Here is a 43,829-nt window from a genome sequence, read left to right as displayed (position 1 = left end):
CAAAACCCTCGACTGGGCCACCCCCGCCGAAGCCCTCAACGCACTACTCTCAGACCCACCACAAGACGGTGTTGCAATGACCGCCTGAAACCGCCGGTGGATCCATCCTGCTTCCGCCGGATCTCCGTCTTTCGCGGCCCATCCCGGTCAGGCGCGGGCGAAGAACTCCCGCTCGTGCTCCATCGAGCGCGCGAACGCCGCGTCCATGCGCGCCCGCTCGATCGGGCCGGCCCCGAACGCCGCCGCATCGGCGATCTCGGTCGCGCGGGCGGTCGCCGCGGTGAAGGCGGGGTCTCCGTACATCGCGAGCCAGTCGTCGTACGGGTGCTCGTCGTGCCGCCGCGTGGCGAGACGGACGCCGAGATCGGTGTAGAGCCAGAAGCAGGGGAGGAGCGCCGCGACGAGCTCGGCGTACGAGCGGGCCGACGCATGGAGGTGGTTCGTGTAGGCGAGCGTCTGCGGCGCCGGGGCTGCGGCGGTCGTACCGAGGTGGGACTCGTGCAGCCGGCGCTCCTCGACGATGGAGGACTCCGCCGCACGCGCCCAGAACGCCTGCTCCTCCGACGTCGGCGCGAGCGCGCTCGCCTTCGCCAGCACGCGGGAGTACTCGCCGAGGTAGAGCGCATCCTGCGCGAGGTACCGCAGGAACGTCTCGCGCGGCAGCGTGCCGTCGCCGAGCCCGCGCACGAAGTCGAGGTCGTCGACCTCCGCGCGCTCTGGTGCGGCGGCCTCCCACACGCGTGCCGACCATGAAGGGACGGTGTTGGTCCCCACGGCCCCTCCAGGCGCCGCTGGCGCGTCGCCCGGAGCCTCCGGCCGCGTGGGCCCAGCTGCGTCCCGAAGTTCGTGGAAGTGGTCGATCGGGCCGTTGCCCTCGCCCACCCGCAGCGCGTCGGCGTGGGTGAGCGCCCCGGTCAGCCACGTCTTCGCGCGCTGAAGCGCCTCGGGCCAGGTCGCGCCGCCCGCGCGGAGCGTCGCCATCGCGGACGAGAGCGAGCAGCCGGTGCCGTGGGTGTGACGCGTCTGGACGCGAACGCCGCCGACTTCGTGCACGGCGCCGTCGGCTGCCACGATGGCATCCGGGCAGTCGGCGCCGTCGAGGTGTCCGCCCTTCAGCAGCACCGTCGTGCCGGTGTCGTGGGCGAGGGTCTGCGCGTCGGCGACGGCCTGCGCCCACGAGGTCGCGCGGGTGCGACCGGCCAGCACCGCGAGCTCCGCGAGGTTCGGCGTCACGAGATCGACGTCGCGGGCGAGCTCACGGAGCGCCTCCTCGGCCGCGGGGTCGAGCAGCCGGTCGCCGCTCGTTGCCACCATCACCGGGTCGAGCACCACGATCGGCGGCCGCACGCGTCCGAGCCACTGCCGGACGGTGCCGATGATGTCCGCCGACTGCAGCATGCCGATCTTGACCGCGTCGATCTCGACGTCGTCCGACACGGCATCCAGTTGCGCGGCGAGGAACGTCGTCGGCGGCACGTGCACGGCGCGCACGCCGCGGGTGTTCTGCGCCACGAGCGCGGTGACCACGGCCATGCCATAGCCGCCGAGCGCGCCGATCGATTTGAGGTCCGCCTGCACACCGGCGCCCCCGGTCGGGTCGGTGCCGGCGATGCTGAGCACCCGCGGGATCGCCGCCGCGCGAACCGGCGTCGGTGCGGGCGCGGCGAGCGCCGTGTCGGTCACCGCGCGACCCCCTCGAGCGAGGGCGCATCGGCCCGATCCCGCAGCGCGCGGGTCGCCGCCGCCGGGTCGTCCGCGCCGCAGATCGCCGACACGACCGCGATGCCCGCGGCCCCGGCGTCGCGGAGCGCCGCGACATCCGACTCGACGACTCCGCCGATCGCGACGCACGGCAGGTCGGTGCCCGCGGCGAACGCGGCGAAGCCCTCGACGCCGAGCGTCGGCGGGTGGTCGGGCTTCGTCGACGTCGGCCGGATGACGCCGACGCCGAGGTAGTCGATCGTGCCGCGGCGGGGGAGATGTGCCGCGGCACGGTGCTCCGCGGAGTTCGCGGTCCATCCGATCACCGCGTGCGCACCGAGCAGGCGCCGCGCGGTCTCCGGCGGCAGGTCGCTCTGGCCGAGGTGCACGCCGTCGACGCGGGCCCCGGCATCCCGCGCTGCCACGGCCACGTCGACGCGGTCGTTGATGAGGAGCAGGCAGCGGCGGTCGATGACGTCCGACAGCGCTCGCGCCTGGCGCAGCAGTTCCCGGGCGGTCACCGACTTCGCCCGGAGCTGCACGACGTCGACCCCCGCGCCCGCTGCGGCGTCGACCACGTCGACCAGCCGGTCGAACGGCAGGCGGTCGTCGGTCACGAGGTGCAGTGCGAGACGCGCGCCGAGCCCGCTCATCGGGTCGCCAGCACGTCGGCGACGCGCGCGTCGAGCTCGGCCGGCGCTGCGGCGACGGCGTCGAGCGCGTCGAGGAACGCCACGGCGAAGGTTCCCGGTCCGTCCGCGCGGGCCGCGGCCCGTTCCGACGCGGCCGCGTAGAGGACGGATGCCGCCACCGCCGCTTCGAACGGAGCGCACACGCCGACGAGCGCGGCCATCACCGCGCCGAGCGAACAGCCGCCGCCGGTGACGCGCGTGAGCAGCGCGTCCCCACCGTGGATGCGGACCACGCGCTCGCCGTCGGTCACGAGGTCGACCGGGCCCGACACGGCCACCACGCCGCCGGTGCGCAGCGCGAGCGACCGCGCGGCGCCGGCCGCAGCATCCGTCCCGTCCGTCGCGTCGACTCCGCGACCGCCGCCGCCTTCGCCGGCCACGGCGAGGATCTCGGAGGCGTTGCCGCGGACGATGGCGGGACGGTGCTCGAGCAGTTCGGCGGCGAGAGCGGTGCGCACGGGCAGAACGCCGACCGCGACCGGGTCGAGCACCCACGGGGTGCCGGCCCGCACCGCTTCGCGGGCGGCCTCGCGCTGCTCGGCGGTGGGGGTGCCCAGGTTCACCAGCACGCCGTCGGCCACGCCGGCGAAGAGTCCGGCCTCGCCCGGGATGTCGCACATGGCGGGGGCGGCGCCCACCGCCAGGAGCGCGTTCGCCGTGTAGTTCGTCACCACCGCATTGGTGATGCACTGCACCAGGGGCGAGGTCTCCCGCAGCACCGTCAGCGCGGCGGCGGGGGAGAGGGCGGACAGGTGGGCTTCGGTGCGCGCGTTCATCGCGACATCCCTTCGCTCGCATGATCGAGATCAGGTTCGACGGGTGTGTTCTCAGCCCGCCGTGCGGGCACCCCGTGTCACTGCCGAGCAATCTAGCAGGGGATCTCGACGGCCGATCGCCGTGTGTCCTCGGCGTGCGCCGTGCGCGTCCGGTCACGGTCGCCGAGCTCTCGAGTCGCGGTCGCGATGCGATGCGCTGAGCCTGCCGAAGTGTCGGCCCCACGCCGTAGGCTGGGGGAGTGACCACCGCCCTCTACCGCCGCTACCGGCCCGAGTCGTTCGGCGAGATGATCGGGCAGTCGCAGGTCACCGAGCCGCTCATGACCGCGCTGCGCGGCGACCGGGTCGGTCATGCGTATCTGTTCTCCGGCCCCCGCGGGTGCGGAAAGACCACGTCGGCGCGCATTCTCGCCCGCTGCCTCAACTGCGCTCAGGGTCCGACAGACACGCCGTGCGGCACGTGCGACAGCTGCGTCGAGCTGGGCCGTGGCGGCGGGGGTTCGCTCGATGTCGTCGAGATCGACGCGGCCAGCCACAACGGTGTCGACGACGCCCGCGACCTGCGCGAGCGCGCGGTGTTCGCGCCGGCCCGCGACCGCTTCAAGATCTTCATCCTCGACGAGGCGCACATGGTAACCCCGCAGGGCTTCAACGCCCTGCTCAAGCTCGTCGAAGAGCCGCCCGACCACGTGAAGTTCATCTTCGCGACGACCGAGCCCGAGAAGGTCATCGGCACCATCCGGTCGCGCACCCACCACTACCCGTTCCGCCTCGTGCCCCCGGCCGCGATGCTCGAGTACGTCGAGCAGCTGTGCGCCCAGGAGGGTGTGAACGTCGAGCAGGGCGTCCTGCCGCTCGTCGTACGCGCGGGCGGCGGATCGCCCCGAGACACCCTGTCGCTGCTCGACCAGCTGATCGCCGGCTCGGAAGACGCCAAGGTCACCTACGCCCGCGCGGTCGCGCTGCTGGGCTACACCCACGCCGAGCTGCTCGACGAGGTGATCGACGCCTTCGCCGCCTCCGACGCGGCGGCTGCCTTCGCCGCGGTCGACCGCGTGGTGCAGACCGGACAGGACCCGCGCCGATTCGTCGACGATCTGCTCGAGCGCCTGCGCGACCTCATCGTCGTGTCCGCGGCCGGCCAGGGCGCCGCCGCCGTGCTGCGGGGCGTCTCGGCCGAAGACCTCGCGCGCATGCAGCGCCAGGCCGACGCCTTCGGTCCGTCGCGGCTGTCGCACATCGCCGACCTCGTCATCGCGACGCTCGACGACATGACCGGCGCCACCTCGCCGCGCCTGCAGCTCGAGCTGATGGTCGCCCGCGTGCTGGCGCGCGGCGCCGGCGCCGCTCCCGTCGCCGCGCCGGCGATGGCCGCTGCACCGGCCCCCGCGACGACAGCTCCCGCGGCGCCCGCGCCCGCAGCATCTGCAGCGGCCGCGCCTGCAGCCGCTGCTGCCGCGCCCGCCGTGGCGGCGGCGCCGGCTCCAGCCGCGCAGCCTGCCGAGGCTGCGCCCGTGGCGACCCCTCCCGTCCCCGCCGGCCCGGTCACGCTCGACCGCCTCCAGCAGGCGTGGCCGCAGGTTCTCGCGCAGCTCGAGAACGTGAGCCGCTCGTCGTGGATGCTCGCTTCGGGTGCCCGCACCGTGGCGCTCGACGACGACGTGCTGACCCTGGCGTTCTCGAGCCAGAGCGACGTCGCGAAGTTCAAGCAGCTCGCCGCGGGCAAAGGCCCCAGCGAAGACCTGCGTCAGGCGATTCTGGCCGTGCTCGGCATCCGCGTGAAGTACATCGCCCGTCACGACGCTGCCGCTGGGTCCGGCGGTTCCGCTGGCACGGGTGGCCCGGCGGCGCCGGCGCCCTCGGGTCCCGGTCGCGAGGCTCCGCGTCAGGCTGCCGCACCTGAGGCAGCGGCCACCCGCACCGCCGCTGCCCCGCCGAGCGGGTCACGACCCGCTCAGGCTGCGGCACCGCGTGCGTCGGCACCTGTTGCGCCCGCATCGGCACCGGCTGCGCCGCGTGCGACGGCTCCCACCGCACCGCGGCCGACCGTGCAGGCCACGGCGCCGGCATCGGCAGCGCCCGTGACCGACTGGGCCGTCGCGCCCATCCCGTCCGACGACGACGCCCCGCCGCCCGACCCGGGTCCGGCTGCCTTCCCCGTCGAGACGCCCGCGCAGTTCGCGGTCGACGACGAGCCCGAAGACGCCGAGGCCGCGACCGCACGCGTCGCGACGCTCGCGCCGCCGCGCGAGGGCGAGGTCCTGCCGCGTGCCGAGATCGCACCCGCCCTCGAGCGCGATGATGACGACGACGAGGAGGACGACACGGATGCCGTCGCCGACCTCCCGGTGCCGCCCACGGTCGCGCCTCCTCTGACCCCGGTGGTCACGACCCGCAACGGCGGCGTGCAGCGCTACGGCGAGGCGGTCGTGCGCCAGGTGCTCGGCGCGACGTTCGTCCGCGAAGAGCCCTACGAGCCCCCGACGAGGTTCAGCTAACCCATGTACGACGGCATCGTCCAAGACCTCATCGACGAATTCGGCCGCCTCCCCGGGATCGGGCCGAAGTCGGCTCAGCGCATCGCGTTCCACATCCTGCAGACGCCGAACTTCGACGTGTCGCACCTCGCCGAGCTGCTCAGCGAGGTGCGCGAGCGGGTGCGCTTCTGCGAGGTGTGCGGCAACGTCTCCGAGCAGGAACGCTGCTCGATCTGCCGCGACCCTCGCCGCAACCAGACGCTGATCTGCGTCGTGGAGGACGCGAAGGACGTGGCGGCGATCGAGCGCACGCGCGAGTTCCGCGGGCTGTACCACGTGCTCGGCGGCGCGATCAGCCCGATCGCCGGCATCGGTCCCGACGACCTGCGCATCACGCAGCTCATGCAGCGTCTCGCCGACGGCACCGTGCAAGAGGTCATCCTCGCGACCAACCCGAACCTCGAGGGCGAGGCGACGGCGACCTACCTGAGCCGCCTGCTGCACACCCTCGAGATCTCGGTCACCCGCCTCGCCTCCGGTCTTCCGGTCGGCGGCGACCTCGAGTACGCCGACGAGGTCACGCTGGGTCGCGCCTTCGAGGGCCGCCGCTCGGTCTGACCCCAACCCCGGTCGGGGTGTGCTCCGCCATCGCCGATGATGTCGGAAGTCCGTCGTAGATTGGCGGTCGGCCGTCTCGCGCGCAACGCCCGGCGACCCGGAACCTGAGTCGATGACGACGACGTCCGTCCAGCGGCGTCTCGGCTGATTTCGCCACACCACCTTGGGAGACACCCCGCATGAACTCCTCACAGCGGTTCGACACGCGCGCATGGCTGCTGTTCGCCGCGATGGCGCTGCTGTGGGGTGTCCCTTACCTGTTCATCAGTGTCGCCGTCGAGTCCTACTCGCCCGCGGCGGTGGTCGCCGGCCGCACACTGCTCGGCGCGCTGCTCCTGCTGCCTTTCGCGCTGCACCAGAAGGCGCTGCGTCCCGCGTTCGCGAAGATCGGCTGGGTGCTGCTGTTCGGCGGGATCGAGATGGCCGGGCCCTTCCTGCTGCTCGGCCATGCCGAGCAGACGCTGCCCTCAGGACTCACGGGACTCCTGGTGGCGACGGTGCCCCTGTTCGCCGCGTTGATCGCCTTCGGCGGCGGCGACCGGTCCGTGCTCAGCCCGGCGCGCGCGATCGGGCTCTTCATCGGCTTCGCCGGCGTGTTCGTGATCGTCGCCGGTCCCGGGCTCGCCATCGAGGGCGGCGGCGGCCTCATGGCCGTGGGGGAGGTGCTCCTCGTCGCGCTCCTGTACGCGATCGCGCCCTTCGTCATCGCCACCAAGCTGCGCGATGTGCCGTCCCTCGGGTCGATCACCCTCGCCCTCTTCGCGGTGGGCATCTTCTACACGCCGATCGCGTTCCTGACGCAGCATCAGGTGCCGACCGTCGAGAGCACTGTGTCGCTGGTCGCCCTCGCCGTGCTCTGCACGGCGGTCGCGTTCATCGCCTTCTTCGCGCTGATCGCGCGCGTCGGTCCCGTCAAGGCTCCGCTGTTCACGTACGTCAATCCGGTCGTCGCGATCGTCCTCGGCACGATCATCCTCGGCGAGCCGCTGACCCCCGGCCTGCTGATCGGCTTTCCGCTGGTGCTCCTCGGCTGCTGGCTCGCCGCCACCGGCGGCGCGCTCCGCGCGCGCAAGACCGAGACGGCCGACCTGCCGCCGATCGCCTCGAGCTGAGTTCAGCGGAGCACTTCGACCAGCACGATCCAGGACACCAGCAGCGCGGCGCCGATCGCGACGATCGACCCGACGGCGAACCACACCAGGCCGCCGGGCTGGCCGGCAGCCAGGAGCGCGCCGCCGATCAGATAGGCGAGCGGGGCGAAGAAGCCCACCGCCGCCTTGAGCCAGCGCATCCGATTGGCGGGATGCTGATTCTCGAAGATCCTCCGGGTCGCCTGTACCTGGAAGACCCCGGCGCCGAGCGCGATGACGATCATCGCCACCCCGTACGGGACGGGCCCGACCTCCGGAATGAGCCCGATCGCGGAGCCGACGAGCGCGAGCACGAGGCCCGAGATGCCCGCGGCGAGACGCGCGGTGAGCGACGCCTCCTTGATGATGTCGCCGATGTTGACGCTCGCGGCGACGATCACGAGACCCGCGAGCGCCGCCGTCGCGCCGACCATGGCCACGTTGAAGTCCGACCACGTCTCGATCTGCTCCATGCTCGGATGCTACTGGCGCCGCGCCGCGGCGCACAGAATCGGACCTTCTCGCCGACACGCCGGTCGGCGCACCGCGCGCGCGGCGTGTCGGCGCGGATCTCCGATCCTGTGCCGCGCCGCCGCCGTTCGGGCGCCGCGACACATGGCTGGGCGCGCATGAGCGCGTCCGTAAGATGGACCTTTGGGTGACAGGAGACCGCGGTGAGCGGCATCCGTTCTCGCCCGTCCTCAGACAAAACGCGTGGAGTTCGATGTGGCGCTGATCGTCCAGAAGTACGGCGGATCGTCGGTGGCTGATGCCGAGAGCATCAAGCGCGTCGCGAAGCGGATCGTCGACGCGCGTCGCGCCGGCCACGACGTCGTCGTGGCCGTGAGCGCCATGGGTGACACGACCGATGAGCTGCTCGATCTCGCGAGCCAGGTCGCGCCGATCCCGGCGCCGCGCGAGCTCGACATGCTGCTGTCGAGCGGCGAGCGCATCTCGATGGCGCTGCTGGCGATGGCGATCCACTCGATGGGCTTCGAGGCCCGGTCGTTCACCGGCAGCCAGGCGGGCATGATCACGACCGCCGACCACGGCTCGGCCCGCATCGTCGACGTGACGCCGATCCGCCTGCGCGAGGCGCTCGACGAGGGCGCGATCGTCATCGTCGCCGGCTTCCAGGGCTTCAACCGCGACACCCGCGACATCACCACGCTCGGCCGGGGCGGCTCCGACACCACGGCCGTCGCCCTCGCGGCAGCGCTCGAGGCCGACGTCTGCGAGATCTACAGCGACGTCGACGGCATCTTCACCGCCGACCCGCGCGTCGTGCCGAAGGCGAAGAAGCTCAACGTGGTCTCGGCCGAGGAGATGCTCGAGCTCGCCGCCAACGGCGCCAAGGTGCTGTACATCCGCGCCGTCGAATACGCACGCCGTCACGGCGTGCTCATCCACGCCCGCTCCACGTTCAGCTCGGGCGTGGGGACCTACGTGCTCGGCCAAGGGATGAACCTTCCCGAGGGCACAGTTCCCGACATTTCAGGGGGAGAAGAGATGGAAGAGCCCATCGTCGCCGGCGTCGCCACTGACCTCGGCCAGGCCAAGATCACCGTGATCGGCGTTCCCGACGTGCCCGGCAAGGCCGCCGAGATCTTCAAGGTCGTCGCGAAGTCCGGCGCCAACGTCGACATGATCGTGCAGAACGTGTCGGCCGCGACGACCGGTCGCACCGACATCTCGTTCACGCTTCCCAAGACCGACGCCGCGACTGCGCTCAAGGCGCTCGCCGCCGACCAGTCGGAGATCGGGTTCGAGAACCTGGTGCACGACGACCAGATCGGCAAGCTCTCCGTCGTCGGCGCGGGCATGCGCACCCACTCGGGTGTCTCGGCCACGCTCTTCGAGGCGCTGAGCGTCGCGGGCATCAACATCGAGATGATCTCGACCTCCGAGATCCGCATCTCGGTTGTGGTGCGCGGCGACGATCTCGCCGAGGCCGCTCGCGTCGTCCACACCGCCTACGGCCTGGACGGCGACATCGAGGCGACCGTCTACGCCGGCAGCGGTCGCTGACCCGGTCGGTCCGCGCGCAGCCGCACGCGAACGGCAGGAATCGCACGCATACTGTCCGCTCGGACAGGTAACACCGCAGTCGGTGTCCGGCCACGGCCGGTAGAATCGCCCAAACCCCGCGCGATCGACGGTGCCCGCGCGTCCGCTCCACGCTTGTGCCCACGCTGAGGAACTCCCATGACCCGCATCTCCGATTCAGGACTCTCCGTCGCCGTCGTCGGCGCCACCGGCCAGGTCGGGACGGTCATGCGCGAGATTCTCGCCGAGCGGAACTTCCCGATCCGCGAGCTGCGCCTCTTCGCCACGGCGCGCTCGGCCGGCACCGCCGTCGAGTTCGGCGGCGAGACCGTGATCATCGAGGATGTCGCCACCGCCGACCCGTCGGGCATCGACGTCGCCCTGTTCTCAGCCGGCGCCACCGGCAGCCGCGCGCACGCGCCCCGCTTCGCCGAGGCCGGCGCGATCGTCATCGACAACTCCAGCGCGTGGCGCATGGACCCCGAGGTGCCGCTCGTCGTCAGCGAGGTCAACCCGCACGCGATCGCGAACCCGCCCAAGGGCATCATCGCCAACCCCAACTGCACCACGATGGCCGCGATGCCGGTGCTGAAGCCCCTCGACGCCGAGGCCGGCCTCGAGCGTCTCATCGTCTCGACGTACCAGGCCGTGTCGGGCTCGGGGCTCGCCGGTGCGCAGGAGCTGCTCGGCCAGGTCGAGGGCGTCCTCGCCCAGGGCAACACACTCGACCTCGTGCACGACGGCTCGGCGGTGGACTTCCCGCAGCCCGAGAAGTACGTCGCGCCGATCGCGTTCGACGTGATCCCGCTCGCCGGCAACCTCGTCGATGACGGCCTCAACGAGACCGACGAGGAGAAGAAGCTCCGCAACGAGAGCCGCAAGATCCTCGAGCTGCCCGACCTGCGCGTCGCGGGCACCTGCGTGCGCGTGCCCGTCTTCACCGGCCACTCGCTGTCGATCCACGCCGAGTTCAAGGGCGACATCACGCCCGAGCGCGCCTACGAGATCCTGGCCTCGGCGCCGGGCGTCGTCGTCGAAGAGGTCCCGACGCCGCTGCAGGCGGCCGGCAACGACCCGAGCTTCGTCGGCCGCATCCGCGCCGATCAGTCCGCGCCCGAGGGCAAGGGCCTCGTGCTCTTCATCTCGAACGACAACCTCCGCAAGGGTGCCGCGCTCAACGCCGTGCAGATCGCCGAGGTCGTCGCCGCCAACCTCGGCGTCTCCGCCTGACGCTCAGCCCGCACCGCTTCGAAGCGGACGGTCCCCACGCCCCCTCCACGCGCCGCTGGCGCGTCGCGCGGAGCCTCCGGGCGCGTGGGCCCAGCTGCGCCCCGCAGCATCCGTCCGCTTGTCGATTCGGCAAGAACCGCAGGACTTTCGGCGTGAAGACCCGGTCCCGGTCTGGGGTGCTTTCACGCGGAACTAGAATCATCTGGTGACCGCAACGCCCGCTGAGAACCACGCCGACCACAATCCCCACGTCGAGACCGTCGATGTGCTGCTGATCGGCGGCGGGATCATGAGCGCGACGCTCGGCACCCTCCTCCAGGAGCTGCAGCCCGACCTCAAGATTGCCGTGTTCGAGCGGCTGAGCGATGTCGCGCTCGAGAGCTCGAACGCGTGGAACAACGCCGGCACCGGCCACGCCGCCCTGTGCGAGCTGAACTACATGCCCGAGGGCAAGGACGGCTCGGTCGATCCCGCCAAGGCGATCTCGATCAACGAGCAGTTCCAGCAGAGCCGGCAGCTGTGGTCGTCGCTCGTCGAGGCCGGCGTGCTCGACGCTCCGTCGACGTTCATCAACTCCGCCCCGCACATGACCTTCGTGCGCGGCGAGAAGGATGTCGCTTACCTCAAGAAGCGCTACGAGGCTCTCAAGGACGAGCCGCTCTTCGCCGGCATCGAGTACAGCGAGGACTCCCGTGTCATCAACACGTGGGCACCACTGCTCATGCAGAAGCGCCGTAAGGGCGAGCCGTTCGCGGCGACGCGCGTGCCCGCCGGCACGGATGTCGACTTCGGCGCCCTGACCCGCCAGCTGGTGGACCGGCTCGCCGAGAACGGCGCCGACGTCCGCACCAACACGGAGGTGCGCAAGCTGAAGCGCCTCTCGGACGGCACCTGGAGCGTGAAGTACCGCCGCACCATCGGTCGCACGCCGGGCGAGATCCGCGCGAAGTTCGTCTTCGTCGGCGCCGGAGGCTGGGCGCTCAAGCTGTTGCAGCGCTCCGGCATCCCCGAGATCTCGGGCTACGGCGTGTTCCCGATCGGCGGGCAGTTCCTCAAGACCTCGAACCCCGCGGTCGTGGCCCAGCACAAGGCGAAGGTGTACTCGCAGGCCTCGGTCGGCGCGCCGCCGATGTCGGTGCCGCATCTCGACACGCGCGTCGTCGACGGTGAGGCCTCGCTCCTGTTCGGCCCGTTCGCGACGTTCAGCCCGAAGTTCCTGAAGACCGGCTCCTGGTTCGACATCGTGGGCCAGGTGCGTCCCGGCAACCTCGGTCCGATGCTCAAGGTCGCATGGGACAACCCCAGCCTCATCACCTACCTCGTCGGCGAGCTGCTGAAGAACCACAAGAAGAAGGTCGACAGCCTGCGCACCTTCATGCCCACCGCGAAGGACGAGGACTGGGAGATCATCCAGGCCGGCCAGCGCGCGCAGGTCATGAAGAAGGACCCTGAGAAGGGCGGCGTGCTGCAGTTCGGCACCGAGGTCGTGACCGGAGCGGACGGCACGATCGCCGGCCTCCTCGGCGCCTCCCCGGGTGCGTCGACCGCCGTCTCGATCATGCTGGGACTCTTGAAGACCTGCTTCCCCGACCGCATCGAGGAGTGGGAGCCGCGCCTGCGCGAGCTCATCCCGAGCTACGGCGACACGCTCAACGCGCGGCCCGCGGTCGCGCGCGAGTCGCTCGGCGAGACCGCCGAGGCGCTGGCGCTCACCGCCTGATCCGTCGCGCGCCCTCCTGGGCGAGCGGCCCCGCGCGCCCCTAGGGTGGGTGCATGTCGGTGTCACGACGCGGGTGGCGTCGCTGGGGGATCGCCGCCGGGACGCTAGTCGCGCTCGTCGTCGCGGGCGCGATCACGCTCGGTGTCGCGACGGCCTCGGCCACGCCCGCGGCGATCACGGCGCGGGTGAGCGAACGCCCCGCTGTCCTGAATGCGGTGGCGGCAGCATCCGTCGACGATTTCACGTTCGATTCGTTCCAGGCCGACTATTGGCTCGTCCGCGGCACGGGCGAGCGCAGTCGCCTGCTCACCACCGAGACGATCGTGGCGCGCTTCCCGGACTTCGACCAGAACAAGGGCATGGTGCGGGCGCTGCCCGTCGTCGACAGCGGCATCGACCTCGGCACCGTCGTCTACACCGTGACCGGCGCCGACGGCGCGGCGATCCCGTGGTGGACCGAGCGCGACGGCGACTGGATCTACGTGCTCACCGGAGACGACTCGTACGTGCGCGGTGCGCAGACCTACGTCATCACGTACGAGATGAGCGACGTCGTGCTGCGCTACGAGGACACGGCGGCCGACGAGTTCTACTGGGACACCGTCGGCACCGACCACGCGCAGCCGTTCGATGTCGTGACCGCTGACGTGCATGTGGCGACGGATGCTGCGGCCGGCCTGATCGAGGGGCGCGCGTTCTGCTACACCGGGCCGTACGGATCGACCGAGCAGTGCGCGATCGAGCGCGCGGCGGAGCCGGAGCCGCTGCCGGACGCCGTGCAGGCATGGGCGCAGGCCGTCGGCGCGTCGGCCACGAGCGCCGTGGCGTTCACCGCAGGGGACGAAGGGCTCGGTCCGAACGAGAACGTGACCGTGGCACTCGGCTTCGAGCAGGGGACGTTCGCGGCGCCGAGCCCGCCCCCGCCGCCGCCGTACCCGTGGTGGCTGTGGATCCTCCCCGGGCTCGCGCTGCTGTCGGGCATCGGCGGTCTGGTGTTCGTGCTCGTGGTGAAGGCGGCGGCGCGTCGGAACCCCGACCGTGCACCGGTGATCGTGCAGTACACGCCGCCCGACGACGAGTCGCTGACGCTGTCGGCCGGGGTGCTCGACGTCCCCGAGCGGGCGCTGGCGGCGAACGTGGTCGACCTCGCGGTGAAGGACGCGGTCGAGATCCGGGCGACGGGCGACCGCGAGGACGCCGACGACTTCGAAGTGGTGCTGCGGGACAGTGCCGGTCTCGACAGTGACGAGCGGCGCATCGTCGACACGCTGTTCGGCCGCAAGGCCGAACCCGGCGCTGACGTGGATCTCGGCGCGTTCGCCCGCAAGCCCCCGTCGCGCGCCGTCACCTACGTGCGGCGGATCGATGAGTTCACCGTACAGCGCGGGTATCGCAGCAAGCTGCCGGACTGGATCACGCTGCTGCGCGGCTTCCTCCAGCTGGCCGGGCTGCCGCTGGCGATGCTCCTCATCTTCTTCGCCGACGGCGCGTTCGTGGTGCTCGACCCCCTCGGACAGTGGGGGAACGTCATCTACTTCGTCGCGCTGGGCAGTGCCTTCTTCGCGTTCATCGGTCTGCCCTTCTTCTCGCTCCCGAAGTCGGTGCTCACGGTTGCGGGCGGCATGCACAAGACCTATCTCGAGGGGATCCGCGACTATCTGCAGCTCGCGGAGGAGGATCGCTTGCGCGCGGCGCAGTCGCCGCGGACCGCCGATCTCGTGTCGTCGGGGCGTCGTCCCTATGGCGATGCGCCGGGAGAGCCTGGCGCATCCGTCGTGAACCTCTACGAGCGCCTGCTGCCGTACGCGGTGCTGTTCGGCATGGAGCACGAATGGGTGAACATCATCCGCGCGGCCGGAGCCGTCGAGGTCGCCTCCCAGCTCGCGCTGTTCGACGCGGTGACCTCGCGCTCGCTGTCCGACGCGTCCTCGTCGATCGGACGGCTCGCGGCCACCCCGGTGTCGCGGCCGGGATCGTCGTCGAGCTCTTCCTCGAGCTCGAGCTGGTCGTTCTCGGGCGGATCATCCGGCGGCGGGTTCTCGGGCGGCGGAGGTGGCGGGGGAGGCTTCGGCGGCCGCTGACCCTCGCCCGGCGCCGGCTGCCGTGCTGCAGGCGCCGGGAGCGCCACCGACTACGCTCGATCCGTGGCCAAGCTCTACTTCCGATACGGGGCGATGAACTCCGGCAAGTCGACGTCGCTCCTGCAGGCCGCCTACAACTACGAGGAGCGCGGCCAGCACGTGCTCCTCGCCAAGCCCGCCATCGACACCAAGGGTGCCGACCAGATCGACAGCCGCCTCGGGGTCAAGCGCACGGTCGACTTCCTGGTGCGCCCCCAGGACGACATCCGCGCACTGTTCGCCGAGCATCGCGCGCGCGTCAAGGCCGAGGCCGCCGACACCCTCGTCCCGGAGTCCGAGGAGCACGAGGTCGACGTCGCGTGCCTGCTCATCGACGAGGCGCAGTTCCTCACCCGGGAGCAGGTCGACGATCTGCTGCGCATCGTCGTCTTCGACGGCGTGCCGGTGCTGGCGTACGGCATCCGCACCGACTTCCAGACCCAGGCGTTCCCCGGATCGGCGCGACTGCTCGAGCTCGCCCACAGTCTCGAAGAGCTGAAAACCATCTGCCGTTGCGGTCGCAAGGCGCTCTTCAACGCCCGCCTCGTCGGCGGCCGGTTCGTCTTCGACGGCGACCAGGTCGCGATCGACGAGCTCACCGCGGACCGCATCACGTACGAATCGCTGTGCGCCGAGGACTACCTGCGCGCTTCGGGCGGCCGCCTGGAGTAGCCCGGGCTCAGGCTGTCTCGGGTGCGCGTCCGCGCCGGCGGGGGAGCGGGATCAGCATCGATGTGGTCCGCTGGTACTCACGGTAGGCCGGGTACTTCGACGTCGAGATCGACTCGGTGAACACCGTCGAGCCGATGAACAGCACCGTCAGCAGAGCGGCGCCGGCGATCGTCCAGTTCAGCCAGCTGCCGCCGTCCGCGACGAGGGCGACGGCGCCGAGCGCGTAGAACGCCCACCACTGCGCCTGTTCGAAGAAGAAGTTCGGGTGGCGGCTGTAGCCGAAGAGCCCGGTGGTGACGAAGCCGGGCTCGAGCGTGCCGCCCGCTGCCTTCTTCGCCTGGTGGAACGCCCACTGCTGCTGATCCGCCACAGTCTCACCCACCAGGAACGCGGCGAACAGCACCGCGAACGCGGCATCCCATCCGGTGAAAGCCACGGGATGCTGCCACGCGACGTACGCCGGAAGCGAGATGAGGACGAGCAGCGCGCTCTGGAAGAGCACGATGAAGAAGAAGTTGAACAGCTGGAACTGCCAGCGCGTCATGCGGCCGCGCAGGATCGCCCACCGGTAGTCCTCCATACCGGTGTAGCCGCCCTTGCGCGCGAAGTTGAAGGTGAGCCGCGCGCCCCACGCAGTGACCAGCAGCGCCATCACGACGAGGCGCGTCGCGTCGACGCCCGCGAACAGGGCAGCGGCGGCGAAGATCCAGACGTAGATCACGGGGACGATCGACCACAACCGGTCGATCCACGACGTCTCGTTCGTGACGAGCGAGGTGATCCAGCAGAACGCGGCAGCGACGCCCGCGACGATGAGGACGAGGAGGAGGGGGTCCATGGGGTCAGCGTAGTGGTCCGCGCGCACACGTGGAGTCACACGGGTTGTCTGTGGTCCGACCACACGCTATCGTGGTCAGACCACACCGTGCCCTTCAATGAGGAGGGCGCCGGATCCGACATCGACGAGGAGATCCGTGGCAGGTATCCCGACTCCACCCGCGCTCGCGCCCGCACGCGCGTGGCGCGTCGTGCTCGAGAAGATCGAGACCGACCTGCTCGACGGCACCCTGAAGCCCGGTGATCGCCTCGCCCCCGAACGCGAGCTCGCCGCCACTCTCGGTGTCGGGCGCTCCAGCGTCCGCGAGGCGCTGCGCGTCCTCGAGGTGATGGGACTCATCCGCACCGGGACCGGCTCGGGGCCGACCTCCGGGGCCATCATCATCGCGACGCCGCAGGGCGGCATGTCGGCGCTGCTGCGGCTGCAGGTCGCCGCCCAGGGCTTCCCGTTCGACGACGTCGTCGCCACGCGGCTCGTGCTCGAATCGGCCGTCGTCGACGCGCTCGCCGCCGACCCGACGCGCTCGACCGCGCAGGCGCGCGAGGTGCTCGTCGCGATGGACGCCGACGACCTCACCGCCCCCGAGTTCCTCGCGCTCGACGCCCAGCTGCACCTCGCCCTCGCCGAGGCCTCCGGCAATCTCGTCATCGCGGCGATGATGGCGGGCCTGCGCACGGCGATCGAGTCGTACGTGCAGGCGGGTGCGGCGGGCATCGCGGAATGGGGTGCCGCGGCCGACCGCCTGCGCCACGAGCATCACGCGATCCTCGATGCCGTCGACGCGGGCGACGCCGCGCTCGCCCGCACCCGCGTCCATGACCACATCGTCGGCTACTACGCGGCGGCGGGTCTCGCCCGCTCGACCGCCGCACGCACGCAGATCTGACCCATCGGAGAGGTATTCATGGTCACCCGGCAGTTCCCCAACCCCAAGGAGCTCCTCGAGCTCATGCAGTTCAAGAAGCCCGAGCTCGACGGCAAGAAGCGCCGCCTCGAGTCCGCGCTCACGATCTACGACCTGCGCGACATCGCGAAGCGCCGCACCCCCAAGGCCGCCTTCGACTACACCGACGGTGCGGCCGAGGGCGAGCTCTCGCTGTCGCGGGCGCGGCAGGCGTTCGAGGACATCGAGTTCCACCCCGACGTGCTGCGCCCTGCCGAGAACGTCGACATGTCGACCGAGATCCTCGGCGGCCCGTCGGCCATGCCGTTCGGCATCGCGCCGACCGGCTTCACACGCCTCATGCAGACCGAGGGCGAGATCGCCGGCGCCGGCGCGGCCGGTGCCGCCGGCATCCCGTTCACGCTGTCGACGCTCGGCACGACGTCGATCGAGGGCGTGAAGGCCGCGAACCCGAACGGGCGCAACTGGTTCCAGCTGTACGTCATGCGTGACCGCGAGATCTCGTACGCCCTGGCCCGCCGCGCGGCCGAGGCCGGCTTCGACACGCTGCAGTTCACAGTCGACACCCCGGTCGCGGGTGCGCGCCTGCGCGACAAGCGCAACGGCTTCTCGATCCCGCCGCAGCTGACGCTCGGCACCATCGTGAACGCGATCCCGCGCCCCTGGTGGTGGTACGACTTCCTCACGACTCCCAAGCTCGAGTTCGCGTCGCTCTCGACGACGGGCGGCACGGTCGGCGAGCTGCTCAACTCGGCCATGGACCCGACCATCAGCTACGACGACCTCGCGATCATCCGCGAGATCTGGCCGGGCAAGATCGTGATCAAGGGCGTGCAGAACGTCGCCGACTCGAAGCGTCTCATCGACGCCGGCGTCGACGGCATCATCCTGTCGAACCACGGCGGCCGTCAGCTCGACCGCGCGCCGATCCCGTTCCGCCTCCTGCCCGAAGTCGTCCGCGAGGTCGGCAAGGACGCCACGGTCATGGTCGACACCGGCATCATGAACGGCGCCGACATCGTCGCGTCGATCGCGCTCGGTGCGAAGTTCACGCTCATCGGCCGCGCGTACCTGTACGGCCTGATGGCCGGCGGCCGCCAGGGCGTCGACCGCACGATCGCGATCCTGCGCAGCGAGATCGAGCGCACCATGAAGCTCCTGGGCGTCTCGTCCATCGCGGAGCTCGAGCCGCGCCACGTCACGCAGCTGCAGCGACTCGTGCCGGTCACGGTGTCGGCCCCCGCCGCAGAGGCGGCCGTCGCCGCGGCGCCGCGCCCTCGCGCTGCACGTGCCACGACGGCGTCGAGCAGTGCGAAGGCGGATGCTGCAGCATCCCGTCCGGCGAAGGCTCCGGCAGCGAAGAGCACGGGGCCGCGCGCGAAGGCCTGACGGCTCTAGACACGAAGAGGGCGGGTTCCCGGGGGAACCCGCCCTCTTCGGATATCCGGACGCGTCAGACGCGGACGGGAAGCGTGGGGATGAGCTCCTCGAGGTAGGCCACGGTCTCTTCCCACCCGTCGACCGCGTGGCAGCGCACACCCATCGCGAGCACGGGGTAGTCGTTGCCGTCGGGGTCGAGGCGGTCGCCCACGAAGAGCATGTCGTCGAGGGAGATGCCGGTCTGCTCGGCGAGCTGACGCATGCCGTAAGCCTTGTCGATGCCCTGCTCGGTGATGTCGACCGAGGTCGAGCCGCCGGAGCGCACCTCGAGATCGGGCAGCAGCGCCGCGACGGCGGCGCGCAGGCTGTTCTTCTTCTCGCCGGTGGGATCCCATGCGGTCTTCGCGGGGACGGGGGCCTTCTGGCCGAGCGCCGAGAAGGTGATCTGAGACCCGCGGTCCTCGAGGATGTCGCCCCACGTCTCGGACTCCCAGAGCCCGAGGCGGCGAGCCTCGCCCTCGACGGCAGCGAGCGCGCGGGACTTCTGGTCGTCGGTGAGCGAGCGCTTGTAGACCGTGACGACCTCGTCCTCGGTGAGGCGGTAGTACTGCGTGCCGCACGTGGGGAGCAGGTGCAGGCGCGCCAGCGTGTCGGCGGAGGCGTCGGGGAGGCGGTCGACGACCTGCGTCGTGAACTGCAGGAGCTGGCCGCCGGAGATGATCGCCACCTCGACGCGCTCCGCCAGGGCGATCAGCAGTTCGCCGATGCGCGCGTCGATCTGGCTCTTCGAAGGAGCGAGAGTGTCGTCGAGATCGAAGGCGACGAGGAGGGGCGGGATGCTGCCAGTCAAGACGTCCGTCCTTTCATACAAGAGGCTCCGCCTTCCGGCGGAGCCTCTCTGTGGTCGGGGTGACAGGATTTGAACCTGCGGCCTCTTCGTCCCGAACGAAGCGCGCTACCAAGCTGCGCCACACCCCGTTTTGCAACCCTCCGAGTCTAACCGATCGTCAGGGGTGCTGCTGACCACGGCCGCCTCGAGCTGACGATCGCGACGCCGAGACTGAGAAGAGCGATGGCGATCGCGGCGGGCGCACGGAGGGAGGCGGCCTCCGTGCCGGTGGCTGCCAGTTCCGGGAGAGGCGCGTCGGACGGGGGTGCAGGCGCTTCGGCGGTCGGAGGGGGAGTGGGTGTCGGTACCGGTGGGGGCGGGGCGATCACGGCGACCTGCGAGGGCTCGCCGAACCGTTCGGTCCAGGCGAAGTCAGCGCCGATGTGGGCGACGACGGAGGGGATCTGGTCGGCCGCACGCAGGCTCCACACGGCGGTGTAGTACCCCGCGGTGGTCATCTCCCACGAGGAGCTGACCGTGTACGGCGCGGTCGGCCCTGCCGCGGGGTCGGTCGTGAGCTCCAACGTGCCGACGATGGCCTCGTCGCCCGGGACAGCCGACCCGGCGACGGGCTCGGTGTCGGTGCGGTAGACGATGGCGCTCGCAGTCACCGGCAGGTAGGAGCCGTCGTCGGAGCGCGGCCACGAGCCCTCGGTCGCGGTGAAGGTGACCTCATCGACGTACGCACCGCCTGTGGCGTCCCGCGTTGCGACGTGCGTCGTGATGGCCGGCGCGAACGGAGGGATGCGCGGGGCGGCGTCGGCGCCGGAAACCTCGAACTGAACACGCCCCACGGGTCCGGCGGTCTCCTGGCCGCCGGGCGTTGTGAAGTGCCGCACCGCGGCGGCGAGGCCCGCGTCGAAGCGACCCGTTCCGCTCACGGTGTAGGGACGACCTTCGGCCGGCGGCGCGGTGCGGATGGCGTACGTCGACCCCGATGTTGCGTTCTCGAGCGTCGGCGAACCCGACTCTGCGAAGACCGCGTTCGTCAAGGTGATCGTGCCCGTCGCTGCCGCGGTCGCGTCGACCCGGACCGTACCGCTGCGGTGGTCGGCAGCATCCGTCGTGAACACCAGGCTTCCGCTCGCGGTGGAAGGTCCGGCCGCAGCACGTGTGGCTTCGTCGTAATACGCCACCGCACGCTCCTGCACGGCGCGGTCGTGCTGCGGGGACAGCGCGGACATCGTCCAGTGGATGGCGCCGGCGAGCGAGTCTCCCCGGTAGCCGAAGGCATGCAGTGTCTCTTCGCGGTTCGCGATGGCCTTGACCGCCCACGCCACCGCGGCGGCCTGCACGGGGTCAGCAGTCTGTCCGTACGTGGTCACGAGGAGGTTGATCCCGGCGAGCTGCTGCGGCGAGAGACCGGCGGCCGATGCGCTGATGCCCTGGTCGGCGCTTGGACCGGTCGGAGCGGGCGCTCCGGGGGTGATGCAGTACGTGTGCACGCCGCCGACCAGCATCGATCCGTGCCAGCCATAGGCGGAGATCGGAGCCCAGGTGCCGAACCCGGTGCCGCGCTCGGCGGCGTCGGCGTGAGACGGCGCGACGAGGGTGATCGCGATCACGATCACGACGATGGCGAGGAACAGGGCGGACGCTCGCCGACGGACAGGAAGCTGGATCGGAGGTACCGCGTCGTCGGTCGCAGACCTGCTCATCCGGCGTCTCCGCTGACCGGCACGAACGGCAGGTGCCGACCGAAACCACGGGTTCGTCGATCGTCGCTGTGATCGGCGCCGTCCGTCGTGTCGGAGACGAAAGGGGCAGAAACGACCGCGATGACGAGGGCGATCAGGAGCGCGAGCAGTCGCAGCCGTACGGGCAGCCCGACGCCGTGAACGATCGTCGCGGCGACGAGCGTGTTCCGGAAGGGAGGATCAGCGGGTCGTGGGGAACGCGGAGCAGCCATGCATCGAGGATCGGCGCCTCGGGCAGGTGGCGGCGGCCGCGGGCGCCGAACTGTGGACGGCCGATCCGCGCGCGCGGTTGGGGAGGAGCCTCCGGGACGGCGCTACGCGCGCGGAACCAGGGTGAGGAGCGAGGCCTCGGGCCGGCAGGCGAAGCGCACCGGAGCGTAGATCGAGTGGCCGAGCCCGGCACTCACGTTGAGCGGCACCGAGTGACCGGCGTGCTTCCACGCGCTGAGCCCTCGGGCCTGACGGAGCGGGATGTCGCAGTTGGCGACGAGCGCGCCGAAGCCGGGGACGCGGACCTGACCGCCGTGCGTGTGGCCGCCGAAGATCGCGTCCGCTCGGAGGTCGACGAAGTCGTCGAGCACCCGGCGATAGGGCGCGTGCGTCACACCGATCGAGAGGTCGGCGGGGTGCTCGGCGCGGAGCGCGGCGAGCGGCTCGGGAAGCGCCTCGAGGCGGTCCCAGTGACGATGCGCGTCGCTCACGCCGAAGGCGGCGATGCGCAGACCGCCGGCATCCACTGATCCGACCTTGTTGTTGAGGTCCAGCCAGCCGAGCTCACGGGTGAGGTAGTCGTCCAGCGCCTCGGTGTCGAGAGGCTCGGCGGTGTGCTTCACCTTCGATGGACCGGTGAAGTACCGGAACGGGTTGCGAGGAGAGGGGGCGGCGTGGTCGTTCGAGCCGTGCACGAAGACGCCCGGCACGCCGCGCAGCGGGTCGTACGCGCGGCGAAGCCCGCGAAGGCCGTCGAAGTGCCCCATGTTGTCGCCGGTGTTGACGATCAGGTCGGGCTGGAGCTCCGCGAGCGCCGCGATCCATTCCTGCTTGCGGTGCTGCCAGGGCGCCATGTGCGCGTCGGAGAGGTGCAGCACGCGGATGGGTGCGGCTCCTGCGGGGAGCACGGGGACCTCGTGGAAGCGGACCGTGAAGAGGTAGCGCTCGATACCGACACCCCAGACCACGGCGCCCGCGCCGACCGCCCCCACCGTGCCGAGCACGGTGAGGGCGGTACGCGTCGGTGAAGAGGGCACTAGCCGTTGCCGCCGCCACCGTTGCCGCCACCGTTGCCGCCACCGCGGCCGCCCCCTCCGCCGCCGCAGACCGCTGCGGCGTAGTCGACGGTGATCGACGCGTTGCGATTGACGACCGAGCCCGCGCCGGGGTTCGTCGCGCCGGCCTTGGTCTGCGCGCCGAGGCTGGCATCGGCCGTGCAGTTGCCGTCGCCCACGTTGCCGAAGCCCGCACTGCGCAGCGCCTTCTTCGCATCGTCGAGCGAGCGACCTGAGACGTCGGGCACGGAGATGCCCTCTCCGTTGCTCGGGCTGATCGTGACGGTGCTGCCGCCCGCGACCTTGCCCGCGCCGGGGTTCTGAGCGGCTACGACGCCCGCCGGCTGGTCGGAGTCGACCGGTCCCCCGACCTCGACCGTGAAGCCTGCCTCGGTCAGGATCGCCGTCGCCTCATCGACCGACTTGCCGACGACGTTGGGGAGGTCCGTCAGCTGCACCTTCGTGAGTTCGTTGTCAGGTGCGGCGAACTTGTCACCGCCGTAGATGTCGTTCGCCACGCCTTGGATGGCTCGCGTGATCGGGAAGCGGATCTGGTTCAGGCGGTTGCCGTTGTAGGAGGTCTTCGTGATGTCGCCGCCACCCTGGACGTTTCCGACCCACGTCGCCGTGGCCACCTTCGTGCTCGACTCGACCATCCACGTCGTGATCTCTTCGTGGGTACCCGTCTTGCCGATGAGCGGCGTGCCGTCGCCGGGGTTGCCGCCGGTGCCGGTGCCGCCGCTGTTCATGACGCCCTGCAGTGCGAAGGCCGCGGTCGCCGCGACGTTCGGCGCGATCACCTGGGTGCAGGTGCGAGCGGGCTTGGCCAGCTCATTGCCGTCGGAGTCGGTCACCTTGTCGATCGCCTGCGGCTGGCAGTAGATGCCGTTGTTCGCAACGGTCGCGTACGCCTCGGCCATCGCCATCGGCGAGACGGAGTTCGTCCCGATGATGGAGTTGAGGTTGGTCATCGAGACTTCGTCGCCGTTCCCCTGGGTGACGCCCATACGCGTCGCGACGTTCTTGATGTCGCAGAGGTCGAGCTTCTCCGCCATGGCGAAGAATCCGGTGTTCAGCGAGTCCTTCGTGAAGCGCATGGGCGTGCCCATGTAGCCCCCGTTGCCGCCGAAGTTCTTGATGAGGGTGTTCGCGCCGTTCACCCAGTCGCCGTCGCACGAGTTCTTCATCCTCTTGAACACGTGCAGCGTTCCGTTCAGCGTCTCGTTGACGGAGTGGCCCTTCTCGAGCCAGTCGATCAGCGTGAAGAGCTTGAACGTCGAGCCCGCGGGGAACCCCGACGAGGTGCCGAACTTCTTGTCACCGGCGAACACCAGCGACGAGTAGTTCGGGTCACTGGACAGCGACGCGTCCTCGCTGAACTTCGTGTTCTGCGCGATCGCGAGAACGCGGCCGGTCGTCGCCTCGATGCTCACCGAGGTCGCACCGAAGCGGCCCGGTGACGGCGCAGTGCGGCCGATCGGCATGTCGGCCGATGTCGGCGCGTACTGGCTCATGGCCTGCTCCGCCGCCGTCTGCACGCGGGTGTCGAGCGTGGTGTACACATTGAGTCCGCCACGCTGCAGCAGCGCCTGGCGCTCCTCGAGCGTCGCTCCGAAGGCCTCGTCGTTGAGGATGACGTCCTTCACGTACTGGCAGAAGTACGCGGCACCGCCGGCCGCCTGGCAGCCCGTGGTCGGCAGGACCACGTCGGGTGTGATCGGCCAGACTGCGGCCTCCACATACTGCTCGCGCGTGATCTTGCCGTCGTCGAGCATGCGGCTCAGCACATAGAGCTGGCGTACCTTCGTCGAGGTGTAGCCGTCGGCTGCCGCGAGCTTCTGCTCCTCGGTGATCTCGCCCGACGCCACCAGCGCATCGAGCGCGCCGAGCTTGGCGCCTTCGTCGATGACGCCGTCCGGAGCTTTGTTGAACGTCGCCCCGTCGGAGCCGAAGATGGAGCCGCCCGGCTTGTCGATGCGGTAGTTGTTGGGGTTCTGCACCATGCCGGCGAGTGTCGCGGCCTGCGCGACGGTCAGGCTCGCGGCGTTGGTGTTGAAGTAGTGACGTGCCGCGGCCTCGATGCCGTACGTGATGCCGCCGAAGTTGGCGATGTTCATGTAGCCGAGCAGGATGTCGTTCTTCGAGTACTTCTGCTCGAGCGCGATGGCGTAGCGCATCTCCTGCAGCTTGCGGGTGTAGCCCTCTGAGCCCTCGGCCGTGGTGGCGTCGCTCCAGCACTTGCGCAGGACGTCGTCACGGCTCATCTTCTGGACGGCCGCGCCGTTCTCGTCCTTGACGATCTCGCCCGCTTCGTTCGTCTCGTAGACGATTTCGGCGTTCTGCTCGCACTTCTGGATCAGCACGTTCTTGACGTACTGCTGGCTGACGGACGACCCACCCTGGGTCTCGCCGCCACCCTGGGCGTTCGAGAGGAGTGCGCGCGCGGTGCCGATGAGGTCGATGCCGCCGTGCTGGTAGTAGCGCGGGTCCTCGGAGGACAGGAGCGCGTCGAACATCACGGGATTGATCTGGGCGAACTCGACCGGAGTGCGGTCCTGCTCGAGGAACTTCGTCAGCAGCACCGGTTCGCCCGTCTCAGGGTTCGTGGCGTAGAAGTTGCTCGGAAGCATGAGCTTGTCGATCTCGAGGACGCTCGGGAGATTGTCGAACATCGTGATCGCGCGCTCGGCCGCGGTGCTCGTGAGTGCGACCGCGGGGGTGACGGTCGCCGCAATGAGGACACCGGCTGCGGCACTGAGGCCGACGAGCCCGGCGAGTCCGCCGAGCACACCGGTGGCCGTGCGTTTGGTATCAGGCATAGGGTTGATCGTAAGGGAGATACCTGGGCGATCCATCAAGGACGCACAGCTGACCGGGGTGTTTCCCAGCCTTCACCAGCCGTCCCTTCCCCATACTCGAGGAGTCGCGATGACGACGTGGGAGTACCTCACCACGCCCCTTCTGATCCACAACACCGCCGCGATCCTCAACAACTGGGGCAAGCAGGGCTGGGAGCTCGTGCAGGTCGTGCAGGGGCCCGAGGGCGGTCTGGTCGCCTACTTCAAGCGTCCGTCCGGCGGTGGCCAGCAGAACGCGGGACTGGATGCTGCGGCCCAGGCCGCGAAGCAGTTCGAGGAGGCGTGAGCATGAGCGTGAGCGCCCGCCTCGCCGAACTCGGCATCGACCTGCCTGACGTCGTGCCGCCCGTCGCCGCCTACGTGCCCGCGAAGGCGCACGGCGACCTCGTCTACACCGCAGGCCAGCTGCCGATGGTCGCAGGCGCCCTGCCGGCGACCGGCAAGGTCGGCGAGGGCGATGGTCTTGTGCCCGCGTCCGACGCGAAGGGGTACGCGCGCCAGAGCGCGCTCAACGCGATCGCCGCCGCTGCGGCCGCCGTCGGCGGGGTGGACCGCCTCACCGGCGTCCTCAAGGTCACCGGATTCGTGGCCTCCGTCCCCGAGTTCACCGGCCAGCCCGGCGTGATCAACGGCGCGAGCGAGCTGCTCGGCGAGGTCTTCGGCGACGCCGGCAAGCACGCCCGTTCGGCCGTCGGCGTGCCGGTGCTGCCGCTGGACGCCCCCGTCGAGGTCGAGGTCGTCTTCTCCTTCGCCTGATCGGCGACACGAACCACAGACAGCAGAGAGCGGATGCTGCAGCCCCGGGCTGCAGCATCCGCTCTTCTCTTCGGCTACTTGACCTGCGCGGAGATCACCGACATGACGGCGGTGTCGGCGAGGGTGGTCGTGTCGCCGACCTCGCGGCCCTCGGCGACGTCGCGCAGCAGACGGCGCATGATCTTGCCCGAGCGGGTCTTGGGCAGCTCGCCGACGATGTAGACGTCGCGGGGACGGGCGATCGGCCCGATCTGCTCGCCGACCCACAGGCGCAGGCCCTGGGCCAGGCCGTCGGGGGAGTGGGCGTCGAGGTAGGACTGCTTGATGATGACGAACGCGACGACCGCCTGACCGGTGGTCTCGTCGGAGGCGCCGACGACGGCCGCCTCTGCGACGGCCTCGTTGCCGACCAGCGCCGACTCGATCTCGGTGGTCGACAGGCGGTGGCCCGACACGTTCATGACGTCGTCGACACGCCCCAGCAGCCACACGTCGCCGTCGTCGTCGAGCCGCGCGCCGTCGCCGGCGAAGTAGTAGCCCTGCTTCTGGAACTTCTCCCAGTAGGTCTCGACGAAGCGCTCCGGGTCGCCCCAGATGCCGCGGAGCATCGACGGCCACGGCTCCGTGACGACGAGCAGGCCGCCGTTGCCGTTGCCGACGTGCGTTCCGTCTTCGTCGACGACGTCGATCGAGACGCCGGGAAGGGGCACCTGCGCCGAGCCGGGCTTGGTCTCGGTGACGCCGGGAAGGGCCGACACCATGATCGAGCCGGTCTCGGTCTGCCACCACGTGTCGACGATCGGCGCGGTCTTGCCGCCGATGATCTTGCGGTACCACATCCACGCCTCGGGGTTGATGGGCTCGCCTACCGAGCCCAGCAGGCGCAGCGACGACAGGTCGAACTGCTTCGGGATCGCGCGGCCGAGCTTCATGAACGAGCGGATCGCGGTCGGCGCGGTGTAGAGCACCGTGACCCCGTACTTCTGCACGATCTCCCACCAGCGGCCGGGGTGGGGCGCATCCGGCGTGCCCTCGTAGAGCACCTGGGTCGCGCCGTTCGCGAGCGGGCCGTACGTGACGTAGCTGTGCCCGGTGATCCACCCGATGTCGGCGGTGCACCAGTAGACGTCGGTCTCGGGGTGGAGGTCGTGGACGACCTTGTTGGTGAACGCGGACTGCGTGAGGTAGCCGCCGGAGGTGTGGAGGATGCCCTTGGGCTTTCCGGTCGTGCCCGACGTGTAGAGGATGAACAGCGGGTTCTCGGCGGGGAAGGCCTGCGCCTCGTGCTCGCCGGATGCCTGCGGCACGACCTCGTGCCACCAGAGGTCGCGGCCGTCCTGCCAGTCCACCTCGTTCTCGCCGCGCTTGACGACGAGCACGTGCTCGACGGACTCCTGCACCCCGGCGCCGCGGTCGGCGAGGGCGAGATCGAGGGCCGGCTTGAGCGGTGAGACCTTGCCCTTGCGGTAGCCGCCGTCGGCGGTGATGACGAGCTTCGCGCCGGCATCGTCGATGCGCGAGCGCAGGCTGTCGGCCGAGAAGCCGCCGAACACGACGGAGTGGATGGCGCCGATGCGGGCGACCGCGAGCATCGAGGCGACGGCCTCGGGGATCATCGGCAGGTAGATGGCGACGCGGTCGCCCTGGCCGATGCCGAGTCCCTCGAGCACGTTGGCGAGGCGCTTGACCTCGTCGGTGAGCTCGGCGTAGTTGACACGGCGCTCGTCGCCGGGCTCGCCCTCCCACAGCAGCGCCACCCGGTCGCCGTTGCCGGCCTCGACGTGACGGTCGAGGCAGTTGTAGGCGACGTTCAGCTCGCCGTCGGCGAACCACTGTGCGAACGGCGGGTTCGACCAGTCGAGCACTTCGGTGAACGGCTTGTGCCAGTGGAGGTCGCGGGCCTGGTCGGCCCAGAAGCCGAGGCGGTCGGCCTTCGCCGCTTCATACAGCTCCGCCGTCGCGATGGCGTTGTCGGCGAAGTCGGCGGTGGGCGCGAAGCGCCGGTCCTCGTTCAGCAGGTGGTCGATCTGGCTGCTGGCTTGCGTGACAGGGGTCTGTTCGCTCATGGGAGCGCGCTCCTTTGCGGGCTGGGTCGAGGCCGAGGCGTGTCGGCGAGTCTGCCAGGAAATGTACCCACCGCCGCCGGAACCGACTACCCCCGATAGTAGGTGGCCCCGCATACATCGATCCCGACCGATATATCAGTGAGAATCCTCTCCTTTTCGTTTTGTCAGGACCCTTACCTCGCCTATGCTGACCGTTGGCCGAACATCGATTCTGGCATTGCGGCTCCCGACGTCACCCCCCGAATTCGGGGCCGCGCTTGGCGGCATCCCATTCCCCCCATGGGATGCCGCCTCTATTCATTGGGAGCGGTCTCTCGATTCGCCGGCTCCTCCCCAACCCGTGGCGCGGCGCGGCTCTCCACGGATGACCGGTTGCCCTCGCCGGGGTGGGACACCGCCTTCGTAGCGTCGGAGCATGTCCGCACCGTTCGTCGTCCGCCCCCGTTCCGGGGCTGCGGGCGCACCCGCTGCGAAGGCGCGATGGGATGCTGCGGCCCGGCCCGTGTCTTCCGCCCCGACGGTCAGCGTGGCCACGGCCGAGGCCCCCGCGCTCGAGGCCGCGGCCGCGCGTGCACCGGCTCCGCGTGACGCCGTCGGGGCGTGGGTGCCGCGGCGTGCCGGTGCGGCCGACGTTCCGAGCGGAGAGCCGGTGCCCGTCCCCAAGCCCCCGCGGGCACCGGCGGAGCGGCATCCGCTCCTCGCGCCCTTCGCCGCGTACCTCGACGACCCGGAGGTCACGGACCTCTTCGTCAACGGAGCGGCGGGCCTGTTCGTCGATCGCGGAGCCGGCGTGGAGCCGGCACGCGAGTGGCGTGCCACGGAAGAAGAGGTGCGCGACCTCGCCGTCGCGCTCATCGGTGTGGGCGGGAGGCACATCGACGACGCTTCGCCGTGCGTCGATGTGCGCGTGGACGGTGGGATCCGCGTGCACGCCGTGCTGCCGCCGATCGCCCCCGAGGGCACGGTCCTGTCGATCCGGGTGCCGCGCCTGGGGGCCGCGACGCTCGATGAGCTCCAGCGGACGGGGATGTTCGACGAGGGCGTCCGCGACCGTCTGCGGGCGGCGATCGCGGGGCGCACGAATCTCCTGATCTCGGGCGCCGCCGGCGCCGGCAAGACCACTCTGCTCGCGGCGCTTCTCGCGGAGGCGCCGGCGCAGGAGCGCATCGTGACGATCGAGGATGTCGCGGAGCTGCGGATCGCACACCCGCACCACGTGCGCCTCGAGGCGCGTCAGCCCAACATCGAGGGCACCGGCGGAGTCGGGCTCGCTCGTCTGGTGCGTGAGGCCCTGCGGATGCGTCCCGACCGTCTCGTGGTCGGAGAATGCCGCGGCGACGAGGTGCGGGAGCTGCTGTCGGCTCTGAACACCGGTCACGACGGGGGAGCCGGCACGGTGCACGCGAACGGACTCCACGACGTGCCGGCACGCCTCGAGGCTCTCGGTGCGCTCGCAGGACTGGACGACCGCGCGCTCGCTCGTCAGGCGGCCAGCGCGATCGGACTCGTCGTGCACGTGGAGCGGGGCGCGGACGGCTCGCGACGCATCGCCGGAGCGGGCCGCCCCGTCGTCGACGGCGACGGGCGTCTCGCCATCGAGGAGGAGCGATGGCGCGCGCGCTGACGCAGATGGTGGGTGCGGAGGGCGCGCGGGCTTCCTCCCCGGCAGCCGTGTCGCCTCGAGGCCTCGTGTCGTCCCGGCTTCGCGCGTCCGCCCGAACCCCGACGTCGTCAGCCGACGTCGCGGAGACCGTGCTGCGACTGGCGGTGCTGCTGCAGGCCGGGGTCGCGCCGGTCCGCGCCTGGGAGCATCTCGCCCGCGCCGGCGACCCGGCGGCTCGGCACGTCGCCTCGGCGATCGACCGAGGGTTGCCGCTGCCCGAGGCGATCGCCACCGCGGGGACTGGCGCGTGGCGGGAGGTCGGCGTCGCGTGCCAGGTCGCGCTCGTGGTGGGTGCACCGCTCGCCGAGTGCCTGCGCGGACTCGCTGCCGCGCTGCGGGACGCACAGGAGGCGGCCGACGACGTGCGGGTCACCCTCGCCGAGCCCGCGGGCACGGCCCGGCTCATGAGCTGGCTTCCGCTCGTCGCTGTGGGACTGGGTGCGGCGTTGGGCTTCGACACGATCGGCACCCTGTTCGCGAACCCGCTCGGGCTGGCATGCCTCGGAGCCGGAGCGGTGCTCATCCTCGCCGCGCACCGATGGACGAAACGGCTCGTGCGCGCAGCGGCACGGTCGGACGGCGCGCCCGGTCTCGACGCAGACCTGATGGCGATCGCGCTGAGCGGCGGGGTGTCCATCGACCGCGCGCGGGCAGTCGTCCAGGACGCCCGCCGAGTCGGAAACAAGGAGGAGAGCACCGATCCGGGCGGCGAGTCCGGGACCGCCACGGCGAACCCGGGAGGAGGCGCGCCGGCCGGATCCGATGACGTCGACGCCGTACTCGCGCTGTCGCGCACAGCAGGCGTGCCCGCGGTCGAGCTGCTGCGGGCTTCGGCCGCGCACGCCCGGCATCGCGCCCGTGTCGAGGCCCGCCTTCGTGCCGCGCGGCTCTCGTCGCGGCTGCTCATCCCGCTGGGCGTGTGCACACTGCCCGCATTCCTCCTCCTCGGGGTCGCGCCCATGCTGCTCAGCGTCATGTCGACGATGTCGGTCTCGCTATGACGGCCCCTCCCCGAGACCGCGACGCTGCGCCGCGTCCTCGCGCCCAGACCGTGCCCGCACCCACGAATCCATCGAACGGAGAACCCATGTCCCTGTCCCGAACCGACCTCGTCGTGCCGCGTCTCACGCGTCGCCGCGCCGAACGCCTGTTCGCGCCGCGCGACGTCGAACGCACGTGGGAGGGCGACACCGGCGCCGCGACCGCCGAGTACGCCATCGCGACGATGGCAGCGGTCGCCTTCGCCGGCCTCCTCGTCGTCATCATGCGGTCCGATGAAGTGCGCACCATCCTCACCGACCTCGTGCGACGCGCGCTCACGGTGGCGTGATGCAGCCGCGGCTGGGCGACGATCGCGGTGCGGTCGTCGCCGAGTTCGCGGTCGCGCTCCCCGCCGTCGCGCTCGTCCTGCTCGTCGGGGTCGGCATCCTCGCGGGAGCGTCGCGGCAGGTGCGCCTGCAGGACGCGGTGGCGGATGCTGCCCGCCTGAGCGCCCGCGGCGAGTCCGAGCAGCGCGTGCGCGACGCCGTCGCGACGACGGTGGCGGAGGCATCCGTCGACATCACCGCTCAGGGGGATCTCGTGTGCGTGGCGGCATCCGCTCCGGCGCTGTTCGGAGTGCGGGTGACGGCGGCCGGATGCGCGTTGGCGGGCGGCCTGTGAACGCGCCCGACGACGCCGTCACGCCGCCGGCGGGCGGGCCGGGCTGATGGCGGGGACGATGGCGGCGGTCGGGATCGTCGGCGCGGCCGCCATCCTCGCGGCGGCGCTCGCCGGTGCCGGCGCTGCGGCGGTCGTGAGCCAGCGACTGGCTTCGGCGGCCGACGCCGGTGCGCTCGCCGCGGCGGACGCGGCCTCCGGCGCGGTGCCCGGCGCCCCCTGCGAACGTGCGGCCGAGGTCGCGGGCACTTTCGGAGGCGTCATCGAGGCCTGCGAGCTCGACGAGCTGATCGCGACGGTGACCGTGTCGATGCGCCTCGGGCCGGTCACCGCGCAGGCCACCGCACGGGCTGGGCCGCCTCCTTGATAACGTCTCACAGCCCCTGCACCGAGAAGTGGCGTGTATGGTTTGCGTCGAAGAAAGGACGCCCCCGTTGGCAGAAGGCAAGAAGCTCGTCATCGTCGAGTCACCGACGAAGATGAAGTCGATCCAGGGGTACCTCGGCGATGGCTACGAGGTGCTCAGCTCCGTCGGGCACATCCGCGACCTGGCGGACAAGCGCGACATCCCGGCCGATAAGAAGCAGGCCTATGGGAAGTATTCGATCGACATCGACAACGGCTTCGACCCGTATTACGTCGAGAGCGAGCGCGGCAAGAAGACCGTCGCCGAACTCAAGCGCGCGCTGAAGGGGGCGGACGAGCTCCTGCTCGCCACCGATGAAGACCGCGAGGGCGAAGCCATCGCGTGGCACCTGCTGCAGACGCTCAAGCCCAAGGTCCCCGTCAAGCGCATGGTGTTCCACGAGATCACCAAGGACGCGATCCAGGCTGCGGTCGGCAACACCCGCGAGCTCGACCTCGCCCTTGTCGACGCGCAGGAGACCCGCCGCATCCTCGACCGCCTCTACGGCTGGGACGTCAGCCCCGTGCTCTGGTACAAGGTGCAGCAGGGCACCTCGGCGGGCCGCGTGCAGTCTGCCGCGACGCGCCTCGTCGTCGACCGCGAGCGCGAGCGCATGGCGTTCGTGTCGGCGTCGTACTGGGACATCGAGGCGCTCGCCGCGCCCAACCGCCCGCAGGGCATCGACGACTCGTTCTCGACCCGCCTCGCCCGCGTCGACGGTGCGGTGCTCGCCCGCGGCACCGACTTCGACGACCGCGGTGAGCTGAAGAAGGCCGTCCTCGTCCTCGACGAGGCGCAGGTGCGCGAACTCGCCGCCGCGATCGAGGCGGCGGCCGAGGCATCCGTCACCGCCCTCGAGTCCAAGCCCGGAACCCGCAGCCCCAAGCCGCCCTTCACGACCTCCACCCTCCAGCAGGAGGCCGGTCGCAAGCTCTCGATGAGCGCCAAGCACGCCATGGGCGTCGCGCAGCGTCTCTACGAGAAGGGGTACATCACTTATATGCGCACCGACTCGACGGCGCTGTCGACGCAGGCCGTGCAGGCCGCGCGCGAGCAGGCGGTCAAGATGTACGGCGACCTGTCGGTGCCGCCGAACCCCCGCAGCTACCGCAACAACAGCAAGAACGCGCAGGAGGCCCACGAGGCCATCCGCCCGTCGGGCGAGACCTTCCGCACACCGTCCGAGGTGTCCGGCCAGCTCGACCGCGACGAGCTGCGCCTGTACGACCTCATCTGGAAGCGCACGATGGCCAGCCAGATGTCGGACGCGAAGTACGAGACCACCACCGTGACCCTCGAGGTCGCGGCGGCCGGTCGCCGCGCCGAGTTCACGGCATCCGGAACCGTGTACACCTTCAAGGGCTTCCTCGAGGCCTACGAGGAGGGCCGCGACGAGAAGCGCGGCGACAGCGACAAGTCCGACGACCAGTCGCTGCCGGCGATGGCGGTGGGCGACGTGCTGCGCCTGCGCGACGTCGAGCCGAAGGGTCACGCCACCAGCCCGAAGCCCCGCTACACCGAGGCGAGCCTCGTCAAGGCGCTCGAGGAGAAGGGCATCGGCCGCCCCTCGACGTTCGCGAGCATCATCGACGTCATCCTCAACCGCGGCTACGTCACCAAGCGTGGCCAGGCGCTCATCCCGAGCTGGCTCGCGTTCAGCGTCGTGCGCCTGCTCGAGCAGCACTTCGCCGACCTCGTCGACTATGACTTCACGGCGGCGCTCGAGGACGACCTCGACGCGATCGCCCGCGGCGAGCAGAAGCGGCAGGACTGGCTGCAGGACTTCTACTTCGGGGGAACCGACCACGTCGGCCTCCGGAACATCGTCGACAACCTCGGAGAGATCGACGCGCGCGCCCTCAACTCGACGCCCATCGGCGACGTCGCGACGCTGCGGTTCGGCAAGTACGGCCCGTACCTGGAGGTGCCCGACGCCGAGAAGCCGGACGCCGAGCCCCGGCGGGTCAACATCCCCGAGGATCTCGCGCCCGACGAGCTGACGCCGGCGCGCGCGCAGGAGCTCATCGACGCCCCCGTCGCTGGTGACCGCGTGCTGGGGGAGAACCCCGCCAACGGCAAGCTCGTCGTCGTGAAGGACGGCCGTTTCGGCCCGTACGTCCAGGAGACCGACCCGCCCGCCGAGGAAGCCGTCGACGAGGAGACCGGCGAGGTCGTCGCGGTCGAGCCGGAGCCCGCGCCCAAGAAGCGCGGCGCGAAGAAAGAGGTCGCGCCGAAGCCGCGCACCGCCTCGCTCTTCAAGTCGATGTCGGTCGACGCGATCGACCTCGACACCGCGCTGAAGCTGCTCGACCTCCCGCGCACGGTCGGCGTCGACCCCGAGACGGAAGCCCCGATCACCGCCCAGAACGGCCGGTACGGTCCGTACCTCAAGAAGGGGACCGACTCGCGCACCCTGCAGAGCGAGCAGCAGATCTTCGACATCACGCTCGAGGAGGCGCTCGCCGTCTACGCGCAGCCGAAGTACGGTGCGCGCGGTGCGTCGTCGGCCCTCAAGGAGTTCGAGGCCGACCCGACGAGCGGCAAGCCGATCAAGCTGAAGGACGGCCGCTTCGGCCCGTACGTCACCGACGGCGAGACGAACGCGACGATCCCGCGCGGCGAGGACGCGATGGAGGTCACGTTCGAGCGCGCGGTGCAGCTGCTCGCCGACAAGCGTGCGAAGGGCCCGGCCAAGCGCCCGGCGCGCCGCACGACGACGACGCGCAAGCCCGCGGCGAAGAAGTGACGGGCGGCGACGACACCCGCCCGGTCCCCGAGTCCGTCGAAGGGCTGTTCGTCACGTTCGAGGGCGGCGACGGCGTCGGCAAGACGACGCAGGCGGCGCTCCTCGACGCGTGGCTGACGGATGCCGGCCGCACCGTCGTGCGCACGCGCGAGCCCGGCGGCACCGAGGTCGGCGTTCTCATCCGCGACATCGTCCTGCACCACCGGGGAGAGGTCGCTCCGCGGGCGGAGGCGCTGCTGTACGCCGCGGACCGGGCGCACCACATCGAGACGCTGGTGCGGCCCGCGCTCGCGCGCGGCGAGGTCGTGATCCAGGACCGCTACCTCGACTCGTCGGTCGCGTATCAGGGTGCGGGACGCGTCCTCGGGCGTGACGAGGTCCGGGAGCTCTCCCTGTGGGCGACCAGGGGCCTCCTTCCCGACGTCACGGTGCTCCTCGACCTCGACCCCGCATCGGCACGCGAGCGCCTCGACGCCGACGACAAGCCCTTCGATCGGCTCGAGTCCGAGAAGGAGCACTTCCACGCCCGCGTGCGCGAGGAGTTCCTCGCCCTCGCCGCCGCCGAGCCGGACCGCTTCCTCGTGCTCGACGCCTCGCTCCCGCCGGACGAGCTCGCCGCCGCCGTGCGGGCACGCGTGGAGCCGCTCCTCGCATGAGGCGAACGCTCGGCGTACGCACAGCCGGTGTCCGGCGGGATGGTTAGGCTGGTCGGCATGGAGCCGGTCGCCGCTGTCGCTGGGGCGTCTCCCGCGACGGACGACCAGGCGTTCCCCTGGGGCGACGTGTGGGGGCAGCCCGATGCCGTCGCGGCGCTGCGGGAAGCAGCATCCGATCCCGCATCGATGACCCACGCATGGCTCATCACCGGTCCTCCCGGCTCCGGCCGGTCCACGCTGGCCCACGCCTTCGCGGCCGCACTGATCGCCGAGCCGGGTGACGAGCGCACGATGCACCAGGTGCTCGCCGGCACCCACCCCGACCTCACGGCGCTGCGCACCGAGGGCGTCATCATCTCCATCAAGGACGCGCGCGCCCTCGTCGAGCGGTCGTACTTCGCGCCCTCGCTCGGGCGGTACCGCGTCATCGTCATGGAGGACGCCGATCGCATGGCGGAGCGTACGTCGAACGTGCTGCTGAAGGCCCTCGAAGAGCCGCCTGAGCGCACCGTCTGGGTGCTGTGCGCGCCCAGCGACGCCGACCTGCTGCCGACGATCCGCTCCCGGGTGCGCACGCTGCGCCTGCGCGAGCCCGACGTCGCCGACGTCGCCGACCTCATCGTGCGACGCAGCGGTGTCGACCCCGCGATCGCCGAGGAGTCCGCCCGGCACGCGCAGCGCCACATCGGCATGGCACAGCGGCTCGCGACGGATGCCGCGGCCCGCGCACGCCGCGACGCCACCTTGCGCGGCGTGCTCGCGGTGCGTGGCGTGGGCGACGCGGTCGAGGTCGCCGGCGCGATCGTCGCCGCCGCGACCGACGATGCCAAGGCGCTCACGGCGGAGCGCGACGAGGCGGAGCGCACCGGGCTCCTGCGCACCCTCGGTATCGCCGAAGGGGCCGCGGTCCCGCCCGCCGTGCGGTCGCAGCTGTCGGCGCTCGAGGACGAGCAGAAGCGTCGCGCCACGCGCAGCCTGCGCGACGGCATCGACCGCGTGCTCACCGACCTCGAGTCGATGTTCCGCGACGTGCTGCTGCTGCAGTTCGGCCGGGACGCCGACCTCATCAACCGCGAGCTCGAGCCCGACCTGCGGGCCCTCGCCGCCGCGTGGACGCCGGAGCGCACGCTCACGGTCGTCGACCGCATCGGCGTCACCCGCGAGAACCTCGAACTGAACGCCGCGCCCGCCCTGGCGCTCGAGAGCATGCTCGTCACCGTCGCGAGCGGAAGGATCCCGTGAACCCGACCCGTCCCCGCCGACGTCGTCGCGCTCTTGCCGTCGTCGCCGGCCTGGTCGCAGCATCCGTCGTCCTCAGCGGCTGCCTGTCGGCGATCATCCCCGACGCGTCGCCGCGTCCGAGCTCGAGCAAGGCGGCCGACACCGACGGCGTCGCCGAGAACCTGCTGCCGTACTACGAGCAGACGCTCGACTGGTCCAGCTGCAACGAGACGTTCGACTGCACGACGGTGACCGCGCCCCTCGACTGGTCCGACCCGACGAAGGGCGACATCGAGCTGTCGGTCATCCGCAGCCGTGCCGAAGGCACCGACGACCCCATCGGGTCCCTGCTGACCAATCCCGGCGGGCCTGGCGCCAGCGGTGTCCAACTGATCCGCGACTCGGTGTCGTTCGCGGTGAGCGAGCCGGTGCGCCGGCAGTTCGACGTCATCGGCTTCGACCCGCGCGGTGTCGGCGAGTCGACCGCGGTGACCTGCTACGACGCGGCCGACATGGACGCGTACCTGTTCGACATCCCCGAGGGTGCGCGCGGGACGGATGCCTGGGCCGACGAGCTCCTCGCACGGCACAAGAGCTTCGGCGAGGCGTGCGACGAGAACAGCGACGGCATCCTCCCGTACATCACGACCGAGAACTCCGCCCGCGACATGGACCTGCTCCGCGCGGTGCTCGGCGACGCGGAGCTGAACTACCTCGGCTACTCGTACGGCACGTTCCTCGGCGCGACGTACGCGAAGCTGTTCCCCGAGAAGGTCGGACGGCTCGTGCTCGACGGCGCCGTCGACCCGTCGGTGTCGAACCTCGACGTCAACGTGACCCAGGGCATCGGGTTCGAGTCGGCCCTGCGCGCATACATGGCGGACTGCCTGACCGACAAGGACTGCCCGTTCCGCGGCACCGTCGACGAGGCGATGGCCGACCTCGGAACGCTGCTCGCGAGCGTCGACCGCGACCCGATCCCGAACGCCGACGGCCGCCTGCTCGGCTCCGACTCCCTGATGACGGCCATCGTCGCCGCACTGTATTCGCAGGACAGCTGGGGCTACCTCACCATGGCGCTGACGGACGTGCTCCAGGGCAACGCCGACATCGCGTTCCAGCTGGCGGACTTCTACTACGACCGCCAGGGCGGCACGTACACCGGCAACCAGACCGAGGCGTTCCGCGCCTACAACTGCATGGACTACCCCACGGGTGCCACCGACGAGGACCTGGCGGCGGCCGAGGCCGCCCTCGCCGAGAAAGCCCCCACGATCGCGCCCTACTGGTTCGGACCCGACCCCTGCGAGGTGTGGCCGTACCCGCCCACCGGCGTGCGCGAGCGCATCACCGCCGACGGCGCCGCGCCGATCGTCGTGGTGGGCACCACGAACGACCCGGCGACCCCGTACGAGTGGTCGGTGTCGCTGGCCGACCAGCTCTCGTCGGGCGTGCTGGTGACGCGCGTCGGCGAGGGCCACACCGGGTACAACAAGGGCAACTCGTGCGTCGACTCGGCGATCGAGACGTACCTGCTCGAGGGCACGCCCCCGCAGGACGGCCTGCGCTGCGAGTGAACTGACGAACGACAGAAAGCGGATGCCGCGACCTCAGGGTCGCGGCATCCGCTTTCTGTTTCCGAAGTCGTGGTCGTCAGCGGCGCAGCACGCGGCGGGCCAGCGCGTTGCCGAGGAACTGCACCAGCTGCACGATCACGATGATCACGAGCACCGCGGCCCAGGTCACCGCCGGGTTGAACTGCTTGAAGCCGTACACGATCGCGAACTCTCCGAGGCCTCCCGCCGCGACGGCACCGGCGATCGCTGTCATGTCGACGAGCGCGACGACGATGAAGGTGTAGCCGAGGATGAGCGGGCCGAGCGCCTCGCGGGGGAGCAGGCGCAGGAGGATCCGCGAGCGGCTCGCACCCGTGGCGCGGGCCGCCTCGATCACGCCCGGCCGGACCGTCAGCAGGTTCTGCTCGACGATGCGGCTGATCGCGAAGAGCGACGCGATGGTGATGGCGAAGATGCCGAACTCGGGTCCGATGCCCGGGATGCCCAGGCTGCGCGCGATCGGCTGCACCGCCGCCAGCAGGATCACGAACGGGATCGGCCGGAAGAAGTTCACGATGACGTTGATGGTGCCGAACAGGAACCGGTTCGGGAACAGGCTCCCGGCCCGGGTGGCATACAGCGCGAGTCCGACGAAGAGCCCGGCGATACCGCCGAACACCAGGCTCAGCGACACCACGTACAGCGTCTCGGCGGTGGCCTCCCACAGCTGGGGAAGCAGGTCGACGAGCCTATCCACGGGCGTCCTCCTCGATCAGCGACGCGAACGCCGAGGCCGCGTCGATGGCCTGCTGCACGGCATCCGTCTCTCCGGTCAATGCCAGCGTGAGATGCCCGAAGACGCGGCCGCCGATGTCGTTGATGCCGCCGTGCACGAGCTCGAAGCGCACGCCGTGCGACGAGAGCGCGGCGAAGACATCGGCCTGCGTGACGTCGCCGTCGCGGATGGTGAACGTGACGATGCGACCGGGGTGGCGCTCGCGCAGGGTGCGCAGCTGGTCGCCGACGGGGACGTCTTCGATGATGCTCGCGACGAAACGGCGCGTGGCCGCGTGCTGAGGCGTGGAGAGCACGTCGAAGACGGCGCCGCTCTCGATGATGCGGCCGTTCTCCATCACGACGACGCGGTCGGCGAGGGTGCGGATCACGTCCATCTCGTGGGTGATCACGAGGATGGTCACGCCGAGCTCCTCGTTGATGCGTTTGAGGAGCGCGAGCACCTCCTGCGTCGTGTCGGGGTCGAGGGCGCTCGTCGCCTCGTCGGCGAGGAGGATGCGCGGGCTCGTGGCGAGCGCTCGGGCGATCCCGACGCGCTGCTTCTGGCCGCCCGACAGCTGCTCGGGGTAGCTCTTGGCCTTGTCGGCGAGCCCGACGAAGCGCAGGAGCTCGTCGACGCGCGCGGCGATCTCGGCGCGCGGACGGCGCGCGACCTCGAGCGGGTAGGCGATGTTCTTCGCGACCGTGCGGGAGTCGAAGAGGTTGAACTGCTGGAAGATCATGCCGATGTCGCCGCGCAGCTCGCGCAGTTCGCGCTCGCGCAGGTGGGTGATGTCGCGGCCGTCGATCTCGACGGTGCCGGAGGTCGGCGTCTCGAGCGCGTTCACCAGGCGCAGCACGGTGCTCTTGCCGGCACCGGAGTAGCCGATGATGCCGCACACCTCGCCGGCGGCGACGTCGAGCGACACGTCGTCGACCGCGGCCACCGGAGGGGCGTCCTTGGCGGGCGGGGGGAAGGTCTTGGTCACGCCGGTCAGGCGGATCAGGGTCATGGGTGCTCCTCGGCGGAACGCGCGTGTGCGGCCCGTGCGCGCGAGGCGCGAACGGGCCGCACAGGCGGTGCCGCAGTCGGCGGTGTCTTACGAGTTGGCGCGGATGTCGTCCTCGACGTCGGTGAGCGACGTCACGAGCTCGTCCACCGGGGTCTTCACGAGGACGGCGGTGCCGCCCGACGCCTCGACGACGCCGTCCAGGACGGCCTTCGTGTTCTGGTAGATCTCCACGAGCTTGAGGTACGTCGGGTTGTCGGCGTCCTCGGCCTTCGCCGCGAAGATGTTGATGTACGGGAACGCGCTCGGGTCGGTCGGGTCGTCCGTGGCGATGGCGTCCTCGGGGGTGAGGTTCGCGTCCGCGAGGAAGTCGTTGTTGACGATCGACGCGGCGACATCGGGCAGCGAGGTCGCGGTGAATGCGGCGTCGAGCGCCTCGACCTTGACCTTCGACTCGGGCAGCACGTCGGCGACGGTCGAGAACACCGAGCCGCCGTCCTTCAGCTCGATGAGGCCGGCCGACTGGAGCACGAGGAGGCCGCGCGCCTGGTTCGACTCGTCGTTGGGAACGGCGACCGTGGCCCCTTCGGGGATGTCGTCGGTCGACTCGTACTGCGACGAGTACAGGCCGAGCGGGTAGATCGCCGTGGCGCCGATCGGCTGGAGGTCGTCGTCGCTCTGCACGTTGTAGGTCGCGAGGTAGATGATGTGCTGGAACTGGTTCAGGTCCAGCTCGCCCGCCGAGAGGGCGGGGTTCGGCTGGGTGTACTCGCTGAAGTTGACGAGCTCCACCTCGATGCCCTCGTCCGCCGCGGCCTCCTTGTAGGTCTCCCAGTACGGGTCGCCGGAGTCGACGACGCCGATGCGGACGACCTCGTTCTCGTCGGAGGCGCCGGCGGCGGCATCCGTTCCGGTCCCGGCGCAGCCGGCGAGGAGGAGGGCGAGGGGAAGCGCGAGTGCTGCTGCTGCGGCGAGCTTCTTGGACGTGGACATGTGAGTGCTCCTGTGGATCGAGGCCCGTCTCGGGCTTGTGACCGCGCGCACGATCCACGGACCGCGCACGCTTCGTCGCGGACCGGGTTCGAACCTACGTGGGCGTGCCGGGCATCCCGAAACCTGGCCGTAACACGTCGACACCGAGTCCGTCGGAAGATGGGATCGGGTCCGGAACGGATGCCTCGGCCGCCGTGGTTCGCGAGCACCCTCCGGACCCTGTAAGATCGTTGCTTGTGCGTCGCGCAAGCGAGGCCCGCCACCTTAGCTCAGTCGGCAGAGCGAATCACTCGTAATGATTAGGTCAAGGGTTCGATTCCCTTAGGTGGCTCCACACATCTCCTTCGGCGGGAATCCCTTCTCGCGAGCGTGCGAACAGCAACGCCAGATCGATCGCTGCGAAGATCGATCTCGCGACGACACGAGGAGGCGCGGGATGCTGTTCACCCAGCTCGAGTATTTCGTCGCGGTCGCGCGGGAGCAGCACTTCGGCCGCGCCGCCGCCGCGTCCTTCGTGTCAGCCTCGGCGCTGTCGGAATCGATCCGCAAACTGGAGGCGGAGCTCGGCGTGCCGCTGGTCCGGCGCGGGCGCTCGTTCCAGGGGCTCACGCACGAGGGCGAGGCCGTGCTCGTGTGGGCCCGGCGGATGATCGCCGACCACCGGGCGCTCAAGGACGAGGTCAGCAGCGCCGCGGCCCGCCTCAACGGAGTCGTGCGTGTCGGTGTCATCCCCTCGGGCGTCGCACTGGCGGCCCGGGTGCTCGCCGACCTGTGCGCGACGCACCCCGACCTCCAGGTGCGGCTGATCACCGGTCTGACCTCCGAGCAGGTGGTGGCCGGACTTCGCTCGTTCGAGTTCGATGCCGGTCTGCTGCACCCGTCGGCGGCAGCGGCCGACGACATCCGGCACATCCTCGTCGAGACGGATCGCCTCGTCGTCGTGGGTGCGGCGTCGAGGACCGACTTCGGCGACACGATCGAGCTGGCCGCGCTCGAGGGACTGCCGGTCTGCGTCCTCGAGCCGGGCATGCGGGCGCGCCAGATCCTCGACGACGCGCTGGCCGAGCGGGGCGTGCGGCTGCGCCCGCGGGTCGAGGTGGACTCGGTGGAGGCGCTGCTCGCCCTCGCGCGGACGGGGGAGTGGGTCAGCGTGGTACCGCGCTCGGCGGTCCCGAAGGCGGCCGCGAGCATCGGCGTGAAGGTCGCCGAGATCGTGCGCCCCGAGGTCAGCATCCCGATCGTCCTCGCGACGCTCGGAGAGGAGCCGCGGCCGCCGCTGTCGCTGGCGGTCGACGCGGCGGCGCGCCGACTGGTGACGCCTCCGGTCTGACGCGCCGGCGCGCGATGATAGCGGATCCCACGCCATCGCGTGCGCGAAAATCCACGGGCAGGCGCCGCCGTCACCGCGACGCGAGAGGCGCCCCGTCGCGGGCCCTAACCTGGCGCCATGGCGACGAAGCCCCCCTCCACAGACATCGACGAGACGCGCATGCACGTGTCGCGACCCAAGAAGGTCGCGGTGGGCGTGCCCGCGGTGCTGCACGCGCTGCAGATCGCGAACGAGCAGATGGGCGTCAAACGCTCCGTGCAGACGCTCATGCGCGTGAACCAGAAGGACGGCTTCGACTGTCCTGGCTGCGCGTGGCCCGAAGAGGACAAGCGCCATGTGGCGGAGTTCTGCGAGAACGGCGCGAAGGCGGTCGCCGAGGAGGCGACGCTGCGCCGCGTGGGGCCGGCGTTCTTCGCCGCGCACTCCGTCGAGGAACTGCGCACCCACGACGACTGGTGGCTCGGGCAGCAGGGGCGGCTGACGCACCCGATGCTCCTCGAGGAGGGCGATTCGCACTACCGCCCCGTCTCGTGGGACGACGCGCTGCGGATCGTCGCCGACGAACTGCGGGCCGTCGACGAACCCGCCGAGACCGTGTTCTACACCTCCGGACGCACCTCCAATGAGGCCGCATTCCTGTACCAGCTGCTGGTCAGAGGCGTCGGCACGAACAACCTGCCGGACTGCTCGAACATGTGCCACGAGTCATCCGGATCCGCCCTCACCGAGACCATCGGCATCGGCAAAGGCACCGTCTCGATCGAGGACATCCACGAAGCCGACCTGCTGATCGTCGCCGGGCAGAACCCCGGTACCAACCACCCCCGCATGCTGTCGGCCCTTGAGAAGGCCAAGCAGCGCGGCGCCCGGGTGATCGCCGTCAACCCGCTGCCCGAGGCCGGCCTCATGCGCTTCGAGAACCCGCAGACCGTTCGCGGCGTCGCGTTCGGCGGCACCAAGATCGCCGACCGTTTCGTGCAGGTCCGAGCGGGAGGCGACCAGGCGCTGTTCCAGGCGATCGGAAAGCACCTGCTCGAGGCGGAGGCCGCCGACGGCGATGTGCTCGACCACGACTTCATCGCTGAGCACACCAGCGGCTTCGACGCCTACCGTCAGGCGATGACGGATGCCGCGTGGCCAGAGCTCGTGAAGGCGACGGGGCTCCCCGAGAAGACGCTGCGCAAGATCGGCGAGGAGGTGCGCACCTCCACCTCGACGATCGTGTGCTGGGCGATGGGGCTGACGCAGCACAAGCACTCGGTGCCGACGCTGCGCGACGTGGTCAACGTCCTGCTGTTGCAGGGCAACATCGGACGCCCGGGCGCCGGCGTCTGCCCCGTCCGCGGACACTCCAACGTGCAGGGCGACCGCACCGTCGGCATCTACGAGAAGCCTGCCGAAGAGTTCCTCGCGGCTCTCGACCGCGAGTTCTCGTTCCGCGCTCCGCGGGAGCACGGGTTCGACACCGTCGAGGCCATCCGCGCGATGCGCGACGGCCGGGTGCGCTTCTTCATGGGGATGGGCGGCAACTTCGTGTCGGCCACTCCCGACACCGCGGTCGTCGAGGCCGCCATGGCCCGCGTCGATCTGACCGTGCACGTCTCGACCAAGCTCAACCGGTCGCACGCCGTGACCGGGCGCCGCGCGCTCATCCTGCCCACGCTCGGCCGCACCGACCGCGATCGCCGCGGCGGCGCGGAGCAGCGGGTCACCGTCGAGGATTCGATGGGGGCCGTGCACGCCTCGCGCGGGCGGCTCGCCCCGCCGTCGGAGGAATTGCTCAGCGAGGTCGCGATCGTGGCGCGGCTGTGCGCGCTGGTGTTCGGCGGGGGATCCTCTCCGGCGACAGCACCGGTCTCCCACGGCGGCGATGCCGAGCGAGGTCTGCCTGAGCACGGTGAGATCGAAGAGCCCAGGGTGACGCCCGTCAAGACGGCCGTGCGGCAGGCGAACAACGTCCCTCAGGCCGACTGGGCGGCG

General features: G+C 70.7%; 36 protein-coding genes, 2 tRNA genes, 1 pseudogene and 1 riboswitch (1 of these 40 running past the window's edge). Of the genes and pseudogenes, 24 read left to right on the top strand and 15 right to left on the bottom strand.

The annotated features are described in order from the left end of the window. Positions 1-147: 147 nt before the first annotated feature. The 3 genes from ACFVSU_RS20500 to thiM all read right to left on the bottom strand — a co-directional run bounded on the left by ACFVSU_RS20500 (position 148) and on the right by thiM (position 3,169). On the bottom strand, positions 148-1,683 hold the full coding sequence (locus ACFVSU_RS20500; RefSeq protein WP_387147387.1) for a bifunctional hydroxymethylpyrimidine kinase/phosphomethylpyrimidine kinase: 1,536 nt from the start codon (positions 1,681-1,683) through the stop codon (positions 148-150). Further along, positions 1,680-2,354 (bottom strand): thiamine phosphate synthase, encoded by a 675-nt coding sequence (gene thiE, locus ACFVSU_RS20495; protein WP_387147384.1) that lies wholly within the window; start codon positions 2,352-2,354, stop codon positions 1,680-1,682. The genes ACFVSU_RS20500 and thiE overlap by 4 nt, the downstream gene beginning before the upstream one ends. Then, positions 2,351-3,169, bottom strand: a complete 819-nt coding sequence (gene thiM, locus ACFVSU_RS20490) for a hydroxyethylthiazole kinase (RefSeq protein ID WP_387147381.1) — start codon at positions 3,167-3,169, stop codon at positions 2,351-2,353. The genes thiE and thiM overlap by 4 nt, the downstream gene beginning before the upstream one ends. Beyond that, a riboswitch (TPP riboswitch) is annotated at positions 3,160-3,254 on the bottom strand. (Overlaps the previous gene by 10 nt.) 154 nt (positions 3,255-3,408) lie before the next feature. Between thiM and ACFVSU_RS20485 the strand changes: the two genes are divergently transcribed. The 3 genes from ACFVSU_RS20485 (at position 3,409) to ACFVSU_RS20475 (ending at position 7,376) form a co-directional block, all read left to right on the top strand. Then, positions 3,409-5,667 carry a DNA polymerase III subunit gamma and tau gene (locus tag ACFVSU_RS20485; protein WP_387147378.1) on the top strand — a complete coding sequence of 753 codons (2,259 nt, stop codon included), beginning with the start codon at positions 3,409-3,411 and terminating at the stop codon, positions 5,665-5,667. A 3-nt stretch (positions 5,668-5,670) separates the two neighbouring features. Next, a complete protein-coding gene (gene recR, locus ACFVSU_RS20480) occupies positions 5,671-6,264 on the top strand; it encodes a recombination mediator RecR (RefSeq protein WP_310292398.1) in 594 nt (197 codons plus the stop codon). A gap of 179 nt (positions 6,265-6,443) precedes the next feature. Next, on the top strand, positions 6,444-7,376 hold the full coding sequence (locus ACFVSU_RS20475) for a DMT family transporter (protein ID WP_387147375.1): 933 nt from the start codon (positions 6,444-6,446) through the stop codon (positions 7,374-7,376). Positions 7,377-7,378: 2 nt separating this feature from the next. On the opposite strand, the gene ACFVSU_RS20470 is transcribed toward ACFVSU_RS20475, so the two are convergent. Next, complete coding sequence (locus ACFVSU_RS20470) at positions 7,379-7,867, bottom strand: hypothetical protein (RefSeq protein WP_387147372.1); 489 nt, start codon at positions 7,865-7,867, stop codon at positions 7,379-7,381. Between the two features lie 253 nt (positions 7,868-8,120). On the opposite strand from ACFVSU_RS20470, the gene ACFVSU_RS20465 reads away from it, so the two are divergent. From ACFVSU_RS20465 to ACFVSU_RS20445, 5 genes are all read left to right on the top strand, one after another. After that, complete coding sequence (locus tag ACFVSU_RS20465) at positions 8,121-9,422, top strand: aspartate kinase (protein WP_387147403.1); 1,302 nt, start codon at positions 8,121-8,123, stop codon at positions 9,420-9,422. Positions 9,423-9,599: 177 nt separating this feature from the next. Next, on the top strand, positions 9,600-10,670 hold the full coding sequence (locus tag ACFVSU_RS20460) for an aspartate-semialdehyde dehydrogenase (RefSeq protein ID WP_387147369.1): 1,071 nt from the start codon (positions 9,600-9,602) through the stop codon (positions 10,668-10,670). A 205-nt stretch (positions 10,671-10,875) separates the two neighbouring features. Further along, on the top strand, positions 10,876-12,390 hold the full coding sequence (locus ACFVSU_RS20455; protein WP_387147366.1) for a malate:quinone oxidoreductase: 1,515 nt from the start codon (positions 10,876-10,878) through the stop codon (positions 12,388-12,390). Between the two features lie 53 nt (positions 12,391-12,443). Then, positions 12,444-14,471: a DUF2207 domain-containing protein gene (locus ACFVSU_RS20450; RefSeq protein WP_387147363.1), complete on the top strand. Its 2,028-nt coding sequence runs from the start codon at positions 12,444-12,446 to the stop codon at positions 14,469-14,471. 63 nt (positions 14,472-14,534) lie between these two features. After that, entirely contained in the window at positions 14,535-15,182 is a 648-nt protein-coding gene (locus ACFVSU_RS20445) for a thymidine kinase (RefSeq protein WP_387147360.1), read from the top strand. A 7-nt stretch (positions 15,183-15,189) separates the two neighbouring features. On the opposite strand, the gene ACFVSU_RS20440 is transcribed toward ACFVSU_RS20445, so the two are convergent. Beyond that, on the bottom strand, positions 15,190-16,020 hold the full coding sequence (locus ACFVSU_RS20440) for a DUF1295 domain-containing protein (protein ID WP_387147357.1): 831 nt from the start codon (positions 16,018-16,020) through the stop codon (positions 15,190-15,192). Positions 16,021-16,156: 136 nt separating this feature from the next. On the opposite strand from ACFVSU_RS20440, the gene ACFVSU_RS20435 reads away from it, so the two are divergent. Both ACFVSU_RS20435 and ACFVSU_RS20430 read left to right on the top strand, forming a co-directional pair. Continuing rightward, complete coding sequence (locus ACFVSU_RS20435) at positions 16,157-16,906, top strand: FadR/GntR family transcriptional regulator (RefSeq protein ID WP_387147354.1); 750 nt, start codon at positions 16,157-16,159, stop codon at positions 16,904-16,906. Positions 16,907-16,924: 18 nt separating this feature from the next. Further along, entirely contained in the window at positions 16,925-18,313 is a 1,389-nt protein-coding gene (locus ACFVSU_RS20430) for an alpha-hydroxy-acid oxidizing protein (RefSeq protein WP_387147351.1), read from the top strand. A 64-nt stretch (positions 18,314-18,377) separates the two neighbouring features. Here ACFVSU_RS20430 and ACFVSU_RS20425 read toward each other — a convergent pair whose 3' ends face one another. From ACFVSU_RS20425 to ACFVSU_RS20400, 6 genes are all read right to left on the bottom strand, one after another. After that, positions 18,378-19,154 carry an HAD-IIB family hydrolase gene (locus ACFVSU_RS20425; RefSeq protein ID WP_387147348.1) on the bottom strand — a complete coding sequence of 259 codons (777 nt, stop codon included), beginning with the start codon at positions 19,152-19,154 and terminating at the stop codon, positions 18,378-18,380. 51 nt (positions 19,155-19,205) lie between these two features. After that, positions 19,206-19,282 (bottom strand) — tRNA-Pro (locus tag ACFVSU_RS20420). 18 nt (positions 19,283-19,300) lie between these two features. Continuing rightward, complete coding sequence (locus tag ACFVSU_RS20415; protein WP_387147345.1) at positions 19,301-20,851, bottom strand: hypothetical protein; 1,551 nt, start codon at positions 20,849-20,851, stop codon at positions 19,301-19,303. Then, entirely contained in the window at positions 20,848-21,102 is a 255-nt protein-coding gene (locus ACFVSU_RS20410) for a hypothetical protein (RefSeq protein ID WP_387147342.1), read from the bottom strand. The genes ACFVSU_RS20415 and ACFVSU_RS20410 overlap by 4 nt, the downstream gene beginning before the upstream one ends. Before the next feature lie 102 nt (positions 21,103-21,204). Next, complete coding sequence (locus tag ACFVSU_RS20405; RefSeq protein WP_387147339.1) at positions 21,205-22,137, bottom strand: metallophosphoesterase; 933 nt, start codon at positions 22,135-22,137, stop codon at positions 21,205-21,207. After that, positions 22,137-24,974: a transglycosylase domain-containing protein gene (locus ACFVSU_RS20400; protein ID WP_387147336.1), complete on the bottom strand. Its 2,838-nt coding sequence runs from the start codon at positions 24,972-24,974 to the stop codon at positions 22,137-22,139. Before ACFVSU_RS20400 ends, ACFVSU_RS20405 begins: the two co-directional genes overlap by 1 nt. A gap of 109 nt (positions 24,975-25,083) precedes the next feature. Between ACFVSU_RS20400 and ACFVSU_RS20395 the strand changes: the two genes are divergently transcribed. Both ACFVSU_RS20395 and ACFVSU_RS20390 read left to right on the top strand, forming a co-directional pair. Then, complete coding sequence (locus tag ACFVSU_RS20395; RefSeq protein ID WP_045298026.1) at positions 25,084-25,299, top strand: hypothetical protein; 216 nt, start codon at positions 25,084-25,086, stop codon at positions 25,297-25,299. 2 nt (positions 25,300-25,301) lie between these two features. Next, positions 25,302-25,769: a RidA family protein gene (locus ACFVSU_RS20390; protein WP_387147332.1), complete on the top strand. Its 468-nt coding sequence runs from the start codon at positions 25,302-25,304 to the stop codon at positions 25,767-25,769. Positions 25,770-25,843: 74 nt separating this feature from the next. On the opposite strand, the gene acs is transcribed toward ACFVSU_RS20390, so the two are convergent. After that, positions 25,844-27,835 carry an acetate--CoA ligase gene (gene acs, locus ACFVSU_RS20385; protein ID WP_387147329.1) on the bottom strand — a complete coding sequence of 664 codons (1,992 nt, stop codon included), beginning with the start codon at positions 27,833-27,835 and terminating at the stop codon, positions 25,844-25,846. A gap of 415 nt (positions 27,836-28,250) precedes the next feature. On the opposite strand from acs, the gene ACFVSU_RS20380 reads away from it, so the two are divergent. From ACFVSU_RS20380 to ACFVSU_RS20340, 9 genes and pseudogenes are all read left to right on the top strand, one after another. Further along, a complete protein-coding gene (locus ACFVSU_RS20380) occupies positions 28,251-29,459 on the top strand; it encodes a TadA family conjugal transfer-associated ATPase (RefSeq protein WP_387147325.1) in 1,209 nt (402 codons plus the stop codon). Continuing rightward, positions 29,444-30,499 (top strand): type II secretion system F family protein, encoded by a 1,056-nt coding sequence (locus ACFVSU_RS20375; protein ID WP_387147322.1) that lies wholly within the window; start codon positions 29,444-29,446, stop codon positions 30,497-30,499. The genes ACFVSU_RS20380 and ACFVSU_RS20375 overlap by 16 nt, the downstream gene beginning before the upstream one ends. 86 nt (positions 30,500-30,585) lie before the next feature. Further along, positions 30,586-30,828, top strand: a complete 243-nt coding sequence (locus ACFVSU_RS20370) for a DUF4244 domain-containing protein (RefSeq protein ID WP_387147320.1) — start codon at positions 30,586-30,588, stop codon at positions 30,826-30,828. Then, on the top strand, positions 30,828-31,160 hold the full coding sequence (locus ACFVSU_RS20365; RefSeq protein ID WP_387147317.1) for a TadE family type IV pilus minor pilin: 333 nt from the start codon (positions 30,828-30,830) through the stop codon (positions 31,158-31,160). Before ACFVSU_RS20370 ends, ACFVSU_RS20365 begins: the two co-directional genes overlap by 1 nt. 58 nt (positions 31,161-31,218) lie before the next feature. Then, positions 31,219-31,524 carry a helicase gene (locus tag ACFVSU_RS20360; protein WP_387147314.1) on the top strand — a complete coding sequence of 102 codons (306 nt, stop codon included), beginning with the start codon at positions 31,219-31,221 and terminating at the stop codon, positions 31,522-31,524. 67 nt (positions 31,525-31,591) lie between these two features. Then, positions 31,592-34,306, top strand: a pseudogene (topA, locus tag ACFVSU_RS20355) (type I DNA topoisomerase); the annotation flags it as partial. Continuing rightward, entirely contained in the window at positions 34,306-34,965 is a 660-nt protein-coding gene (gene tmk, locus ACFVSU_RS20350) for a dTMP kinase (RefSeq protein WP_387147312.1), read from the top strand. The pseudogene topA and the gene tmk, both read left to right, overlap by 1 nt. A 57-nt stretch (positions 34,966-35,022) precedes the next feature. Then, a complete protein-coding gene (locus ACFVSU_RS20345; protein WP_387147309.1) occupies positions 35,023-36,207 on the top strand; it encodes a DNA polymerase III subunit delta' in 1,185 nt (394 codons plus the stop codon). Further along, a complete protein-coding gene (locus ACFVSU_RS20340) occupies positions 36,204-37,763 on the top strand; it encodes an alpha/beta hydrolase (protein ID WP_387147306.1) in 1,560 nt (519 codons plus the stop codon). Before ACFVSU_RS20345 ends, ACFVSU_RS20340 begins: the two co-directional genes overlap by 4 nt. 76 nt (positions 37,764-37,839) lie before the next feature. On the opposite strand, the gene ACFVSU_RS20335 is transcribed toward ACFVSU_RS20340, so the two are convergent. The 3 genes from ACFVSU_RS20335 to ACFVSU_RS20325 form a co-directional block, all read right to left on the bottom strand. Beyond that, positions 37,840-38,499 (bottom strand): methionine ABC transporter permease, encoded by a 660-nt coding sequence (locus ACFVSU_RS20335; protein WP_045298035.1) that lies wholly within the window; start codon positions 38,497-38,499, stop codon positions 37,840-37,842. Further along, entirely contained in the window at positions 38,492-39,529 is a 1,038-nt protein-coding gene (locus ACFVSU_RS20330) for a methionine ABC transporter ATP-binding protein (RefSeq protein ID WP_387147303.1), read from the bottom strand. The genes ACFVSU_RS20335 and ACFVSU_RS20330 overlap by 8 nt, the downstream gene beginning before the upstream one ends. Before the next feature lie 87 nt (positions 39,530-39,616). Beyond that, a complete protein-coding gene (locus ACFVSU_RS20325) occupies positions 39,617-40,519 on the bottom strand; it encodes a MetQ/NlpA family ABC transporter substrate-binding protein (protein ID WP_387147300.1) in 903 nt (300 codons plus the stop codon). A 258-nt stretch (positions 40,520-40,777) separates the two neighbouring features. On the opposite strand from ACFVSU_RS20325, the gene ACFVSU_RS20320 reads away from it, so the two are divergent. The 3 genes from ACFVSU_RS20320 to ACFVSU_RS20310 form a co-directional block, all read left to right on the top strand. After that, a tRNA-Thr gene (locus ACFVSU_RS20320) sits at positions 40,778-40,853 on the top strand. Positions 40,854-40,955: 102 nt separating this feature from the next. Continuing rightward, positions 40,956-41,849 carry a LysR family transcriptional regulator gene (locus ACFVSU_RS20315; RefSeq protein WP_387147297.1) on the top strand — a complete coding sequence of 298 codons (894 nt, stop codon included), beginning with the start codon at positions 40,956-40,958 and terminating at the stop codon, positions 41,847-41,849. A gap of 117 nt (positions 41,850-41,966) precedes the next feature. Then, positions 41,967-43,829 carry the 5' portion of an FdhF/YdeP family oxidoreductase gene (locus ACFVSU_RS20310; protein ID WP_387147294.1) on the top strand. Its footprint extends 564 nt past the window's final position, so only the first 1,863 of its 2,427 coding nucleotides appear in the window; the start codon lies at positions 41,967-41,969; the stop codon falls past the right edge of the window.

The sequence above is a fragment of the Microbacterium sp. NPDC058062 genome, assembly GCF_042885375.1.
GTDB classification, from domain to species: Bacteria; Actinomycetota; Actinomycetes; order Actinomycetales; family Microbacteriaceae; genus Microbacterium; species Microbacterium trichothecenolyticum_C.
The sequence above is the reverse complement of the archived record's forward strand: the minus strand, read 5'-3'. Positions and strand labels throughout refer to the sequence as shown.

Coding starts and splice junctions, on each gene's coding strand:
- thiE (WP_387147384.1), bottom strand. CDS start 2,354: ATGAGCGGGCTCGGCGCGCGTCTCGCACTGCACCTCGTGACCGACGAC.
- thiM (WP_387147381.1), bottom strand. CDS start 3,169: ATGAACGCGCGCACCGAAGCCCACCTGTCCGCCCTCTCCCCCGCCGCC.
- recR (WP_310292398.1), top strand. CDS start 5,671: ATGTACGACGGCATCGTCCAAGACCTCATCGACGAATTCGGCCGCCTC.
- ACFVSU_RS20475 (WP_387147375.1), top strand. CDS start 6,444: ATGAACTCCTCACAGCGGTTCGACACGCGCGCATGGCTGCTGTTCGCC.
- ACFVSU_RS20470 (WP_387147372.1), bottom strand. CDS start 7,867: ATGGAGCAGATCGAGACGTGGTCGGACTTCAACGTGGCCATGGTCGGC.
- ACFVSU_RS20460 (WP_387147369.1), top strand. CDS start 9,600: ATGACCCGCATCTCCGATTCAGGACTCTCCGTCGCCGTCGTCGGCGCC.
- ACFVSU_RS20450 (WP_387147363.1), top strand. CDS start 12,444: ATGTCGGTGTCACGACGCGGGTGGCGTCGCTGGGGGATCGCCGCCGGG.
- ACFVSU_RS20440 (WP_387147357.1), bottom strand. CDS start 16,020: ATGGACCCCCTCCTCCTCGTCCTCATCGTCGCGGGCGTCGCTGCCGCG.
- ACFVSU_RS20430 (WP_387147351.1), top strand. CDS start 16,925: ATGGTCACCCGGCAGTTCCCCAACCCCAAGGAGCTCCTCGAGCTCATG.
- ACFVSU_RS20415 (WP_387147345.1), bottom strand. CDS start 20,851: ATGAGCAGGTCTGCGACCGACGACGCGGTACCTCCGATCCAGCTTCCT.
- ACFVSU_RS20410 (WP_387147342.1), bottom strand. CDS start 21,102: ATGGCTGCTCCGCGTTCCCCACGACCCGCTGATCCTCCCTTCCGGAAC.
- ACFVSU_RS20400 (WP_387147336.1), bottom strand. CDS start 24,974: ATGCCTGATACCAAACGCACGGCCACCGGTGTGCTCGGCGGACTCGCC.
- ACFVSU_RS20395 (WP_045298026.1), top strand. CDS start 25,084: ATGACGACGTGGGAGTACCTCACCACGCCCCTTCTGATCCACAACACC.
- ACFVSU_RS20390 (WP_387147332.1), top strand. CDS start 25,302: ATGAGCGTGAGCGCCCGCCTCGCCGAACTCGGCATCGACCTGCCTGAC.
- acs (WP_387147329.1), bottom strand. CDS start 27,835: ATGAGCGAACAGACCCCTGTCACGCAAGCCAGCAGCCAGATCGACCAC.
- ACFVSU_RS20380 (WP_387147325.1), top strand. CDS start 28,251: ATGTCCGCACCGTTCGTCGTCCGCCCCCGTTCCGGGGCTGCGGGCGCA.
- ACFVSU_RS20375 (WP_387147322.1), top strand. CDS start 29,444: ATGGCGCGCGCGCTGACGCAGATGGTGGGTGCGGAGGGCGCGCGGGCT.
- ACFVSU_RS20370 (WP_387147320.1), top strand. CDS start 30,586: ATGTCCCTGTCCCGAACCGACCTCGTCGTGCCGCGTCTCACGCGTCGC.
- ACFVSU_RS20365 (WP_387147317.1), top strand. CDS start 30,828: ATGCAGCCGCGGCTGGGCGACGATCGCGGTGCGGTCGTCGCCGAGTTC.
- ACFVSU_RS20360 (WP_387147314.1), top strand. CDS start 31,219: ATGGCGGCGGTCGGGATCGTCGGCGCGGCCGCCATCCTCGCGGCGGCG.
- ACFVSU_RS20345 (WP_387147309.1), top strand. CDS start 35,023: ATGGAGCCGGTCGCCGCTGTCGCTGGGGCGTCTCCCGCGACGGACGAC.
- ACFVSU_RS20330 (WP_387147303.1), bottom strand. CDS start 39,529: ATGACCCTGATCCGCCTGACCGGCGTGACCAAGACCTTCCCCCCGCCC.
- ACFVSU_RS20325 (WP_387147300.1), bottom strand. CDS start 40,519: ATGTCCACGTCCAAGAAGCTCGCCGCAGCAGCAGCACTCGCGCTTCCC.
- ACFVSU_RS20315 (WP_387147297.1), top strand. CDS start 40,956: ATGCTGTTCACCCAGCTCGAGTATTTCGTCGCGGTCGCGCGGGAGCAG.